The organism is Litorivivens sp. (assembly GCF_041625495.1).
Taxonomy (GTDB): Bacteria; Pseudomonadota; Gammaproteobacteria; order Pseudomonadales; family Spongiibacteraceae; genus Litorivivens.
In genome coordinates, this window is the sequence record NZ_JBFJTH010000003.1 from 1 (window position 1) to 52,117 (window position 52,117).

The 52,117-nt window shown below is 54.4% G+C and carries 43 protein-coding genes; 19 read left to right on the plus strand and 24 right to left on the minus strand.

The window, feature by feature from the left end:
• A partial coding sequence (locus ABYP39_RS00660; RefSeq protein WP_372780762.1) for an MFS transporter occupies window positions 1-1,113 on the plus strand: 1,113 nt, incomplete at its 5' end.
• Here the strand turns inward: ABYP39_RS00660 and ABYP39_RS00665 are convergent.
• Window positions 1,061-2,341 (minus strand): cytochrome b/b6 domain-containing protein, encoded by a 1,281-nt coding sequence (locus ABYP39_RS00665; protein WP_372780763.1) that lies wholly within the window; start codon window positions 2,339-2,341, stop codon window positions 1,061-1,063. The two genes, ABYP39_RS00660 and ABYP39_RS00665, sit on opposite strands and share 53 nt — an antisense overlap.
• Before the next feature lie 21 nt (window positions 2,342-2,362).
• The gene (locus ABYP39_RS00670) at window positions 2,363-3,070 is read right to left on the minus strand and encodes a YceI family protein (protein WP_372780764.1); all 708 of its coding nucleotides are present in this window, start codon (window positions 3,068-3,070) and stop codon (window positions 2,363-2,365) included.
• A 236-nt stretch (window positions 3,071-3,306) separates the two neighbouring features.
• Here ABYP39_RS00670 and ABYP39_RS00675 point away from each other — a divergent pair, with 236 nt between their 5' ends.
• On the plus strand, window positions 3,307-3,984 hold the full coding sequence (locus tag ABYP39_RS00675; protein WP_372749022.1) for a TetR/AcrR family transcriptional regulator: 678 nt from the start codon (window positions 3,307-3,309) through the stop codon (window positions 3,982-3,984).
• A gap of 58 nt (window positions 3,985-4,042) precedes the next feature.
• Complete coding sequence (locus tag ABYP39_RS00680; protein ID WP_372749021.1) at window positions 4,043-5,350, plus strand: spinster family MFS transporter; 1,308 nt, start codon at window positions 4,043-4,045, stop codon at window positions 5,348-5,350.
• Here the strand turns inward: ABYP39_RS00680 and ABYP39_RS00685 are convergent, their stop codons facing one another.
• Window positions 5,351-6,136: an SDR family NAD(P)-dependent oxidoreductase gene (locus tag ABYP39_RS00685; RefSeq protein WP_372780765.1), complete on the minus strand. Its 786-nt coding sequence runs from the start codon at window positions 6,134-6,136 to the stop codon at window positions 5,351-5,353.
• A 214-nt stretch (window positions 6,137-6,350) separates the two neighbouring features.
• Here ABYP39_RS00685 and ABYP39_RS00690 point away from each other — a divergent pair, with 214 nt between their 5' ends.
• Complete coding sequence (locus ABYP39_RS00690; RefSeq protein WP_372780766.1) at window positions 6,351-7,115, plus strand: SDR family NAD(P)-dependent oxidoreductase; 765 nt, start codon at window positions 6,351-6,353, stop codon at window positions 7,113-7,115.
• Between the two features lie 90 nt (window positions 7,116-7,205).
• Here ABYP39_RS00690 and ABYP39_RS00695 read toward each other — a convergent pair whose 3' ends face one another.
• Entirely contained in the window at window positions 7,206-8,045 is an 840-nt protein-coding gene (locus tag ABYP39_RS00695) for a TauD/TfdA dioxygenase family protein (RefSeq protein WP_372764766.1), read from the minus strand.
• A gap of 35 nt (window positions 8,046-8,080) precedes the next feature.
• Entirely contained in the window at window positions 8,081-9,457 is a 1,377-nt protein-coding gene (locus ABYP39_RS00700; RefSeq protein WP_372780767.1) for an SRPBCC family protein, read from the minus strand.
• A 369-nt stretch (window positions 9,458-9,826) separates the two neighbouring features.
• Between ABYP39_RS00700 and ABYP39_RS00705 the strand changes: the two genes are divergently transcribed.
• The 9 genes from ABYP39_RS00705 to ABYP39_RS00745 all read left to right on the plus strand — a co-directional run bounded on the left by ABYP39_RS00705 (window position 9,827) and on the right by ABYP39_RS00745 (window position 20,925).
• Entirely contained in the window at window positions 9,827-11,422 is a 1,596-nt protein-coding gene (locus ABYP39_RS00705; RefSeq protein WP_372749229.1) for a gluconolaconase, read from the plus strand.
• A gap of 27 nt (window positions 11,423-11,449) precedes the next feature.
• Entirely contained in the window at window positions 11,450-12,613 is a 1,164-nt protein-coding gene (locus ABYP39_RS00710; RefSeq protein WP_372764087.1) for a MaoC family dehydratase N-terminal domain-containing protein, read from the plus strand.
• 82 nt (window positions 12,614-12,695) lie between these two features.
• Window positions 12,696-13,607: an SDR family NAD(P)-dependent oxidoreductase gene (locus ABYP39_RS00715; protein ID WP_372749231.1), complete on the plus strand. Its 912-nt coding sequence runs from the start codon at window positions 12,696-12,698 to the stop codon at window positions 13,605-13,607.
• Window positions 13,608-13,788: 181 nt separating this feature from the next.
• Window positions 13,789-15,357: an acyl-CoA synthetase gene (locus ABYP39_RS00720; RefSeq protein WP_372759369.1), complete on the plus strand. Its 1,569-nt coding sequence runs from the start codon at window positions 13,789-13,791 to the stop codon at window positions 15,355-15,357.
• A 15-nt stretch (window positions 15,358-15,372) separates the two neighbouring features.
• Entirely contained in the window at window positions 15,373-16,500 is a 1,128-nt protein-coding gene (locus ABYP39_RS00725) for a MaoC family dehydratase N-terminal domain-containing protein (protein WP_372747708.1), read from the plus strand.
• 127 nt (window positions 16,501-16,627) lie between these two features.
• The gene (locus ABYP39_RS00730) at window positions 16,628-17,836 is read left to right on the plus strand and encodes a CaiB/BaiF CoA transferase family protein (protein ID WP_372764088.1); all 1,209 of its coding nucleotides are present in this window, start codon (window positions 16,628-16,630) and stop codon (window positions 17,834-17,836) included.
• Window positions 17,837-17,863: 27 nt separating this feature from the next.
• A complete protein-coding gene (locus ABYP39_RS00735; RefSeq protein ID WP_372747706.1) occupies window positions 17,864-18,775 on the plus strand; it encodes an SDR family NAD(P)-dependent oxidoreductase in 912 nt (303 codons plus the stop codon).
• A gap of 36 nt (window positions 18,776-18,811) precedes the next feature.
• Window positions 18,812-20,515 (plus strand): class I adenylate-forming enzyme family protein, encoded by a 1,704-nt coding sequence (locus ABYP39_RS00740; RefSeq protein ID WP_372780768.1) that lies wholly within the window; start codon window positions 18,812-18,814, stop codon window positions 20,513-20,515.
• Window positions 20,512-20,925 (plus strand): PaaI family thioesterase, encoded by a 414-nt coding sequence (locus tag ABYP39_RS00745; protein WP_372747704.1) that lies wholly within the window; start codon window positions 20,512-20,514, stop codon window positions 20,923-20,925. Before ABYP39_RS00740 ends, ABYP39_RS00745 begins: the two co-directional genes overlap by 4 nt.
• 61 nt (window positions 20,926-20,986) lie before the next feature.
• Here ABYP39_RS00745 and ABYP39_RS00750 read toward each other — a convergent pair whose 3' ends face one another.
• The 5 genes from ABYP39_RS00750 to ABYP39_RS00770 all read right to left on the minus strand — a co-directional run bounded on the left by ABYP39_RS00750 (window position 20,987) and on the right by ABYP39_RS00770 (window position 27,310).
• Window positions 20,987-22,036, minus strand: coding sequence for a dihydrodipicolinate reductase (locus ABYP39_RS00750; RefSeq protein ID WP_372747703.1), 1,050 nt, complete (start codon window positions 22,034-22,036; stop codon window positions 20,987-20,989).
• A 164-nt stretch (window positions 22,037-22,200) separates the two neighbouring features.
• Window positions 22,201-24,645, minus strand: coding sequence for a TonB-dependent receptor (locus ABYP39_RS00755; protein ID WP_372780769.1), 2,445 nt, complete (start codon window positions 24,643-24,645; stop codon window positions 22,201-22,203).
• A gap of 370 nt (window positions 24,646-25,015) precedes the next feature.
• Window positions 25,016-25,612 carry a TetR/AcrR family transcriptional regulator gene (locus ABYP39_RS00760; protein WP_372780770.1) on the minus strand — a complete coding sequence of 199 codons (597 nt, stop codon included), beginning with the start codon at window positions 25,610-25,612 and terminating at the stop codon, window positions 25,016-25,018.
• 116 nt (window positions 25,613-25,728) lie between these two features.
• Window positions 25,729-26,049, minus strand: a complete 321-nt coding sequence (locus ABYP39_RS00765; protein ID WP_372747700.1) for a 2Fe-2S iron-sulfur cluster-binding protein — start codon at window positions 26,047-26,049, stop codon at window positions 25,729-25,731.
• Window positions 26,050-26,113: 64 nt separating this feature from the next.
• Complete coding sequence (locus ABYP39_RS00770) at window positions 26,114-27,310, minus strand: cytochrome P450 (protein WP_372747699.1); 1,197 nt, start codon at window positions 27,308-27,310, stop codon at window positions 26,114-26,116.
• Between the two features lie 293 nt (window positions 27,311-27,603).
• On the opposite strand from ABYP39_RS00770, the gene ABYP39_RS00775 reads away from it, so the two are divergent.
• The 4 genes from ABYP39_RS00775 to ABYP39_RS00790 all read left to right on the plus strand — a co-directional run bounded on the left by ABYP39_RS00775 (window position 27,604) and on the right by ABYP39_RS00790 (window position 34,276).
• Window positions 27,604-29,469: a flavin-containing monooxygenase gene (locus tag ABYP39_RS00775; RefSeq protein WP_372763758.1), complete on the plus strand. Its 1,866-nt coding sequence runs from the start codon at window positions 27,604-27,606 to the stop codon at window positions 29,467-29,469.
• Window positions 29,470-29,506: 37 nt separating this feature from the next.
• Complete coding sequence (locus tag ABYP39_RS00780; RefSeq protein WP_372780771.1) at window positions 29,507-30,886, plus strand: SRPBCC family protein; 1,380 nt, start codon at window positions 29,507-29,509, stop codon at window positions 30,884-30,886.
• Between the two features lie 190 nt (window positions 30,887-31,076).
• Window positions 31,077-32,816, plus strand: coding sequence for a thiamine pyrophosphate-binding protein (locus ABYP39_RS00785; protein WP_372780772.1), 1,740 nt, complete (start codon window positions 31,077-31,079; stop codon window positions 32,814-32,816).
• A 29-nt stretch (window positions 32,817-32,845) separates the two neighbouring features.
• On the plus strand, window positions 32,846-34,276 hold the full coding sequence (locus tag ABYP39_RS00790) for an aldehyde dehydrogenase family protein (RefSeq protein ID WP_372780773.1): 1,431 nt from the start codon (window positions 32,846-32,848) through the stop codon (window positions 34,274-34,276).
• Between the two features lie 33 nt (window positions 34,277-34,309).
• Here the strand turns inward: ABYP39_RS00790 and ABYP39_RS00795 are convergent, their stop codons facing one another.
• From ABYP39_RS00795 to ABYP39_RS00860, 14 genes are all read right to left on the minus strand, one after another.
• On the minus strand, window positions 34,310-35,122 hold the full coding sequence (locus ABYP39_RS00795; RefSeq protein ID WP_372749994.1) for an SDR family oxidoreductase: 813 nt from the start codon (window positions 35,120-35,122) through the stop codon (window positions 34,310-34,312).
• Window positions 35,123-35,175: 53 nt separating this feature from the next.
• Window positions 35,176-36,438 carry an MFS transporter gene (locus ABYP39_RS00800; protein WP_372758557.1) on the minus strand — a complete coding sequence of 421 codons (1,263 nt, stop codon included), beginning with the start codon at window positions 36,436-36,438 and terminating at the stop codon, window positions 35,176-35,178.
• Window positions 36,439-36,478: 40 nt separating this feature from the next.
• Window positions 36,479-37,285 (minus strand): IclR family transcriptional regulator, encoded by an 807-nt coding sequence (locus tag ABYP39_RS00805; RefSeq protein ID WP_372780774.1) that lies wholly within the window; start codon window positions 37,283-37,285, stop codon window positions 36,479-36,481.
• Entirely contained in the window at window positions 37,285-38,040 is a 756-nt protein-coding gene (locus ABYP39_RS00810; protein WP_372780775.1) for a carboxymuconolactone decarboxylase family protein, read from the minus strand. The genes ABYP39_RS00805 and ABYP39_RS00810 overlap by 1 nt, the downstream gene beginning before the upstream one ends.
• 69 nt (window positions 38,041-38,109) lie before the next feature.
• Window positions 38,110-39,069, minus strand: a complete 960-nt coding sequence (locus ABYP39_RS00815) for an SRPBCC family protein (RefSeq protein ID WP_372780776.1) — start codon at window positions 39,067-39,069, stop codon at window positions 38,110-38,112.
• Window positions 39,066-40,766 carry an FAD-binding protein gene (locus ABYP39_RS00820; RefSeq protein WP_372749687.1) on the minus strand — a complete coding sequence of 567 codons (1,701 nt, stop codon included), beginning with the start codon at window positions 40,764-40,766 and terminating at the stop codon, window positions 39,066-39,068. Before ABYP39_RS00820 ends, ABYP39_RS00815 begins: the two co-directional genes overlap by 4 nt.
• Window positions 40,767-40,794: 28 nt before the next feature.
• Window positions 40,795-41,535 carry an SDR family NAD(P)-dependent oxidoreductase gene (locus ABYP39_RS00825; protein WP_372758554.1) on the minus strand — a complete coding sequence of 247 codons (741 nt, stop codon included), beginning with the start codon at window positions 41,533-41,535 and terminating at the stop codon, window positions 40,795-40,797.
• 32 nt (window positions 41,536-41,567) lie between these two features.
• Window positions 41,568-42,383 carry a TauD/TfdA dioxygenase family protein gene (locus ABYP39_RS00830; protein ID WP_372780777.1) on the minus strand — a complete coding sequence of 272 codons (816 nt, stop codon included), beginning with the start codon at window positions 42,381-42,383 and terminating at the stop codon, window positions 41,568-41,570.
• 152 nt (window positions 42,384-42,535) lie between these two features.
• The gene (locus ABYP39_RS00835; protein ID WP_372780778.1) at window positions 42,536-43,150 is read right to left on the minus strand and encodes a TetR/AcrR family transcriptional regulator; all 615 of its coding nucleotides are present in this window, start codon (window positions 43,148-43,150) and stop codon (window positions 42,536-42,538) included.
• An 86-nt stretch (window positions 43,151-43,236) separates the two neighbouring features.
• On the minus strand, window positions 43,237-44,004 hold the full coding sequence (locus tag ABYP39_RS00840; RefSeq protein ID WP_372780779.1) for an enoyl-CoA hydratase/isomerase family protein: 768 nt from the start codon (window positions 44,002-44,004) through the stop codon (window positions 43,237-43,239).
• A 91-nt stretch (window positions 44,005-44,095) separates the two neighbouring features.
• Window positions 44,096-45,262: an acyl-CoA dehydrogenase family protein gene (locus ABYP39_RS00845; RefSeq protein WP_372765172.1), complete on the minus strand. Its 1,167-nt coding sequence runs from the start codon at window positions 45,260-45,262 to the stop codon at window positions 44,096-44,098.
• A gap of 108 nt (window positions 45,263-45,370) precedes the next feature.
• Window positions 45,371-46,561 carry a CaiB/BaiF CoA transferase family protein gene (locus ABYP39_RS00850; protein WP_372748673.1) on the minus strand — a complete coding sequence of 397 codons (1,191 nt, stop codon included), beginning with the start codon at window positions 46,559-46,561 and terminating at the stop codon, window positions 45,371-45,373.
• A 96-nt stretch (window positions 46,562-46,657) separates the two neighbouring features.
• Window positions 46,658-48,436, minus strand: coding sequence for a thiamine pyrophosphate-binding protein (locus ABYP39_RS00855; RefSeq protein ID WP_372780780.1), 1,779 nt, complete (start codon window positions 48,434-48,436; stop codon window positions 46,658-46,660).
• A gap of 37 nt (window positions 48,437-48,473) precedes the next feature.
• The gene (locus tag ABYP39_RS00860) at window positions 48,474-49,832 is read right to left on the minus strand and encodes an SRPBCC family protein (RefSeq protein ID WP_372780781.1); all 1,359 of its coding nucleotides are present in this window, start codon (window positions 49,830-49,832) and stop codon (window positions 48,474-48,476) included.
• A gap of 255 nt (window positions 49,833-50,087) precedes the next feature.
• Here ABYP39_RS00860 and ABYP39_RS00865 point away from each other — a divergent pair, with 255 nt between their 5' ends.
• Window positions 50,088-50,858: a GntR family transcriptional regulator gene (locus ABYP39_RS00865; protein ID WP_372780783.1), complete on the plus strand. Its 771-nt coding sequence runs from the start codon at window positions 50,088-50,090 to the stop codon at window positions 50,856-50,858.
• Window positions 50,859-50,896: 38 nt separating this feature from the next.
• The coding region (locus ABYP39_RS00870; RefSeq protein WP_372780782.1) for an AMP-binding protein at window positions 50,897-52,117 on the plus strand (1,221 nt) is incomplete at its 3' end.

Here is a 52,117-nt window from a genome sequence, read left to right on the forward strand (position 1 = left end):
AGCGCCATGGTTCAGGTTCTCGGTGTGACTGTGACTACGTTGAGTGCGGGTTTGCTCAGTCCCGTGCTAGGTGTTGCGGTTGACCGCCTGCCATTGAAATGGCTAATGAGTGGCTCCGCACTGTGGTTCTGTAGCGGTTTTTTCGCGATGTCCTGGACATCGGCCATGTGGCAAGTATTGCTGGTTTATGCGGTTTTCATGGCGCCGGCAACGGTCTTATTGGGCTCGATGGCCAGCGCTGGCCTGTTGTCTCGTTGGTTCAATCATCAGCGTGCCCGGGCACTGGGCGTGGCGGCGACCGGTGTGGCCGTTGGTGGTTTGTTGCTGCCCCCGTTGTTGCAGTGGTTGATTGAGCTCTTTCAGTGGCGAGTGGGGCTGCGGTATTACGGTGCTGCGCTCGCGCTAGTAATGCTTCCCGTAGCCTGGGGCCTGATAAAAGGGCAGCCTTCAGCTGCTGAACTTGCTCAAGAACCAGGCGTTGATGAGCACCATGATCCGAAGCACCGCACGCAGCCGAAGGCGCTCAATTTACGCGACAGTAGTTTCTGGCTGTTGGCCATATCGTTAGGGTTTATTTTCTGCGGTCCCATTGCGCTCACCAGTAACATGCTGCCGTTGTTGGTGAGTAAAGGCATCGACGCCAGCACTGGGGTGTTTGTTTTATCGTTGGTGGCGATAGCCAACTTTGCGGGCAAAGTGTTGGTGGCCTGGCGCGGTGACAGAGTGCCCCATCATTATGCGTTGTCCGCTATTCTGGCCACTCTGGGTTTGGCAGCGTGGGTGTTTGTAGAGGCACAAAGTTTTGCGGGCTTTGCACTGGCGGGGATGATGGTAGGGGTATCGGCGGGCGGCACCGCACCTTTGTGGAGTCTTACGCTGTCACGATTGTATGGTAGCACTCAGGTCGGCCGTGCGATGGGGATGATGCGATTGGCGATAATGCCCTTCACGCTCAGCGCGGTGCCCTTGCTTGGCTGGGTGTTTGATCGAACCGGTAGTTATGATTCTGGCTTTACTGCATATGTTGGCTTGGCCGCGCTGGGTAGTATATTCATTTTATTTACTGGTCGCCGTCATGCTGCCGCGACCATTGCGCCTCTACCAAGATCTTGATATCGCGTGATACCCACTCGCCGCTGGGATCTGATTCCATGCCCATGGGGATATTGGCCCGATCAATGGTCAGTTCACCAGAAATACGTACAGAGTCATTGTTGATGCGCAGTGTTAATGGTTCAAGTATGAGTGCCTGACCCTTGATGGTCAGCACGCCGTGAAGATCAAAATCGCCGTTGTCGCGTGCGGTAATTGCCGTGCTCTGAAAGGTGGCGAAGGGGTGTGTGCTCACGTCAAACCACTCTGGCTCAGGGAGCGTACGGTTATGCAGGGGCACGCCATCGCTGGCCGAGCCCGTATCGACCACGACCAGCACAGTGCCAGCATCTGGGTTGTTGAGCGGCAGATGCAGCTTGCTTACCCAGTGTCCGAATCTGCCGGTAAAAGGGCGTCCGGCGTGGCTGCCACTGAAACCAATGTAGCTTTTTTCGGTGATTAGCTGCCAGCTGCTGGTGAGTGCCAGCGACGCCGTCGTGGTTGAGTCTTGCAGGCGCTGAAGCTGCTGTTCAATGGCTGGCGCGGTTTGGTTTTGCGGCTGTCTTTCAATGGCAATTGCAATGAATGCGACACTGGCCGCCAGCACGAGCAGAGCTCTTGTAGCACCGGCCCGGCCGTTGCTGGGCAGGGTGGATTTGTCTGCCGACGACAGTGCCGGAATCATACGGGCCAGTATATCGTCCCGTAGCATAAGGTGGTGTCGGAAGGCGGCAGCTACGTGTAGAACCAGCAGCAGGATAAAAACCGAGCTCAGTATTTCGTGGGCTTGCAGGGTCGTACCGGCAATGGCTTGTCGAGCAGTATCGTCTTGGGTGTTGAGGGCGAGTAAATGAGGAACCTCGAACAAACCAAACCACAGTGTGGGCACGGTCATCGGGGCATCACCACGCCATTGAGTCGACACGTACAGCCAGCCGCTCAGTGGTAGACCGAGCATAAGTGCGTAGAACAAGCCGTGTGTTGCGCTTGCAGCGAAGCGCTCCCAGGGTGGAGTGTGTGGCGGTAAAGCCGGCGCCGGGTGCAGCAGTCGCCAGCTGAGACGCAACAGGCTCAATGCCAGCACACTCAGACCGATGGATTTGTGCCACTGAAAAGCGTTTGCGGCAGTGTTGCGGCTTGCGCTGTCGTTTAGCGCGTCGCCCATCCACCAGCCGAGCCCCAGATTGATGATAATCAGCGCCGCGATCAGCCAGTGAAAAGCTATCGCGACGCGGTTGTAGCGCACCACGGTTACTGGGTTCCTGTCAGTTTACGATGCCGGCTTTTCAACAACCTGATGCAGTTCGCCTTCAAATAGGACCGTTACAGTGTCACTGATCAGGGGCGGGTTGGTCAGATGTGTCATGCCAAATTTGGAACGCTCAAAGGTGCCGCTGACGGAAAAGCCCAGAGCACCGAAGCCAAAGAAAGGGTGCTGTGCAACCTGGCCAACCAGTTCTGCGGTGAGGGTCACCGGGTGCGTTTGACCAAGCAGTGTGAGCTTGCCGTCAATCTTCAATTTGCCATCACCGGTTGGTGTGATGCTGGTGGACTGATAGGTAATTTGAGGGTGTTCTTGTACATTCAGAAATTTGGGGCTTTGGCTCAGGTCTTCTTCCCAGCTTTTGTAAGGCGATTGTTTGTGGGTTGCCACGTAGTCGCCGTCGTAATCTGTTGCAATAGAGCTCGGGTCTATTTCCACTCGCAGTGACGAAGCGGCCAGGTTGTCTGGTTGAATGTCGGCGCTTACCTCGAAGTCAGTAAAACGCATGACATAATTTGACAGTCCAATATGCGTGACGCTGAAGTTGAGGCTGGAGTGGTAAGGGTCATTCTTGTATTGACCTGCCGGTACCACCAGGCGGAGAGGTTCTGCTTCTGCTGAGGCTTGTGGTGCTGGCTCGCTCGACTTTGAGCAACCTGTCAGGCTGACGACTGCCACGATCAGTGCAATCGGTAATAGGTGCAGTTTGTGCATTCTGGTTTCCTTATTCATGTTATTGCCCGTCAATCTTTGGGTTGTGTTTGCCAATTAATTCGACAGGTTAGTGTGCTCAAAGAGCTGTTTGCTGGCAACTGTCGAGTGATGAATTGTGACCTGAGCGAATGTCTAAATGATGATTGTTTAGACAACACTGTGTTGACTAAACGGCACGAGGTGCGGACAATCCACAAGTGCTAATCAACAGCGATGATAACTGAGGGGGTAAACCTATGGCGCGACGACGTGACAAAGCTGCAACGCGGGAAGCAATTCTGGAGGCTGCCCGTACAGTCCTGTCATCGGATGGCCCCGATGCGCTGAGTTTAACGAAAGTCGCGAACCTTGCGGGTATAAACCGTGGTACAGCGTACCAGCATTTTGAAACCCGGGAGGAGCTGATCAAGGCGACGGTCGAATGGGTCAGTAACCACCTTTCCACCACGATTTTTGGCGAAGTTGGGGTTGATGAGTCCGGGCACTGGGAGGGCGGTGCGAGTGACCGCCCCCTCTATGAAGTCGTCGAGGGTCTGGTGGATTTTGCGGTGGATAATCCGGCCCTTTGCCGCATATGGCTCTTTGAAGTGCTGGCGGCGGACAATCCGGGCGAAGACCGCTTTTTCCGCCAATTTAAGGAGTCTACTCGTGAGATGGCCGAAAGTGAGATTGCCCAGGAAGGCATAGACCCCGAAGCCTTGTCGGTGCTTATGCTGGCTGGTTACTTCTTGTGGCCGGTATGGGTGGATTCACATGCCAAAACAAAAAAAGAACGGGAAAACATGAAAACCCGCATGCGTCGCGAAGTGTTGCGTCTGTGTTTGTTCGGTGTGGTCAAGACAGACAGCAATCAGCATATTCTCGATAATGTGCGAGAACGTGAAAAAGCGCGCACCGGTAAAGCGTGGGATTAATTCGCCGATGCCCGCCACGTCGGGCATCCAACACACGATAATAAGAGTTTATATAGCGATGTCTAAATCGACCGCTCCAACCGATGACAGCGTTCAGTTCAGCACGGGTTATTCAAACTATGTGCTCGCGGTGCTGTTTATTGTTTATGTTGTTAACTTTATTGACCGTCAGGTTCTCTCGGTTTTCATAGGACCTATCAAGGAGGAATTTGGCGCCTCGGATACGCAGATGGGGTTGCTGGTCGGGTTTGCCTTTGCCCTGTTGTATACCATTGCGGGTATCCCCATTGCCCGCTGGGCAGACAAGGGTAGTCGGCGCAATATCATTGCCATCGGTTTGACTGTGTGGAGCGCCTTTACGGTGCTATCAGGGTTTGCAAAAAGTTTTGGTCAGCTCGCCATCGCCAGGGTTGGTGTGGGTATTGGTGAGGCTGCGGGCTCGCCCCCGGCACATTCGCTCATTGCTGACTATTTTCCGGTTAGCAAACGCGGCACTGCACTTGCCATATACGCTGCCGGAGCCTTTGTTGGCGGCGCCATCGCATTTTTGTGCGGTGGCTATTTACGTGAGTTTTTTGATTGGCGAACAGCGTTTATCGTGGTGGGCGCGCCGGGTCTGTTGATCGCACTGCTAGTTCGTTTCACCGTAAAAGAGCCGCCGCGTGGATACTCCGAACAACGCACTGGCGAGAACGCGAGCTCCACGCTTAAGGAAACGCTGGTCTTTTTGTGCGGTAGCAAGGCCTGGGTGTTTATGATGGCGGGCTATTCATTATTGTCATTGACCGGTTATGCGATTCTGATGTGGGGCTTTGAGTTCCTGGCCCGTATCCACGGCATGAACCCCATCAGCACCGGGCAGCTAATGGGTATTGTTATCGGTGTCGGGGGTAGTTTGGGGGCATTGATTGGTGGTCGTCTGGTAGACAAGATGAGTCTGATCAAAGTTTCCCGTGCGGTCAGTGTACCAGCCTTGATTACACTGGCTGGGTTGCCCGTGGGGGCGGTCTTTTTAATGTCGCAGACACAGACCATGGCAATGTGGACCTTTCTGCCGTTTTTCCTGATGCTCAATATCTATATTCCGGCGATGTTCAGTACCAATCAAAATCTGGCCAAGCTGGATATGCGGGCAACCGCTTCAGCGATTATGCTGTTTATTGTGAATATCGTAGGGGCCGGCGCCGGGCCGCTACTGGTTGGAGCGCTGAGCGATGTTTTTGCCGCGGAGCACGGCATTGAATCGATTCGCTACGCTCTGCTGTGTGCTGTTGGTTTGGGCGTGATCGGTGCATTGCTGCTGTTGTATTGCAGTCGCTATCTTGAGGAGGATCTAAAGCGTGCCCATAGCGCAGCGGTCGAGTAGCTACTGACCAAACACCATTTTCTCACTGAAATAGCTGATCAACATCAATCGCCGCTTGCGCCAGGATGCGCGTAGGCCAAACCGTTGTCCCCAGTTGTAGATGGGGCCAGCAGAGAGCTTGGCCAATCCAGTGGCGGCGACAGCCTCAGGTGCGGCCAGATTCTTAGGCGGTTTTTTGCCTTTCTCTTCCAATAATTGATGAAAAGCGGGTGTGTCTGTGGTGGTGAGTACCAGATGTAATACGTCGACATTGTGGGGCTTGAGTTCCGCCCATAAAGACTCGGTGAAGCATAACTGAAACGCTTTGACTCCGGTGTATGTCGCCATATAGGCGCCCCCGCCGTAGCAGGCCCCGGAGCCTACGATCAAAATCCCGCCGCGCTTTTTTACCCGCATTTCGCTGGCAAAATGATGCACACACGCCAGTGGCGTAACAACGTTTAGCATCGTCAGTTGCTGCCAATTGTCGATTGTTTTGTCGAGAAAGTGCGCGCCATTAGGGTCGGCGCCGGCGTTGCAGACCAATAGGCCAATATGGCGTTCACCGCATGCCTGTTTGATTTTGTCGACGGCATTGGGTTGGCTCAGGTCTGTGCTGGCGACGATACAGTCAACGCCAAACTCCGCACGAATTTCATCAGCAAGGGCCTGTAGCGGCTGCTGCCTTCGTGCCACAAGAACACTCGGTAAGCCTTGCGCTGCGAGTTGCCTGGCGAACGCTCGGCCAGTGCCCTCGGAAGCGCCCATAATTAATGCCCAGGGCCCATACTTTTCTGCGAATGTCATAGCGGTGCTCGGTTTTTTTCGTTCATGGTGGTGGCAGAGTGTAGCCTTTGTGATTGTGGCAGTAGAGGTGAAATGATGTCGAAAGGTGGACACAGCGAGCCGTTGGTTGCTTCTCGCAGGTAATCAACACAGGTGTTTAAATATCTTCAATTTGCCAGCGTCACGCGGTACAGTGGGCGTAGCGAATTGACTGCAGAAACGGGGTGACAGAATTATGCAGGTTGCAATTATTACAGGTGCTGGTGGCGGCATTGGTTTTGCGACAGCGCAAAAATTGTATGACATGGGCATTGCAATTGTCGGTGTAGGGCGCGATCGGGAAAAGCTGAAAAAGCTGGAAGCGGCGCTGGGAAATGATACTGAGCGAGTAGCCACTGTGTCGGTGGATATTGCGGCCGAAGACGGGCCTCAGACAATTGTTAAGCTGGCCGTTGAACGGTTCGGGCGGATAGACTACCTGATCAACAATGCGGGTATCGGTAGCCCGAAGCCCTTACATGAAACAGACGATGAAACCCTTGATCGTTTTCTGGGAATCATGCTGCGGGCGCCATTTCGCCTGGCGCGGGATGTAATTCCTCACATGAAGCCGGGCTCGGCCATTATCAATGTTACCTCCACCTTTGCGGTGGTGGGTGGTCGACGTGGTGGCGCCTATTCCGCTTCTAAAGGCGGGCTGCAATCTCTCACGCTGCATATTGCCTGCGAATATGGCGCGCAGGGTATACGCGCCAACTGCGTGGCGCCGGGCGTGACGGCGACGGATATGGTGCGTGAGCGGATGAATGATCCGGATTTTGTGCGAATGAACGTGGATATGACGCCGTACCCGCGATTGGGGGAGGCTGAGGATATCGCGAGCACCATTGCATTCTTGTGTTCCAAGGGCGGCGAATACATCAATGGACAGACGATCGTTGTCGATGGCGGATGGTCGTCCACTAAATATCTATCGCCGGAAGCGATGGCTGCTAAGTAATCCAGTCCGACCGAGTCGTCTTCTTGGAAAGCTAGCGACAACTAAAAACGCCAGGCTATGCGCCTGGCGTTTTTGTGTCTTGCTTAACTTTTAAGCCGCTTCAAAGGACTCCTCGCCCTTAAGCTTGGTGCGCAGCATCATGCGCCCTGAGTTGGGGTCATAGGGCGTTGCCCGGTGCATGGTGCCGGTGTTATCCCACATTACGGTGTCGCCTACGGTCCAGGTGTGGCTGTAGGTGAATTGCTCCTGTGTGGCCCATTCACGCAAGCGTACCAGTAGTTGGGTGCTTTCCATGTGATCCATGTCCAGCACGTGGTGTGCTGTGGCACCTATCACCAGCGATTTTCGGCCAGAGGCGTGTTTCCAGACCAGCGGTAAGTTGTTTTCGCCGATACGCATCATTTCCTGAACTTTTTGCAGTGGCGGCTCTGGGTCGTAGTAGAACAGTGTCGCCCATGCCGAGTGGCTCACGCGCAGTTTTTCGATGGCTTTTTTATCGTCATCGGATAGAGCGTCGTAGGCAGCGTAGGTGTTGCAAAATTCGGTATTGCCTCCTTCTTTCGACAGCACTCGGCCGCTGAGAATAGATGCAAAGACGGGTACTTTGCTCATGGTGCCATCGATGTGCCAGTACATGGAACCTTTCAGGTAGTCCGCTTTGACATTGGCGCTGCTATCAAGCGTCACCTTGTAAAGCAGCTCGCCGTCCATTTCGGGTGCCATGGTGCCCAGCGTTTCGGTAAAGGCCACCTGTTCTTCTTCGGTGAAGTCGATTTTCGGAAATACGAGTACGCCTCGCTGTTCAATCAGTTCGCGAATATCTGCAGCGAACTCGCCGCTGAGCAGCTGAGCTTTACTGAGGCCGATCTTGCTGCCGATATGATCTTTCAGGTTGGTGGCTTTAAGCTTTTCATGCAAGGCTGTAGTCATGGTGTCGATCCTGTGTGCGGTGTTACAAAACGGGTTTAGTCTTTGATGTATCTGTCGATTTCCTGATGCATATTCAGGATGATCTTTTCATAGTAATCCGCCAACCAAATTTGCTTTGCGCCCTGGGTATGGAGGCCTTTCTGAATGCGTGGAATATTCGCGAAATCCTGTCGTGGGATCTGCAGAAACTGTGCGGGATCATGTACGTCTGTCATTTTCTGCACTTCAGCGCGTTTGGGTTTTTCGGCGGCTGGCAATGTTTTGGTGGAATAGATTTCGAAGATGCAGGAGTTTGGATCAAAGCCATTGGGGCGAACCCGGTAAATCATGGTATTGCCGGCCTGGGGCAGAATCATGAGATTGGGGAAGATAAAAATTTCGCCGCCCCATTGCGCTAATACCTGCGGTTCGGGTTTGGGCATGGGACGCTGCTGTTTGGCCGCCGTTTCGTAAAGTGCTTTCATATATTCCGCACCGAGCGACGAACCCTCTGGAATGGGTTTTCCTTTTAGTGAGCGCACTAACGCTACATCTTCAGCCAGTACCATGGCATCCATGCCTTCGACCAGCAAGTTGAGTCGGTCAGCCATTAGATCTACTGGATCGCCTTCAACGCGGACGTGACCGGCCATGGGTGTTTTTTCGCCACCAAGAAAGCGACCGTGGCCGTGTTCAAAGGTTTCGTATAGGTGGTCCAGATGGCTGTAGTGTGGTGGTGGCGTGGCGACATCGTCGCCAAAGATGAAGTCGGCGCCTTCCTTCTCCAATTGTGGGTGCGTTGCGGGAACGTGGTAGCCCTCGAGGAAGGCTTCTACGGCGACTTTCCAGTTGGCCGGTACTTCAACAGATTTCCACCAGTAGTGATGCATGTCGCCGATGGCGAGATCTTCAGTAAGTTGTTTGACTGGTGCGATGAAATCGGCAAACGAGCTGGGGTTTTTTCCTGGGTAGATAAAAACGAAACCGGCCCAGATCTCAACCGGTACCTCTTTCAGGGCAACGTCTTCATCTTTGAGTTTGCCGTCTCTGAACTGTTGGCGCTCCAGTACGTACTGGTTTTTGCCGGCTAGATCCCAGCGCCAGCCGTGGAAAGGGCAAATGATTCGGCATTTTTCAAAGCTGCCCGCATCTTCGGCCAGGGCGGTGCCACGATGTGGGCAGGCATTGTGATAGGCCTTGACGGTGTTCTCGTCGACCCGTACCACCATGATGGAGTGATGGCCTATATCGTAGACGGTGTAGTCGCCAGTTTCGGGAATTTCATCCAAGCGTGCCGCAGCTTGCCAGGTGTTGCTCCACAGACGTTCGTGCTCGAGGCGGGCAAATTCAGGGTCGGTGTAGCGGCCGCTGCGAATGCCATGCTCCAGCGTTTTCCAGGATTCTGGCCAGTTGTCTGATGCAATCTTGTTCATAGTTTTCGCCTTTGCCTTGGTTCTGATTTCGCGTTGAGCGTGACAGGCGTTAGTTGTCCGTCTTGTGCATACTCAAGCATACCGTCGACGCATCATGGCTTCAATATTATATTTTTCAATTGTCCGTACAAATATATATTTAATGCCAGTAAACGCTATAAAACATGATTTAATAGTTAAATTAAATAAAAAATAGATATGGACATATTTTATCATTTGATGAACAGTGTTGATTATTATTAATATTGACACGCTTTGGCTAGTCTAGGCGAGTCCGGAATGGATTTTTCCGTCGGCGGGAGGACGGCTGCGGCTGTTGAGCCTCGCTTTGTCACTTGGGTCAGGCAAGAAAATACAAGAGGGTAGGTTATGTCATTACACGCGACCCGCTATCCCGGTGGGGTAAATCCTGATATTGCACCGGGCTGGCAGCTTGAGCGTTTACTGCAGCCCAGCAGACTCTATGGCGCCAACGGCCTCCGTACGGGTGCTGACGGTCGACTATACGTTGCGCAGGTGTCTGGTAGTCAGATCAGCGCGATCGATGTGGATACAGGGCTGGTGGAAAGCATCAGCCCAATGGGCGGTGACATTGTGGCGCCCGACGACCTCGCCTTTGACGCTGCTGGCAATCTGTTTGCTACGGAGATCACCGAAGGTCGCGTCAGTATGCTATCGCCAAGTGGCCAGAGTCGTGTTGTTTGCGGGGATATGCCGTGTGCCAACCCGATCACGATATATAACGGCCGCCTGTTTGCGGGGGAGTGTCGTCCCGAGGGCCGCATTATGGAGCTGGATCTGAATGGTGCACCACCGCGCATTATTCTGGAAAACGTGCCGATGCCTAATGCGATGGAAGTGGGGCCGGACGGCAAACTGTATTTTCCGGTGATGGGGGTCAATGAAATCTGGCGAGTAAGCCTGGATGGCGGGCAACCCGAAGTAGTTGCCACCGAGCTGGGTGTGCCGGATGCCGTCAAGTTTGACGCAGATGGATTTATTGTCAGTACCCAGGTGGGCAGTGGTCAGGTATTGCGTATTAACCTTGCGACCGGAGAGCGCGAAGTATTGGCGACAATCGCGCCGGGGCTGGATAACCTGAGTTTTATTGGCAAGCGGTTGTTTGTATCGAGCATTTCCGGGCAGGTTAACGAAATTCTCGGCGGTGGAAAATTGCGCTCGGTTATTCCCGACGGCATGCAATTTCCGCTCGGGCTGGCGGTGAACGAGGATGGCAATCTGTTTATTGCCGATGGCGGCTTCACCTACACGATGACGCCCGGTGGTGAGCCGCAGGTTGCAGGTATGCTTTTTTCACCGGGTTTTCCAGGTTATACCCGAGGCGTTGCAGCATCAGCTCCTGGTGAGTACGTCGTGACGACGGCCAATGGTCAGATTGCACGGTGGCAACCGGCAGGGCAGCGCAGCGACATTCTGGCAGAGGGTTTCGACCGGCTTTATGGCGTGGCGCTGGCTGGCGATACGGTATTTGCGGCAGATGCGGGCAGTGGGCGTCTGCTGGCTGTGCGCAACGGCGAAGTGTCTACGTTGGCCCAGGATCTTAAAGAACCGATGGGCGTTGCCGTGCACGACGACGCCGTGCTGGTCGCTGAAGAAAAAGCCGGTCGCGTGGTGAAAGTGGTCGGTAAGCGGGTTGAAACCGTGCTTGATGGTCTGCGTCAGCCGCAGGGAATACTGGTGCTGGGAGACCTGCTCTACATTGTTGATGTAGGTGCAAAATCTTTGATCGAACTAAACCTGTCCAGCGGCGCGCAGCGAACGCTGGCGCAGAATCTGCCGGTGGGTGCCCCCGATGGTGTGGTCCCCAAATTCCTGCAGGCGATTCCCCCTCTCTCCGGGCCAATGGGCCCTTTTGCAGGGATTGCCGCGGGCGCAGATGGAACCCTTTACCTTTCAGGCGATGCGGACGGCAGCGTTATTGCGTTGCGCCCGATTGTGTCCTGACCCGATTATTTTTTTTGGAGTAGCACTATGACGAAGCATACCCTCGATACATCTGATCTCGATGCACTGATGGGCAAGCCGATTGCGCCAGCGCGGATGAAAGAACCCTTGCACAACAATGATTTTCGTCGCTGGGTGCAGGCGATGCACTACCCGAACCTGCTGCACTACGATCACGACTTCGCAGCAGAAGGACGCTACGGCAAGCTGGTGGCACCGCAGTCTTTTGCGGTGGCAACCGATGACGGCCACGGTGCCGGCCCGGCTTGCGTCGGCAAAATTCCGGATTCTCACCTGATATTTGGCGGTGACGAGTGGTGGTTCTACGGCCCGCGCATTTTCGGTGGCGACGAAATTACTAACGAAAAAGTGCCCTTGGATTACAGCATTAAAGAAACAAGCTTTGCCGGCCCCACCTGTTTCCAGCGTGGTGACAACAACTACTACAACCAGGACGGGGACTTCATAGCGAAACAGCGCTCCACTGCCATTCGTTACAGCCGCGAGGCAGCGGTGGAAATGGGTGCAATGGAGCCGACTGAAGACCCGATCTGGACCCCGGAGCAGTTGGAAGATATCCAGTCGAAGAAATACGAATACATCAAGATGATGCACGACCTGGGGCATGGCAAGCGCTACTGGGACGACGTAAATGTTGGTGACGAGCTTCCCGTTCGTATTATCGGACCACACAGTATTGCCAGCTTCACCACTGAATGGCGCGCCTATCTGTTTACGATCTGGGGCGGCACCCATCGTCCCGGTATGGACATGGAGGCAATGGGCTTTACCGCAGAGTTTGCCGGCCATGAAAATGACCCGGTAATGGAGCGGGATAACCCTGAGCTGACTGATGGCGCCTATTTTGGTCCCTCGCGCGGCCATCTATTCCCGGAGTGGGCACACCGCATTGGTATGTCTCGCGCATACGGCTACGGCGCCTCGATGGGGGCTTGGGTGCTGGATTATCTGGCGGGATGGGCCGGCGAGTGGGGGCAGGTTGTCCACAGTAAAGCAGCGTACCGAGGCCCGGCATTTACGGGAGATATCACGGTTCTGTCTGCCAAAGTGGTTGACAAGAAAGTCGATGAAGAGGGCCGCAATATCATTCAGGTTGAATGCAAAATGGCTACGCAGACGGATTCGGTCATGGCCACGGCCACCGCAGAGATTGAGCTGCCGACGAAGTAAGGTCGCGAAGCTGGTTGGGGCGGCGGTTGTCTATCGCTGCCCCTTTTTGTTTTAGGCGGATAAAAGATTACGGAGAGCGGTCATGTCAGATTTGCAATTCGGTGGGCGCGTAGCGGTGATTACCGGCGCGGGTAGGGGGCTCGGGCGCGCTTATGCGCTCTTGCTTGCTGCGCAGGGCGCACGTGTCGTGGTTAACGATCCGGGCAGCAGTCTGCAGGGCGACGGCATGGATGTTGGGCCGGCTCAGTCTGTGGTTGACGAGATTGTGGCCAGCGGCGGGCAAGCTGTCGCCAATACTGATTCGGTCGCCACGCCCGAGGGAGGAAAAAATATTGTCGACGCGGCGATCCAGGCCTATGGGCAGATCGATATTCTGATTCACAACGCCGGTATTGTGCGACCGGCGTCTCTGCGCGATATGACATATCAGGATTTTAACGATGTGCTTGATGTGCATTTGCACGGCGCTTTTAACGTGGTTAAGCCAGCGTTTCCTTTAATGTGCGATGCAGGCTTTGGTCGAATAGTGCTTACCGGTTCTATCGGCGGTCTCTATGGCAATCACAAGCAGGCCAATTATGGCGTAGCCAAAGCCGGCATGATCGGGCTTTCCAATGTGGTTGCGCTGGAAGGTGATGAGCACAACGTAAAGTGCAATTTGATTATCCCGGGGGCGGTCACCCGGATGGCGGAAGGTATTGATACCTCTGCCTACCCACCCATGGAGCCAGAACTGGTGGCGCCGGTTGTCGGTTGGCTCAGCCATGACAGCTGCACTATCACCGGAGAAATGTTGGTATCCATCGCTGGCCGAGTGGCGCGCACTGCAATCGCCGAAAGTCGGGGGGTTTATCAACCTGCCTGGACCATGGCGGAGGTGGGCGAGCGCATCGATGAAATTCGCGATACCGCTGAGCCGCTTGTGTTTCCGGTGGTGCCTTCGGCCCACGTAGATCATATTCGCTACAGTTTTGCGATGGCATCGAAAGGTTAACGGTGCTGGATGTTTGCGGGCTGTGGCAGCGCGGGTGCGGCGCCGGAGCATCCAGCGCTATTCAATATATAAAAGTTAATTCAGTATTTGAAATGCCGATGGGTGTGTGGCATTGTGTACATCAACAACGCTGTTGATTAGCGGCGACTATGTATCGTTCTACTGAGCTACCGGTGAAACAATGGCCAAACTGACTGACTACACCTCCTACGCTGATGCACAGGCCCACGCCAGTTCATCAGCACTTTGGGAGTTGTTTGATGGTGACCGCGAGCACCTGAATATTGCCCACGAGTGCATGACCCGCCACGCAGATGGCAGCGGTCGCACCGCCGTTCGAATAGCCCATGCGGACGGGGCAGATGAGATCCTGAGTTTTGACGAAATTGCTGCGCGCTCTGCGCAGTTTGCCCATTGGCTGGTGGAAAAAGGCATCCAGCCGGGCGATCGAATAGCTTTTATGCTTGAGCCCTCGCTGCCCTTTTATACCAGTCTGTTTGGCGCAATGATGACTGGCGCCATCTCGGTACCGCTGTTTACCCTGTTTGGGCTGGATGGCCTTCGTCTGCGCGTGGATGACTGCAAACCAAAATTGCTGGTTACCAACGATGACAAATCAGATATTGCCCATCAGGTTGACGGGCTCGATATCGTAGTTGCCAACGACAATCTGCTTAATGAAATCAGCCAGTACCCAACGGTCTTTGAAACCCGCACCAAGGCCTCCGATCTTGCGGTATTCCAATACACTTCCGGCACTACTCGCGAGTTACCGGCGGCAGTAAAGCATACCCATAAGTCACTGGTTACCCTGATGTTCGCGGCGCTCTATGGCACTGGTATTCGGCCGGGCGATGAGTACTTCTGTCCTTCGTCGCCCGCGTGGGGGCACGGTCTTTGGCACGGCACACTTGCACCGTTAGCTTTGGGTGTTACCACCGGTACTTTCGCGGGTCGCTTTGACGCAGTGCGTCTAATGAAGGCATTGCAGGATTACAAGATCACCAATATGTCTGCGGCAGCCACCCACTACCGAATGATGAAAAACTCCGGCAAGGGTGATGACTTTAGCTTCGCGATCAACAAGCTTTCTTTCACGGGAGAACCTTGCGATCCGGGCACCCTGGAATTTATTGACGAAACCTTCAAGGTGCCGGCCTGCAGTATGTATGGCACTACCGAAATCGGCGTAGTGCTGGTCAATTTCCCCGGCGCTCAGGACTACGATGTAAAGCCCGGTTCGCTAGGGAAGCCTATTCCCGGCCTGAAGCTGCAGGTGCAGCGCAGCGACGGCACAGAAACGGATGCCGATGAAGTAGGCGAATTGATGCTCTGGAAGCGCGACCACTGGGAGACAACCAAAGATCTGGCCCGTCGCGACCAAGACGGCTATCTCTACCACTGCGGGCGTGCCGATGACGTGATCATTTCTGCCGGTTGGACCATGAGTGCCGTCGAAATTGAAAACACCATGCTCAAACACGATGCGGTGGATGAAGTTGCGGTTATTGGCGTACCTGATGAAACCCGTGGCCAAGTAGTAAAAGCGTTTGTTGTCGGCAAGCAGCAAGGCAGCGACGCATTGATTAAAGAGCTGCAGGAATTTACCCGGAGCCGCCTGGCCCAGCATGAATTCCCGCGCATTGTTGAATTTGTGAGTGAACTTCCCAAAACGCCGGCAGGCAAAGTTCACCGCAAGATCTTGCGTGACCGCGAAACAGCGAAAGCTGCAGCGGCCGCCGGCGTTTAAACTTAGGAGAGGAAAATGGCAGAGAACAAATTCCCCAAAATCACCGAAGAAGGTCTGGAATCCCTTCGCAAGCGTATCGGTGTAAAAATTGAAAATACGATCGAGCCTTGGAACTACGAAGCTACTCGAGACGCGATCCGTCATTACGCCCACGGTATTGGTGATGACAACCCGCTGTGGTGTGATCCCGAGTATGCCAAGAACACGAAGTACGGTGAACTTGTTGCGCTGCCCAGCTTTATGTTTACCACCAGCCGTATTATTTCTGGTTACTGCGGTGGTCTGTCTGGCGTGCATGCCATGTGGGCGGGTGCAGACTGGAACTGGCACAAGCCGGTAATGCGTAACGATTCCATTCGCACAGAAGCCTACCTGAAAGATCTGGTAGAGCATCAGACTAAGTTTGCGGGTCGTTCGTTCCAGCAGATTTACCATGTTGATTTTTACAACCAGCATGGTGATCTGGTAGCCGACGCCGATAGCTGGGTCTTTCGAACCGACCGCGACGAAGCGCGAGAGCGTGGTACTAAATACACTGACGTAAAAGGCAAGGTTGAACCGCATACGGATGAGCAGCTGGCTCAGTGGAGCAAGCTTTACGATCAGGAAGAAATTCGCGGCGCAACCCCCCGCTATTGGGAAGATGTGCAGGAAGGCGAAGAATTGCCTACCATGATGAAAGGTCCCATGACAGTGACCGGCTTTATCTGTTACGCGCAGGGTTGGGGTGGTCTGTATATTCGGGCCAACAAGCTGGCTTACAAAATGCAGCAGAAGCATCCCGGTACGGGCATCAAGAACCGCTTCAATGTGCCGGATTGCCCTGAGCGTGTTCACTGGGATGAAGACTTTGCTCTGCAGGTTGGTGCACCCGGCGCCTATGATTATGGCCCCGAGCGAACTTCCTGGTTGACTCACCATTGCACGAACTGGATGGGGGACGACGGGTTCCTGACCAAACATAAAAGCCAGATCCGCCGTCATAACCCCGATGGTGATGTGATCTTTATTAAGGGGCAGGTGACACGCAAGTTCCAGGAGAACGGCAAGTGCTTTGTGGAAATCAGCCAGCGTGCTGAAACACATCGTGGCGAGCTGTCTGCCACCGGTGCTGCTATTGTTGAGCTGCCATCCAAAGGCTGATCAGCGCCCGCTCGCAAGAGCGGGTTTATAGAATTTACAGGGATGGTTCCTTACGGGGAGCCGTCCTTTTTTGCCATCTGTGGTGGTGAGATTTCCCCCGTACAGAGAAGTACGGTAAAGGACGATAATGACAACAGAACGTGGCTGGGCTGGCCCCTTACAAGATGTCCGTGTACTGGATCTGACTCGGGTTCTGGCTGGCCCTTCGGCGTCGTTGGCGTTGGCCGATCTCGGTGCAGAGGTGATCAAAGTAGAGCCCCCGGGCAGCGGTGATGAAACCCGCACATTTCCGCCTTTTCGCGACGGTGAAAGCCACTACTACCTCGCTATCAATCGCGGCAAAAAAAGTATTGTTATCGATCTGAAAACCGAAGAGGGCGTACAGCTGGTCAAAGATTTGGCGGCCAAGTGCGACATCCTGATTGAAAACTATCGGCCCGGTGTAATGGATCGCCTGGGATTGAGTTATGAGGTCTTGTCCGCGATCAACCCCGGTCTGATTTACTGTGCGATTTCCGGTTTTGGGCAAGATGGCCCGTTGCGGGACCGTCCTTCTTTTGACATTGTTTTGCAGGCTATGTCCGGTGCCATGAGTGTCAATGGTGAACCGGGTGGATTGCCCACCAAACTCGGTATTCCACTGGGTGATCTGATCGGGGGTATCAATGGCCCGATTGCGATTCTCGGTGCCTTGCACGAACGCAATACTACCGGTAAAGGTCGACTTATTGATATTAGTCTGATGGACGGCATGATGGGTATGCTGGGCTATCTGGCTCAGCTCGCATTTTTTACCGGCGAAGATCCCAAGCCGGTCGGATCTCAGCACCCTAACCTAGTACCTTATGGCGCGTTTCCCGCAAGTGATGGATCAATCATCGTTGCGTGTTTGACCAATAACTTCTGGGGGCGCATATGCAAGGCTATAGCCCAGCCTGAGCTGGAAAACGACGGGCGCTTTAACACCATCGAAAAGCGGCGCAATGCACGCGAAAATGTTAACGCGATTGTGGCGTCCTTTACCGAACAACACACGGTAGATGCACTGGTCGAATTGTTTACCGAGCATCAGGTGCCGCACGCACCGATTCTGGGGATTACCGAAGCTCTGAATCAGCCGCAGGCGAAAGCCCGCAATATGGTGGTCGAGACAGATCACAAAACCCTGGGCACCATACCCATCGTTAACCGTCCGATCAAATACCCCGGTGCGGATCAGGCTATTCCCAGCGCGCCGCCTGTGTTGGGGCAAAATACCAATGAGGTATTGGCGGACATATTGAATTTGGATGAGGCTCGCATTGGGGAGCTTCGCAGCCGAAATATCGTAGGCTGACACTCCTATTATAAAAAGGAGAACAACATGACAGAACTGAGATTTAATAACCGCGTTGCCGTCATCACAGGTGCCGGTCGCGGTCTCGGCCGCGCCTATGCACTTTTGCTTGCTTCGCGCGGCGCTAAAGTGGTTATCAATGACCCCGGTGTCAGCATGGAAGGCGACAGCACTGAGGAAGGCCCGGCGGATGCGGTGGTCAGTGAAATCAAAGCGGCGGGCGGTGAAGCGGTGGCCAATACCGATTCCGTTGCCACACCGGAAGGTGGGCAGGCCATCGTGCAGTCCGCCCTCGATACCTTTGGCCGTATTGATATCCTGATTCATAATGCCGGTATCGTGCGCCGTTCGCCTATCGAAGAGATGAGCGTAGAAGATTTCGAATCGGTTCTGGACGTTCACCTGCGCGGTGGCTTTCATGTATTGAAGCCGGCTTTTTCCGCGATGAAAAAAGCCGGTTACGGCAGAATCGTGATGACCGGTTCGATCAATGGTCTCTACGGCAATGCCGGTGTGATGAACTACAGTGTGGCCAAGGGCGGGTTGATCGCCATGTCGAATGTGGCGGCGCTGGAGGGTGCGGACTATGGGATCAAGAGCAACGTGATACTGCCCGCAGCGGTAACGCGTATGTCGGCCGGTGTGGACACCAGCGCTTTCCCGCCGATGGATCCGGATCTGGTTGCGCCCACTGTTGGTTGGTTGGCTCACGAATCCTGTTCTGTCAGTGGCGAAATGCTGTCATCGGCAGCCGGACGTATTGCACGTGCATTCCCGGCAGAATCGCCCGGTGTGTATCAGCCAAGTTGGACCATAGAACAGGTGGGTGAGCGTATTGAAGCGATTCGTAACGCGGATCAGCCGCTGGTGTTTGCTCCTGTGCCGAGCGGTCATATGGATCATTTGCGCTATAGCTTTGCCATGGCATCCAAGAAGTAAATCGATTCGACATAAGGCAGACTGACAGGAATTATCATGATGCAACTGGCAGAAATCGTGGGTAACCAATCCCTGGTCAAAGGCATTCCGCTCAGTGAAGAGGAGGGCGTCGGCGCCCTGACACTGGGTAGTTTTTTGAAGGAAGTCTCCACGCGTTACGCGGACTGTGAAGCTGCGGTAATGCGCACGGGAGATTCTGCACAGCGCTGGTCCTATAAGGATCTGTGGAATGATTCTGTGCGACTTGCTAGAGCACTGGTCGCCAAAGGCGTCACTAAAGGTACGCGGGTCGGCATTCTCGCGACCAACCGCTACGAGTTTCTGACAAGCACATTCGGTACGGCACTGGCGGGTGGCGTGGCCACAACCATGAATACTTTTTCAACGGCTGCGGAACTGGAAATCCTACTGGAATCTTCGGCCTGCTCTGTGTTGTTGTTCGAGCGCAAAGTACTTAAGAAAGATTTCGCCGATATTCTGATTGAGCTGGAACCGCAGTTGAAAAGCTGCGCGCCCGGGGAACTGCGTTCTAGAAAATTCCCGTTTCTGCGCCATTTGTCGATGATGGACAGCGAAAGTGGTGAGGGCGGTATTGAAGGTTGGGAAGCCTTTCAGGCCTGCGCCGACGAAACGCCGATGGCCCTAATCGACAGTATTCTGGAAAATGTGGTGCCGGCCGATCCGGGTGTATTGTTTTTCTCGTCAGGATCTACGGGGAAGCCGAAAGGCATCCTCAGCGCCCATCGTGGTGTGTGTCTGCAAATGTGGCGCTGGCGCCAGTGGCTGCAGTTTGGCGACGACGTGCGCAGTTGGTCAGCCAACGGCTTTTTCTTCTCCGGTAACTTTGCATGGGCCTTGGGCAGCACCTTGTCCGCTGGCGGCAGCATGATTTTGCAGCCAACCTTTCAGGCCGAAGAAGCCTTGTCGCTGATCGAACAGGAAAAGGTTACTTTTATTGCCGCGTGGCCGCACCAGTGGGCGCAGCTGACTGATGCCAAAAACTGGAACGATGTCGATCTCTCATCTCTGGTGTATATCGATAAGAACTCGCCAGTCGCAGCACATCCTACGGTGAATTCCAACTGGGTGGATGCTCAGAAGGCCTACGGCAATACCGAAACGTTTACCATCAGCTCCATGTTTCCAGCCAATACGCCGGATGACATCGCAGCGGGCACCCACGGCATTCCAGTGGCAGGCAATACCTTCAAGATCGTTGACCCGCTCACTGGTGAGATTAAACCCATCGGCGAGAGTGGTGAAATTGCCGTGAAGGGCCCCACCCTGATGCTGAACTACATCGGAATCCCGATGGATGATGTGCTCGACGATGAAGGTTTTTTTCGTACGGGTGACGGCGGCTTTTTCGACGAGCGCGGCCGTCTGCATTGGGAAGGTCGCATTAACGACATTATCAAAACAGGTGGTGCCAATGTGTCCCCGGTCGAGATAGATATCGTACTGGCGAAGTGTCCCGGTGTGAAAGTTACCAAAACGGTCGGCGTACCCGACGAATTACTGGGCGAAATCGTGGTGTCTTGTATTGTGCCGGTGGATGGCGCGGAGATTACCGAAGATCAGGTACGCAACTTCGCCAAGGAAAAATTGGCCGCCTTTAAAGTACCGCGTCGCGTGCTGTTCTTTGCCGAAGACGAGCTGGAAATGACCGGTAGCGCCAAAGTTAAGGCCAAGGAGCTGATTGAGCAGGCCGTGCAGCGCTTGGCGGCAGAAAAAACGTGAGTCAGGAGCTGACAGTACCCGAGGGCTGGAAACGACGCGAGATGAAGGGTATTCCAGCCTCGATGGAAGCCCTGTGTACCCGCAAGACTGAGCAGGGCTTTCAGTACGCACTGCAGGTCGATGAACGCCACGCGAACGCGCAGGGAATGTTGCATGGCGGTGTGTTGATGAGCTTCCTCGATCACGGCATGTCGCTGATCATCTGGGAGGCAACTGATCGCGCATTCTGTTCAACCGTCCATCTGGACAGCCACTTTCTGGCTGCCGTAAGGCCCCCGGCCTTTATAGTGCTGGATGCTGAAATACTGCGCCAGGGGCAAAAGCTGGTGTTTGCTCGGGGAACCCTTAGCGTTGAGGGTGAGGCGGTGATGGAAGCGACCGGGGTTTGGAGTGTGACGCGGCCCAAGTAAGGTGCAAGTAGTCGGCAAAGATTCGCGAGCAGACTGGTATTGCTGCCCACTCGCGAAGTCATTAGCCGAGTCGCGCTATCACTTGCGGCAACTCTGCAGTGGTTTTTACGCCGGGGCTGGCGGCACACACCGCTTCGATAGCATTCACCGCGCGGTGCGCGGTATATCCACCCATCTGCTCGGCCACCGGCTCATCGGTGCGGGGCATGTTGAGTCGAACATCCAGCGGCGTGTCGCCTTCGACATTGACTCGCCAACCGGTATCACCCAGCTCCCATTCGCGATCCAGCTCGGTCGCACAGTACCAGTTGGCGCGCAGTTGTATCAGTGGCTTGCCGTTGCGTATGCCGGCGATGGTAATACGCTGGGCAGCAACCGTGCCCGGCTCGATATACGCATCTTCTGCAATTTTAATACGCGACGTGGCGTTTGCAGTCTCGCCAAAAGCTTTCACCTCGTCTATCTCAAGTCCCAAGGCCACGGAGGTGGAGGTAAGCGATTGCTCAAAACCTTCAGCCATATGCTGGAGCATACCCTGGTCAAACTCGCCGGTGGCTTCACGGCCATAGCCCATTACATCAAATACCATTTCAGGTGAGCAGGATTCGGGAATGTAGGCGTATTCGTCGATCGTAACGCAGTCTACGCGTCGTGCTAGCGAGGTCAGTACTACCGGAATCGCTTCGGTAATAAAGCCCGGGCTGGAGCCGGTGGCGTGCAGGCTGCTATTACCTTTTTGACAGGCGGCCAAAACGCGCTCGCGAAACTCAGGGCGCATCTTCGGCGCATAGAAAAATTCATTGCGAGTGGTGACGATATTGATACCTGCTTCGAGTAGACGGCAGATGTCATCCAGATTGGCGCCTTCCTGCATATAGAGCACGCAATCGGGTTTCAATGCGACTACATCGTCGATGGAGCGGGTGGCTTTAATACCGGTTGCCGGCAGTCCGATAAGCTCGCCGGCGTCTTTGCCTTCTTTGGCTGCGCTGTGTACATAGAGACCGACCAACTCTAGATGGGGATGCTGAATGACCGCGCGCATGGCCCGTGAACCAACCTTGCCGGTGGCCCATTGAACAACGCGCAGTGTGGAATTCTGGCTGCTCATAGGATGTCCTCGCCGTGAAATTTATTATTGAACAGTGCTGTTGGTTTATAACATGCCTGCGACAAGTAGTGGAACCCTGAGTTTCATTAAATGTCGCTTGTGTGAGCAAATCTCTGCCACAAAAAAGGGAGCCCAAGGGCTCCCTTTGGTAGCTGCGAAAAGGCTTAAAAGGTGTAGCGCAGGCGGGCGCCGTACATTTTCGGCAGGCCACTCATGCGCGATTCGAAGCCCAGTACGGTGTAGGTGCCGGAAACATATGTCGCATACTCTTCATCTTTCAGGTTGGTGGCATATAGCGACAGGTCTACGTTGCTGCCGAAGATGCCGTACCAATCTGCGTTCGCATTAAACAGTTCGTAGGCAGGCAGCATAGCAAAGGGCGAGGTACTGGATGCCGCTGCGCGCTGTTCACCGGTGTATACGTAGGTGATGCCGGTTTCAACAACACCCCAACTCAGTGGTAGCGGCAGGTTGTAGTTCAATGAGGCTACCCAGGCGCTTTCCGGGGCAAACGGCAGCTCGTCGCCTTCGTCGGCAATGGGTGTGGCGGTGGCGCCGCCAAGTGTGCCCGCCGAGGCGGCAACTTTGGCTCGGGTGTCTTCCTGTTCTTCAAGTTCCGTGTCGAGCTTGGAATAGGATAGGGCCAGCGTAAGTCCGTCGTAAAGCTGCAGGAAAGCTTCTGCTTCAAAGCCTTTGATAGTGGATTTGCCGGCGTTGAAAATCGCTACGGTCTGGGCTGACGTTTCGTTGATATAGCCGGTTTGCAGCTGCATGTTTTCAAAGTCGTTATCAAAGATAGCGACGTTGAAGCGACCGGGAATCGGGCCGCCAAAGGCTGTTTTGGCGCCAATCTCGTAGGTGTCGACTTTTTCGGCTTCAAAGGTATCAATGCCGGGATCAACCGCCGCGTTCACGCTGCCCTGACGGTAACCGCGAATGTATTTTGCGTACAGCATGGTTTCTTGCCACGGACGGTACTGTACTTCCAACAGGCCGGTTGGTGCTTCGCTGGATTGCTCAGGCTCGGTGACCTGAATAACCGGCTGCTGCTGTTGTTCACCCACATAGGGGTAGCGGGTTTTCTTGCCGTAGCCGTAGGTGTCGTCCCACGTATAGCGAACGCCGAGGGTGCCGGTCAGAGATTCCAGAAAATCGTAAGAAGCCTGAGCATATGCCGCTTTGTTAACGTATTCAGTTTCAAATTCGTTCACGATTACACTGCCAAGCACACCGCCGGTTACATCGAAGCAGTTGTACTCGGAGGGATCGCCTTCCAGTGTGGAGTTGTCGCAGGAAATAGTACCGGCTGATGTATTGCCTGACGGACCATCGGGCACACTGTTTTCGTAGTAGACGCCTGCCTGCCATTCCAAGCGGCTGTCTGAGGTCAGGCCCTGGAGCTGAACTTCTGCTACGTAGGTTTCCTGGCTGGTAACCGGGTAGTTTGGATTGACGATGGACAGACCCACTGAGAACTCTCGGTTGGGGTCGAAGGCACCGGGAACAGCAACGGGCAGTGGCAATACGTTACCCACTACGTCGGGAAATCGGGTGCCGAAAATATCAGAACCGTTTTCGGTTTCCAGATGGGCATAGGCCAGAATGTTTTTCAGCGTAATGCTTTCGTTGATATCCCAAGTGAAGGTGTTGATTAGACGCTTTTCCTTGATTGTCGTGATCGGTGTTTTCACCGTGCTGACGATATCGTAGTACCCGTCCTGACCGGTTTCGCGCTGCATTTCCAGCTGGTCATTACAACCCTGATTGGTGAAGACCCCAATGATCTGCTGGGTAGGATCGTTGTTGCTCTCGTTATTGCAGGCAAATAAACGAGAGGTGTAACCGGCAGTGTCGGAATCCACGTCGGTGAGGATGGTGTAGTTTTCCATCGACTCATTGATGTCCCACACCGCGCTCAGGCGAAAAGCCGTGTAGTCGACATTGCCCAGTTTATCTGCGCCAATGTTGGTAATGTTGTTCAGGTGACCGTCGCGCTCGTTGTGGTCTACCCCGAAACGCATGTGGAAGGTGTCGGTCAGGGAAAAATTGGCCACCGCCTGCTGGCGTGAAGAACTGTAGTTGCTTTCTGAGAATTCAACGTAGGCTTCGAATTCGTCGCTTGGTTTGTTGGGTACGAGCAGGATTGATCCGCCAGTGGTATTGCGGCCAAACAAGGTACCCTGGGGGCCTTTCAGTACCTGAACGTTTGCCAGATCAAACAATGAGCCCGGCCCGGCGCCGTCACCAGATGTTTGCGACGTCTGGCCGCGTGGTGCAATTACCTCGGCGAAGTAAACGCCAACCGAGGCCGTCGTTCGCAGTGAGCGGGTAAAGCCGCGAATAGAAAAGGTCGCGTTTTCCGGCCCGAAGCGGGTATTGGTAGTCAGCGATGGCGTATAGGTCGCAATATCATTGGAGTTGGTCATGTTGACATTGGCGATCTGTTCTTGATCGAATACCGTGATCGAGATGGCGACGTCCTGGGCGCTTTCTTCTTTGCGCTGGGCCGTGACCACAACCTCTTCCAGCAGAGCGCTTCGCACCGTATCCTGCGCCGAAACCTGAGGTGTCACCGCCGCAGCGCCAACCGTTAACGACAGGCTGCTCATTAAAATTTGTCTTTTGTCTTTCATAACTCACCTTTCAGTCCGTGAATTGGCACCTATCTTCCCTTATTGGGTAATGACTTGATGGCACTGCCCAAGCTATATTTAATAGACACCACTGTTGAGCATTATACGTGGAGATGATTTCAAATGAAATAGTGTGGTTCTTAACGTGGGCCCGTAATGCGCGCGCTTTTATTCAGAGCGTGACCGCAGTCAGGTATCAGGAGGTACGGGGGCTGCGCCGTGTATCGTATGGCATGGAGATCCGAAAAATTGGGTCGGTGGGCACAAGTGCTGTGCTGATAGTGCGCTATTTGCATCGCTATAGCGCTAACCCCATCGGTTATATGAGGAGGATCGCGCCGTGCAGTTAGGCTTCGGCGGCGTTTTCCTGAAGAGTGAATACCGGCCCCAAAACAGCGCGGCGATAGATTTCAGCGATTTTTTCGAGCGGCATGGGATCGTCCTGTCGCAGCCACCAGGCGAGGAGCTCAATAGTGCTACTGGCCACAAGAATGACGCCAAATTCTGCGGGTAGCCAGTCGCTCTGTTCGGGGGTGTGGGCGGCCACCTCCTGCGCTACGCGCACAAACTCATCGCGCAGTGCGCTGGCGGCTCCACCGGTCAGCAGCGTGCTCCACAGTGTCCGGTGCTGATCGACGTATTGGCACAGTGCAAGCGACGCAGTGTCGGTATCGCTGGCATTGAATGTCACCAAGGTGTAGTCGATCAACTGCCGGATTTCCTCTGTAGCAATTTCTTCCAGCAGGGATTCCTTGGTTGGATGATGCCGAAAGAAAGTGGTATAGCCAATGCCTGCATCTGCGGCCAGTTCGCGGATGGTAATCTGTTCAAATGGCTTGGTGGACAGCAAATCCAGCATGGCCTTGCGCAATGCCTCGCGGGTGCGCACTACACGCGCGTCCGATGTGGTCGAAAAATGTGGGCGATATATTTTGTTGGGCATCGGTGGTGTTGGTCGAATCGGCTAACGGGGCAGCCAGTGTACCGTAAAATGCCGTGGCTCGTTAAAGGGACGTAACGGGGCGTGGCCCCGTCTGCAGTGCACAGTCTGCCGGCGCGTTAGATCTGTCGTTCAGGCATGCGAACTACCATGCCGTCGAGCTCATCCGATACGCTAATCTGGCAAGACAGCCGGCTGGTTTCGGCGGGCTCGCAGACTTCTTCCAGCAGAATGTCTTCCATCTCACTTTTGTCGCTCAGTTTGTCTGCAAACTGCGGGTCTATGTACACATGGCAGGTAGCGCAGGAGCAGGCCCCGCCGCAGTCCGCCATAATGCCGCGCACGTTGTGGTCGATGGCGGCTTGCATAATGGAGGTGCCATTGTCGATGTCCAGCACGTGTTCGGTGCCGTCAAATTCGATAAAAGTAATTTGTGCCATGACTGTTCTCTATGGTTACGCGATTTGGGGGAGCGCACCGGACGCTCGCCCCAAACCATTCGCCTTAGCCTATGATGACCGGCATGTTGTCCCAGCCGCGGGTTGAAGATGAGGAAGACAGCTTGGCGTTCTCCAAATCTACGGTCCAGTCCGGGAAGCGTTTCAGGATTTCCTCCAACGCAACACGACCTTCCACGCGCGCTAACGCAGCACCTAGGCAGGCATGTACGCCACGACCAAAAGTAATGTGCGGCGGATCTTTGCGGTGAATATCAAATTGCTCGCCATTGGTGTAACGATCTTCATCGCGGTTGGCCGAGGCCAGCAGAAACAGCATGACGCTGCCCGCAGGCACGACCTGTCCATGAATTTCGACATCTTGAGTAACGTGGCGGGCAACGGAGGGGCCGGGCGGTTCCATGCGCAGGATTTCCTCAATGGCCGGGTTGATCAGCTTGGGGTCTGCGGCAATTTGGCGGCGTTGCTCTGGGTTTTCTCCTAGCAGCTTGCCCATCCAGCCAATCAGCTTGGCGGTGGTTTCGTTGCCGGCGCCGGCTATCACGTTAACAAAGATCAGTACTTCATCGCGGGTGAGTTTGCGCTTGACGCCTTCCGGGTCAGTGAATTCAGCATTGAGCAGCTCGGTCATCAGGTCGTCTGAGGGATTCTGCATGCGCCAGTCGATATAGTCCTCAAAACCTTCACCGGTATAGGAGGCCTGCTCGGCTGTCATTGGCTTGCCTTCTTCAGTACGCAGAGATGACTCAATACGCTCACGCACGGCCTGCTGATCCTGCTCGGGAATGCCCAGCAGCATGCCGATAACACCGCCAGGCAGGTGGTCACCCAGATCGGAGATAAAGTCGATTTTGTCCTTGCCGACCAATGGATCGAGGCACTTGGCGCAAAAATCGCGAATCTGTTGCTCAAGGGCATTCATGCGCTTGGGAGTGAAAACCCGGGTCACGATGCTGCGATAAGCGGTATGCATCGGCGGATCGTGCCAGATAAACATGCCCGGCGGTACGTCGATGTCTTCACGGATGAATTCCATGATGTCGCTGCGCGCTGAACTGAAAATCTCGGTGTTGCCAAAGTGCTTGTCGATATCTGCAAATTTGCTCAGCGCATAGAAGTTGTACTCCTCGTTGAAGTAGAGGGGAGCTTCGTTGCGCATGCGCTTGAATGTGGGGTAGGGGTCTTTGCCCAGGTCTGGGCGGTAAGGGTCCCAGTATACGGGGCCGTCGGTCTGTGCGCTCATAAAATGAAAACCTTGTCGTTATAGCCAGCGGTTAGTGCATTGGTGCCCGTGACAAGGCCCCAACTGTCTTTAAAAGAGTCGCTTTATTAAAAGTGAAACTCTATGGTTCATAATTATTACCGCAACAGCCCTCGGCTGGCAATCCTTATTGATGAAAGCTTTGTAATTCGGCATAGGGGGTTTGTCAGCCTGGCAAGTAGACAACACTGTTGATTTTGTAATAGCATCCCGGTTACTCTGAATTTGTCAGGACGTATTGCCTCAATGCGTCCATGTAAGCAAAAAGGTCTGCCATGAAATGTAATCCGACTGATGTTCCACCGATTGACGAAATTGACGTTGCGGCGGTCAACGAGAAATATCGGCTGGAGCGTGAGAAGCGCCTTCGAAAGGAAGGCCAGAGTCAGTATGTGCGGCCCGTAGATAATTTTGCCGACACCTACGAAGGGGATCCGCACACTCCGGTGGCGCCTCGTGACGCCATTGTTGAGGATCTTGATGTGGCGGTATTGGGCGCGGGCTGGTCGGGGCTGACCACCTCGGTGCATCTGCGCAAAGCCGGCATCACCAGTTTTCGCAATATTGATCACGCGGGTGATTTTGGCGGTGTCTGGTACTGGAACCGTTACCCGGGTGTGCAGTGCGATAACGATGCTTACTGTTACCTGCCACTGTTGGAAGAAATGGGTTTTATGCCGTCACAGAAGTTTTCAGACGGCAAAGAAATCTATGGTTACATGCAGCAGATTGCAAAACGCTTTGAACTCTACGACAACGCCCTATTTCACACGATGGTGGAAGGCATGCGTTGGGACGAGTCCATCAAGCGCTGGCGTATTGCCACGGACCGAGGCGATGAAATCCGCGCCCGCTTTGTGATTATGGCCAACGGCCTGCTTAATATTCCGAAATTGCCGGGCATGGCGGGCATCGATAAGTTTAAAGGCAAAATGTTCCACACGGCCCGTTGGGATTACGACTATACCGGCGGTGATTACGACAACCCGGTGCTGGATAAGCTGGCCGACAAAAGGGTGGCCATTATCGGCACTGGCGCCACGGCTATTCAGGCTATTCCTTATTTGGGGAAGTATGCGAAAAAGCTCTATGTTCTGCAGCGTACTCCCTCCACTGTAGATGCACGTCCCAACCCACCGACAGATGCACAGTGGGTCAAAGCCTTGAAACCGGGCTGGCAGGCCGAGCGACAGGCCAATTTTCATCGCGCGGCCATGGAATCCACCATCCTGCCTGGCGATACAGACCTGATTTGCGATTTCTGGACTGAGATTGCCCGCAATATGTCTGCAGAAATGGAGGCAGAAGGCTGGCCCCAACTTTCCGTTGAGCAGTTTATGGAGCGTCGCAGCCAAATGGAGCACCGGGTGATGGAGCGTATGCGTCGTCGGGTGGAAAAGCTGATCGACGACAAGGATACCGCCGAGGCGCTCAAGCCCTGGTACCGATTCCTGTGTAAGCGCCCGCTGTCAAACAACGAATATTACGCCACCTTCAATCAGCCTAATGTGGAGCTCATTGATGTTGCCGAAACACAGGGCGTCGAAGCCATGACTGAACACGGTTTTATTGCCAACGGTCAGGAATACGGCATCGATTGCATGATTTTTGCCAGCGGCTTCGAGGTGACCAGTGACCTGGACCGGCGCTGGGGTATCGACGTATTCGAAGGTCGCGACGGAACCTCCATCTACGATCATTGGGCGGATGGCTACAAAACGCTGCACGGTATGACCACCAGTAAGTTCCCCAATATGTTCTTTATCGGTTACTACCAAGGCGGCCTCAACGCCACCACGACCGAGCAGTACAGTAAGCAGGGTGAGCACATCACTTATATGATCAAAACCGGGCTTGAGCGCGGCATCCTGGCGATGGAACCCAGTGAGGAAGCTGAAGCGGCTTACGTAAAACACCTGCGCGAAACGGCCATCGACAATACTGACTTTGTGAAGGAGTGCACCCCCAGTTATTTCAATAATGAGGGGGAAGCCAAAGTAAACAGCAAGGGTGAACCTATTTATCGCTTCTATCTCGGCGAGGGATATGGGCCAGGCTGGGCAGCGTTTCAAAAGTTACTTGCAGACTGGCGACAAGCCGGTAATCTTGACGGGCTTATGCTCGACACTGATGACCAATAGTGTCGTCAATATCGGGCAATGCAAATCGGAGGATGTCATGGATAAGTATAGAGAACTGACGGACGAAGATCTGGGCGAGCCACTGACCTATCCGGTGGAGGCCTTTGTTTCTAGAAAATACGCTGAGCAAGAAAAAGAACTGCTGTGGCCCAAGGTCTGGAACATGGCTGCGCGGGAAGAAGATATTCCCGAGGTGGGTGATTTCATCACCTACAATATTGCCGACGATTCTATTGTCATCATCCGTGTCGATGACAATGAACTGCGAGCTTTTCACAACGTGTGTCCCCACCGTGGTCGACAGCTGGTGAATACGCCAGACGACGTGAACTGCGTAACAGGAAAAAAGAAAAATTTTGTCTGCGGCTTCCATGGTTGGACTTACGATCTTGAAGGCAACAACACATTTATCCTCGATAAAGACGATTGGAAAGGCGCATTAGAGAAAAAGGAGCGCACCTGTCTGTCGCCTGTAAAAGTCGATACTTGGGGTGGCTGGATCTATATCAATATGGATCCGGATTGCGAGCCGCTACTGGATTTTCTCGGCGAAGTGGACCGTATTTTAAGTCCATACCAGTTTGAGAAAATGCGTTATAAATGGCGGCAGTGGGCGATTTACCCCTGTAACTGGAAAACCGCGATCGAAGCCTTTATGGAGCCATACCATGTGTCTGGAACGCACTCCCAGTTGCTGAAATACGGCCAGTTCTATGCCTACAGTAAACCGTACGGCTTGCACGGCGTCAGTGGCTTTGATGAACGTGATGCCAGCAAGAAGACCGCACAGAGCAGCGGCGTTGCCCGGGCCGGTCTGGGCGATCCCCGCATCTCTACCTACGAATTGGCGAAAGAAAACTACGAAACGGTTAACTTTGCCGCTTCTACCGAAACTCTGATCAATGCCGCCAGTCGTCTGAAAGACGAGTTGCCTGAAGGCACGCCAGTGCAAGACGTAATGAGTCATTGGATGAAGTCGGCGAAAGCCGACGACGCAAAACGCGGAGTCATCTGGCCAGAGATCACCCCTGAACAGCAATCAGAAGCCGGCCTGGCCTGGAGCTTGTTCCCGAACCAGACCATTTTGCAAGGTATTACTTTTGCGCTGTGTTACCGCACTCGGCCTTACAAGGACGATCCGAATTACTGCATTTTTGAATCCTATGCACTGGAACGTTTCCCTGAAGGTGAAGAGCCCAAAACCGAGTGGGTTTACGCCGAGCCGACGCCGGAAAAATGGGGCAAGGTGCTGGCGCAAGATTTCGCTAACATGGAATGGGTGCAGAAGGGGATGAAGTCTCGCGGTTTCCGCGGTACGCTGCCAAACCCGCATCAGGAACAGAAAATTACGAATTTTCATCGGCATTTAACCCGCTACATGAATGGGGCGGGTGCGCCGAAATTGCTGGGCGACTAATTGCAGGAATAGTCGTGGCTGGATGAATAATTGCCCCCTCGCTCTCAGGGAGAGGGCTGGGGTGAGGGTGGTTTTAATTGTGCCCACATCTCGATCTTTTCCCTGAGGCAGAAGTGGCCGAGTAGAACATTCCCCTTATAAAAGATAGTTCGCAGTTTGGCTGAATTATCGAATACTTTGGAGACCCCAAATGCCTACCCCCGTTTATGAACGCATAGTCGACCTGCTCGAAGTTGAAGGTATCAATACTCTTTTTGGTATCCCCGATCCGGGGTTTATCCATATGGCGATGACTTGTGAGGGGCGTGGCTGGAATGTCGTCGCTCCCCACCATGAGCAGGCCGGAGGGTTTATGGCAGATGCCTGGTCTCGGATGACCGGCAAACCCGGTGTCTGTTTTGGCACCCAAGGGCCCGGCATTTCCAATCTTGCCGCAGCGATGATTGTGGCGGCCAAGGAAAATTCGCCCACCATCTTCTTCGGCGGGCAACGTTCCAGTATTGCCTATCAGCGGGTGCGCAAAGGTCGAATCCAATTTATGGATCAGGTCAGCCACTTCAAACCCATGATGAAATATTGTGGCATTGTAGAAGATGCTGATCAGGTTGACGAAGTGGTGCGTGAGGCGATTCGTCAAGTCACGACCGGTAAGCCCGGTCCTGCGTATGTGGAACTGCCGCTCAGTGTCATTCATGAAGAGCGAGACTGGTTGCCAGCGCTAGCGCCTGAGCAATACCGTTTGACCTATCAGCCCGCCGGCGGTCCGTCGATTGAAAAGGCCGCTGAGCTGATTCGTCAGGCTAAAAATCCGGTATTACTGGTAGGTCAGGGGATGTTCACCTCCCGTTCGCACGAGGTGGTGGGTAAGCTGGCCAAACTGATGGCCTGCCCCATCCTGCAGACGTCAGGCTGCGCCATGACCATCAAAGGCATGGAAGACCGCACCTTTGCCTACGGCTTTTCGCCAGCGGGAGTCGCAGCGGCAGAAGCATCGGATCTGTGTATCGCGATCGGCACCGAGCTGGGTGAGCCTTCCCATATGGGCATAGGTCGCCACTGGGAAAAGAACGACGCCAATCGCAAGTGGATCTACATCGAGCGTGACACGATGGCCTTTGGCGTTAACCGGCCGATTGATGTGCCGTTAGTAGGCGACCTGCGAGATGTGGTGCCGCAGCTGATTAACGCGATCAAGTCGACGCCACGCGAACCGTCAGCGGAATTCAACAGCTGGGTTCAGTTGCAGAAAGATTTTAAAGCGAAGCTGCGCGCCGAAGTGCCTAGCAATCGCGACATGATCCACCCGGCTAAATTTATCTTTGAAGCCACCCGCACCTTGCCCGCGAACACGATCTATGCGGCTGACGGGGGTTCTGTGACTATCTTCGGCTGGACTTATACTCAGTACGCGCCGAGCGATTTGGTATGGAATCAGAATACAGGGCATCTGGGTACCGGATTGCCCTATGCGATTGGCGCCGCCATTGCGTCTAACGGCGAGCGTCCAGTGGTACTGGTAACCGGTGATTCCTCTTTTATGTTTCACATTGCCGAGCTGGAAACCGCGGTGCGGAAAAATCTTCCAGTAGTGGTGGTCGTGGGCGTTGATAACGCCTGGGGCCTAGAGGTGGGGTGCTGGCGCAAGCAAGTAGCGCCGGATTCACCTGAAACAGAAGCCCACTGGGGTAAAACAGTTCGTTTTGACACTATTGCCAAAGGCTTTGGCGCCGAAGGCGTGTTTGTGGACTGTGAAAGCGATATTGCACCGGCGGTTGAAGCGGCTGTGGCCAGCGGCAAATGCACCGTAATTCATGTGCCTATTGATCCGGTGGCAAATGCCATGGAAGCACCGAACTATGAAGAGTTTAAATCCTGGTATACCGATTTCAAACCAGGCTACGGAGCCGATGCAGCTGACGTAGCTTACTGAAAAAATAACCTGCCCAAAGGATTAGAGTCATGCGTGAATATCTGCAGTTCTACATTGATGGTCAATGGGTAGATCCCATTGAAATGACCGCAACCGAAACCATTAATCCGGCTACTGAGGCCGTATCTGGCAAGATCGCGCTGGGAACCAAAGCTGATGTGGATCGCGCCGTGGCGGCTGCCAAGAAAGCGTTTGCGAGCTGGTCGCAAACGACTAAAGAAGAGCGTCTGGCATTGTTGGAGCGCATTCAGGCCGAATACGAAAAACGTCAGAGCGACCTTGGCGCAGCGATCACCGAAGAAATGGGTGCGCCCCAAGCTCTGGCGCAGGGCTTTCATTGCGCACTCGGCGCAGGTCACTTGGGTACCGCTATTGACGTGCTGAAAAATTTCGATTTCGAAGAGCTCAAAGGTCAAACCATGGTGCGTTATGAACCAGTGGGTGTCTGCGCTATGATTACGCCTTGGAACTGGCCCGTTAATCAGATAGCGGTGAAGGTATTCCCGGCAATCGCAGCGGGCTGCACAGTGGTACTGAAGCCTTCACAGGAAGCCCATTTTTCCGCCCAGATATTTACTGAAATCATGGATGCCGCAGGCGTTCCAGCGGGCGTCTTTAATCTGGTTCAGGGTAAAGGGTCGGTGATTGGCACTGAGCTGTCGCGTCACCCCGATGTGGATATGGTTTCCATTACCGGCTCGGAAGGTGCTGGTATCGAAGTGGCGCGTAACGCCGCCGATACCGTTAAACGTGTAACCCAGGAACTGGGCGGCAAAAGTGCATTGATTGTGCTCGATGACGAGCAGTTTGCGGAGAATGTGGGCAAGGGTGTTGCCGGCATGATGATGAACTCCGGGCAAACGTGCAGTGCGACAACACGTTTGCTGGTGCCAAAGGCACGTATGGCCGAGGCAATCGAAGCCGGAAAGGCTGCCATAGCGGGTGTTACTGTGGGTGACCCAAACGGCGAGTTTTCAATGGGGCCTGTGGTTTCAAAGGCTCAGTTCAATTCGATCCAACAGTATATCGAAAAAGGTATTGAAGAAGGTGCCACGCTGGTCGCTGGCGGCACAGGCCGTCCTGAAGGTCTGGACAAAGGCTGGTATGTCAAACCAACCCTGTTTGCCAATGCGACTAACGAGATGACTATTGCGCGTGAAGAAATCTTCGGTCCGGTGCAGGTGATTATCGGTTACGACGATCTTGACGATGCCATTCGCATCGCCAACGACAGCGAATATGGTCTGGCCGGTGGTGTGTACGGCGCTGATTTGAAAACCTGCCAGAACGTTGCGCGCCGTATGCGAACCGGTTGGGTCTCCATTAACGACGGCTTTGACTTTAACTGCCCCTTTGGTGGTTACAAGAAAAGTGGCAATGGTCGTGAGTGGGGCGAATTTGGTTTTCACGAGTATCTGGAGATCAAAGGCATGTTGGGCTTTGTGCCAGCGGCGGAATAAGTCTTTCCTACCCCTTCGGTGGCGGCAGAGTAGCTAGGACCTCCCGGCTACGACCCCGCCATCACACAGAATATCGACACCTGTCAGATAACCCGCCTTGTCGCTCGCGCAAAATGCGAGCACATTGGCGATCTCTTCTGGTTTACCAAAGCGCTTTAGTGCGGCGGTTTTCAGCATTTCTGCTGAGCCACTTTGTTCTTCCAGTCGCCCCATGGCTGTATCAAAACTGCCTGGTGAAACCGAGACAATACGTGCGCCTTTGACGCCGAAGTCGGCGGCTCGTTTGCGGGTATACCACATCACAAAATTTTTGCTGATGCCGTAAGCAAGCCCCTTTTTGTAAAAGTCCTTGGGCATAAGCCGGGTTGGAAAGAGTGCTTTGTGCAAAAATTTTTCGGGGTTGCTCAATGCGTGTCGGTAGGCTCGTGTAGGCATCAAGGCCGTGGGCATCATGTGACCTGCCATTGATGCGACGTTGACCAGCGCAACTCCTTCACTGGCTATGTTGAGTACAGCGTCCGCGAGATAGATGGTGCCTAACGCATTGACCCGCATAATGGTTTCGGCGTCTGCCATTTGCGGGCTCAGCCCCGCAGTATGAATAACGCTGGCAAGTCGACCGAGCTTTGCCGCCTGTTTGAATAGTCCGTCGATGGAGGCGCGATCGGTTATGTCGCACACGGCGCTATCGGCCGAGATATTCAATGCATGCAATTCGGCCAGGGCATTGTCGAGCCGCTGTTGATCTACATCGGCCAACAGCACAGTGTGATCAGCGCCGAGAATTTTCGCTGTAGCGAGGCCCATGCCGCCTGCGCCACCGGTGATAATGGTTACTGGCTTCATTCAGAAATGTCCTTGCGCCTGTCGGCTATGTATCGTTACGCGAATCGCTGCCGTTATCCGGCCTCAGCTTCGGCCATTTTTGCCAGTCGGGCATCTGCGGTGGGTGTGGAAGCCAGTGAAAATAGCGCAATCGCGCTTAGGCCCATTAACACGGCAGTGAGCATCAGAAATTGATCGTAGCTCTGGTAGTGATCGTACAGTGCACCAGCCCCCAGTGGACCGAATGCGGTGCCCATGGACAGCGCCATTACCATGGCACCATACAGCGCACCAAAGTTTTTCAAGCCGAAATACTTGGCGGCGAGATAGGCAATCACATCGACTTCCGATCCAAGTGTCAGTCCGAAAATGATTGCCGCCAGCGTCTGGTTGAGCGTGCTGGCGCCGTCGGTAAGTAACAGAGCGCAGGCAATAATCGGAATGATAAAAGCGATAGCGCCCACCAGATGGCCGGGAAACCGGTCGAGAAGAAACCCGGTGCCGAGTCGTCCCACCAGTGAAAAAATGCCAATTAACGAAGCAACACTCGCCGCCTTCAGCGGTTCGGCCCCGCTGTCTGTCAAAATAGGAACGAAGTGGACAACAGTGCCGATGGCGGTAAACGCGAAGAAGCCACCCGCCATGACAAGTTTATATAGTGCGCCGGAACGCAAGCCCTCTTGCAATGTTAAGCCAGTGAGTACGGTTTCTTTTCTGTCGTCGTTTGCGTTGGCGAGCACTTCATCTTGTGCCCCTTTAAAACAGAAGAACATAAAGGGCAGTATCAGTGCCAGCCAGCCCATGCTCAGGCCCAGATAAGCGCCGCGCCAGCCGAACTTGGCGATCAGCACGGTGGCAATAAAGGGAAAGATAGTAGCCGCAAGCGACGCGCCGGACAGGGTAATGGCAAGCGCGAGCCCGCGCGAGGCAACAAAGCGGCTGTTAACGGCGCTGGTCCATACGGTGGCCTGCACCCAAAGCGTGGCGAAGGCCAGTATTACCCAGAGGATTGTCCAGTTTGCCTGGTCGCCGGTTGCCGTACTGAGCAGTGCAACTGCACCACACATGGCGGTCACACCGAATAAACCTACGCGGCGCGGGCCAATGCGATCTACCAGAATGCCTATAGGGATGCAGAATATTGCGCTGAGAAATGCTGCGATGGTAATACCAGAGGAAACCTGCGCTCGTGACCAACCAAATTCCTGGGTAATCGGTTCGATAAAGGGACCCATGGAATAGACATACATGACGGCGGTGGCATAACCCAGCCCGGCAGATACCGGCACGAACCAAAAGTTTTGCCATTCAGCTTTCGCGGAGTGGGTGGGGTTCATCTGTTATTATCCTCTTGCTTTGGGAGCGTTCGTTAATCTCTCAGGAATGTATTTCGCCGCATAGTTGTTCTGATAGCTGGCGCGCAGATGCCAGCAGGGTCTGCTGTAATTCCGGTAGACCGGATCGCTGCAGTGCGCTGCCAAGACCAATGGCGACTAGAGCGTGACTGAGCTTGTCCCGGGATTTCCACACCGGCGCGGCCAGCACGGTGACCCCCGAGATATAGTTACCTTCATCCACTGCAAAGCCCTGCTGACGCGTGGTATCAATTTGTGCCAGCCATTGTTTGAACGAGGGTGGGTCGTCCCACCGCAGGGCGCGAAAACGCGCTTCGAGCTCATCATCGGGAATATCCCCAAACGCCGCTATACAGCGGCCAGTGGCACTGATCAGTGCTGGAAAGCGACTGCCAATCTGGGCGCTAATTTGAAAAGTGTTGCCGGATTGGGCATTTGCCACCACGACGATATGTTCCAGACCGACAATGTGGACGCCCAAAACGGTGACATCAAACTGTTGGCTCAGACGATTCAGGGCAGGCTGTGCCAAGTCGGTAAACTGATTGCGGCGTAGCCAGTGGCGGGCCAGCGTCAGTACGCCGGCCTCGAGCGAGTAACGTTTGGTATCGGGATCAAAGGCGACAAACTCTTCATCGACGAGTGCGCGCAGCACATATAGGCATGTGCTGGGTACGAGATTCAGCGTGCGGGCAATGGCCTGCAAGCCCAGTGGCGTTTCACTTTTTCCTAACAGGCGCATAATGGCGGCGGCGCGAGAAATGGCCGGGGCCTTGCTTTTTTTTACGGTGCCTGCCAGTTCACTGGCCTTGTCTGCATTGTCTGGCATCAGTTTTCGCTTTCCAGTTTGTTTAGAAAAACCGGGATCAAGGGGTCGTAGCTTTCCATTCCGGAATCGAGAGGGATTGCAAAGGTGTTGATTGCGCTGCTGAGCATGGCATAGGTGCCGGCCAGGAAAACCATATCCATGATCTGTCGGTCGTTAAAATGGGCACTAAGTCTGTCCAAAGTGTCAGTGCTGATTTTTGCCTGAAGAAACAGCTCGTCAGCAGCGCGAATTAGCAGGGCGTCCTGCGAGTCCCAGGTCTCGGCGCTGGCGCCATCGATCAACCGCAGCAATTGGGTGTCACTCAACCCGGCCCGGCGCCCAAGAATAATGTGCTGGGCAAACTCGTTATCCGCGCGGCGCAGGCGCGCGGTGCGCAGAATCAGGATTTCTTTGTCGCGAAAGCTCAGGGAGGTGCCAGCAGAAACATGCCGGTTCAGCGTAAGGTAGGCCTTGGCCAGCTCTGGATAATGGGCCAGAAAGCCCAGGGTATTACGGCCGCGCAGGTCGTCGCTACCTTCTTTCCATTTGCCCAGAACAAAGTCTCGGCTAGAGGGAAAAGCGCCCAGTGCATCCATAATCTCTTCGTCCCATTGTTCTGGTGGAATCGGCTGCAGGTGGGCTGTTTTGTCACTGGGCATGGCTTGGGCCTTGTTGGTTTTCAGGGGCTGACCTTCCGCCAGCGCGACCTCACTATTAAACAGTACTGTACAATAAAATAACAGGGCCGTAGAACAACCAAAAGCGCATTTTTGCATGATATGGAGGCAACCTGGCTGGTGGAGGTAAGTGCTGGGCGCAGTGTACGTGGCCCAGCCGAATTATGCTTAAGTGCCGGATTGGCTATCGGCAATCAGTGGCCACAGTACGTCGTCGGCGAGTTTATTGCAGAAGTATTCGTTTACTTGCTGAATTTTCCCGTTCTTCAGCGTGAACACCATGCAATATTGGTTGTGATACTCGACGCCGGTAAAGGTTTTTCCGTTGCCCTCGAATTCGACGATGACGCGTTCTCCCTCCCCGGTAACGGTTAGAATGTCGGGCTGCAGGCCCGCTGGGAAGAGTTGGGTGAAGGCTTCTATGGTACCCACAATGGTGTCGTATTCCCGTACGCCGGAGAAGTTGCCGTAACCTTTGGCCACGGTGATGGCATCGCTGTTCAGGCAGCCTGCGGCAGTTTCTCGATCGCCAGCGCCCATCGCCTGAATAAATGTTAGTACCAAAGATTTGTGGTTTTCAATCACGGCATTGTCCTCCTCAATCACAGTGGTCCCTCGCAGCGCCAGCCACAGGTTGCCAAAATAGGTGGTGAATTTTTGCCAGATGTTGGGGCTTGTTTCCGGCTGGGTTGCCGATTCAATCTCCGCTTTCAGGCTAGAGGCGAACACCTTGGCCAGCTGCGGCAGTAGGGGTTTACTGACGGCTTCCCACATCGGTGCCATTGAGCCGCGACCGGCTACTTCAACGCCCATGGTAATGTGGGTAATGCCGGGGGCCGTAGTTTCGGCGCGGTATAGCCCGGTTCCGGAAACGGGTTCATTTTCAAGCTTGAAGGCAAAACTGACCTGCTCGGGCCCTGCCCACGCTGTTACGTCGACCAGAACATTGACCGTTTTGACCATGCCGCCGGCGCCGACCTTGATCAGCCATTTGGATTCATTGTCGTTGATGATCTGGCACTCTTTGCAACCAGGGAATAGATTGGCCCACTTTTCAATGTCTTTGACGTAGTGCCAGACCGACGTAATCGGCGCGTTGATGGCAATACTGTGTTCAGCCTGAATCATTCAAAGTCTCCGCTGGCGAGGGCTTTTGGCAACAGATCACTCGGCTTGCCGGCGGCGTGTCGGCCGGCAAGATAGCCGTGGGTTATACCCCGGGCGTTGGTGATACCGCTCTGCATCAGTGCGCCGTTATCTATGCGTACCTGGGAGTTGCCGGTTACGTACAGTCCGTTAATTGGCTGATTGTCCCAGCCCATCGCTCGGCAGTGCTGATCTGCCAGTATGCCACTGCCGGTAATACCGCCGCCGGCCATACGGTGCAGGCGTACGGCATAGTACGGTCCCTGATTAATCGGCCCCATATTGGGGTTGGGTTTGTGGTTCGGATCACCGGCCATCATCGCGCCCCAGGGGAAGGTGCCACGTTTGAAATCCGGGTCTTCACCAGCTTCGCAGTAGCCGTTGTAGGTAGTGACGGTATTAAGGAGGCCTGCAGCGTCAATGCCGGTTTTCTCGGCCAGCTCTTCTAGGGTATCTGCGGTGACACCCAGTTCAGCGGGCATCCGCTCTCCGGGCATCACAGAACCAAACGGATATTTCTGACGTGATTGATGATCCATCACGACCCAGCAGGGATAGTTTTTATAGGTTTGCGTCATCGCATCGATTTCTTCCAGGCCAAAATAGACCGAGCGATAGAAGGCCTCATTAGCAAAGCGCTGGCCCCGCGAGTTCACCACCAGTGAGTGGGGCATGCCCATAAACGGCAGGGCGCCTCGCCAGAGTGGTACGCCTTCTTCCTGCTCTTCGCCCGGCACATGAAACCCCAGCATACTCACATCGGGAACCCGGGCGATTTGTGCGCCGGCCTCGCCGGCCATGCGCAGGTGTGTACCCTGAATCGAATCCATCACCATCGACACAGGATCGAGCATGGCACCGATTCGACGGCTAAGTTCTTTCTTGCGCTCAAAACTGCTGACGCCGATTACTACGCCACGATTGGCTTTCACAAAAAGTTCCCGTTCGCGATGTACCGCACGCACGCCGACCACGCAGTCGCCGTCCATCACCAGTTCTTCGGCCGATGTATTGGTGTGCAGGGGAATGTTGCGATCCAGTGCGCCTTTCACAAAGTACGCGGCGAGGCCGGGCCCGGCACAGCGTTCGTCCTTCGCCATGCGCTCACCCATAATGGTGTAATCCCAGTTCACCATATTGGCCATGCCGCCATTGCTGAAAATATCGTCATGAGTCATGGCGTAAGGCACATGGGGAGAAACTCGGGTTTTGTGTTGCCACTCACCGAGTGTTTCAGCGGGGAAGGGAGCAGCTTCAAGGCAGCGCCCCTCAGAGGTGCTGCCTTGAATCGAGGGGTAGTAGTAATCTGGAAGATGCCTAACCAGAATCATTTTGAGACCAATGGTCTTCTCGAAATATTCCAGTGCAACCGGGGCGTGGATGGCCTGATTGCGCACAGCCCACGCTTCGCTGTATCCCATTGCCAGATTGGTGATGTACTCAATGCCTTTTTCAACGGAGTCATCGATACCTAACGCTTTTTCGTAGTGGTTGCCGGGTATCCAGACCTCGCCCATCGAGAAGGCGGTTACGCCGCCAACTTTGTCGGATTTTTCCAGTACCAGTGCGCTCGCCCCGTGATCATGGGCCGTGATTGCGGCACCCAGTCCACTCGCTCCGGAGCCGATGCACACTACGTCGGCTTCCATGTCCCATTTTGTTGGGGGTGTTCTTATCATGTTCGCTACCTCGAAACGAGAAACTTGGTTAGTTTAAATAACGCCCGCCATTAACACTCAATGTGTGACCTGTAATGTAGTTCGCGTCTTCGCTGGCCAAATAGGCTACGGCGCTCGCGATATCTTCTGGTCGCCCGGGTCGTTTCATCGGTGTGGTTCGGGCATAGCCGTCGATATCGATCGGTGATTCCTCCAGCATGGGCGTGACGACAAAGCCAGGCGGTACGTTGTTAACCGTGACGCCTGTTTCGGCCAACTCAATGGCCAAGCCTTTGGTCAGACCGACAACACCGCCTTTTGAGGCGACATAGTGGGACATGCTTTTTGCTCCGGTTTGGGCTGAGGACGAGGAAATATTGATGATTCGCCCCCATCCCCGCTCAATCATCGCGGGAAGGAACTGCTGCGTACAGAGAAATGGTCCTTTGAGATTGATGCGCATCATGCGATCCCAGGACTCTTCGGAAATGCTGAGGAATTTTTCAAAGGCCGAAATACCGGCGTTGTTAACTAAGATATCCACTTCGCCGAGGGCCGCGCGGGTTTCTTCGGCGCAGCGTTTAACAACGGTTGCATCGGCGGCGTCACCGGTGCAGGCGATGGCTTTGTGGCCCGCAGATTCCAGCGCGCTCACCGTTTCCATTGCTGTGTCTGCGTTGAGCTCCCACACGGCGATGGCTGCTCCGTCGCGGGCTAGGCGCTCGCAGATGGCGCGTCCAATACCGCGTCCGCCGCCGGTAACTACGGCAACTTTTCCTTTCAGTGACATGATTTTCTCCTGTAGATCGATTGGACTATTGCTCAGTGGCTGAATGCTTCCTCGCCGAGCAGTGTGCAGCGGTGCATTACGCGGCCGCTGTCCAGCGGGTAGGGTTCTGCGCGGTGCAGCACGCCAGTGTTGTCCCAGATGAGTAGATCGCCTACGGTCCATTCGTGACGGTATACGAAACGTGGTTGGGTGGCCCAGTCGAGCAGTTCTTTCAGCAAGGCATCGCTCTCTTTGCGATCCATTCCGACAATATGGTCCGCGTGGCAGCCGATCACCAGTGATTTGCGGCCGGATGTATGTTCCCACACCAGTCGGTGCGTGGTGTTCGGGTTTGATCGCCAACTGGAGAGGTTGTGGTCGGTAGCCGCTATACCGGCGCGGCGCATCGACGTTTCAACGCTATGCACCACTTTGAGGTTTTCGATCCGTCTTTTCATTTCGTCGGACAGGGTTTCGTAAGCGGCATAGGAGTTGGCAAACTCGGTCTGGCCGCCAGTTTCCGACAGCACTTTTCCACTGAGCATTGTGGCGAAGGGCGGAATCCTGTCGTGTGTTCCGTCTAGGTGCCAGAGCCATGAGCCCTTTAGGTAATCGGCGTTGGCGTTCTGGTTTTTGTCGAGGGTGATTTTGTAAATACTGCGGCCCTGCTCTTGACGCAGCGTGCCTATATTGCCGGCGAGTGCCAGCTGCTGTTCGTCTCCCGGGTTCAAGGTGCGGAACACCAGCACGCCACGGTCAATCAGGAGCTTGCGCAGTTGGGCCCCGACTTCGGGGCTAAGGAGAGTGTCGATATCAGCATGGATCTCCATGCCGATATCGTCCTTGAGGGGGGTGGCAATTAAGCGCATTTGGGGTGCTCGATAGTGGTCTCAATTAATAGTACTAACCAGTACTATTAATGGTCAAGCATTGCTGCTCAGAGCAGCTATCTGCGTATGTTCACGATGCTGAAGTTGTGTGGCGTTGTGGCGGGTGTGCCTGTTAGCGAATGGAGATATCGCTACCAGTTCTGGCGTGCGTTCAGAAGAATCTGAACCGCATCGTCCACCCAACGCTTGCGGGCGATTGCGCTAACCTTCTGATTGGTGAGCAGCACATTCATATACCAGCCGCGAATCATCAGGATAAAAACTTCAGCCACACGGGTGGCATTGCCGCAGGCGACCCCGTCGGTGTCGGCACAGGTTTCAATGTAGGCGGCAATGCGCTTGATGCCGCGTGCAGTGCGGTCCGCAGCAGCGGCGGCAAGTTCCGGGAAGCGAACGGATTCGCTTAGCATGAGTCGGTTGATGTCCTTCATTTCGTCACTGAGGCTTTTTTGCAGAATATGATTGGCGAAAGCCTTAAGGCCGGTTTCCAGATCCGGAGTTTTTGGCAGTACGGAATCGGGAGCCATGTCGGTGATCTGTTGCTGGACGATAGCGATGAACAATTCTGCTTTAGAGGAATAGCGAGAGTAGAGAGTGGTTTTTGATATGCCAGCCGCGCTCACCACCCGGTTTAATGAGGCGCCACCAAAGCCGTGTTCGCGAAATTCCGCCATTGCTTCCTCTAGGATTTTTCGCTCTATCGCAGCGATATCCTGCTGGCGCGGGCGGCCTTTGGTTGTTTTCACGGGCTGGGTGCGACGCGATGAAGCTGGCATGGTTAACCGACATACTCTGATAAAGGAGTGCGTAAGTTAACCATACTTTCACCAAATTATTTACCGCTCCATATGGGCTTGCGCTTTTCAGCAAAGGCGCGTGGGCCTTCTTGAGCATCGTAACTGTTATAACAATGTTCCGAAGCATGACGTGCCGCCTGCAGTGCCGCTGAGCGGCCCATTTCGGTAGAGAGCATGACCGTTTCGCGGGCGGCACGTACCGATAGCGGTGCGCCTTCAAGTACTTCTTGCGCCAGCGCGATGGCGGCATCCAGTACCTTGTCCGGTTCTGCGAGCCGGTTTACCAGTCCAATTTCATAAGCACGTTCGGCGGTGATGGGCTTTCCGGTCAGCAAAATCTCCATCATGATGCGCTGCGGAATCATGTGAATCAGCGGTGCGGCCCAGGGTGAGCTGCGGCCGACTTTAACTTCGGTAACGGCAAATTTGGCCCGGGTGCTGGCAACGCACAAATCGCAAGCCTGTGCAATCATCCAGCCGCCAGCGAAGGCAACACCGTTAACGGCGGCGATGGTGGGTTTGCTGAGTTCGACGGTATCGTAGGGCAGCGGAAACAGCTCGCGCGGTGGCACTTTCATGCCGGTTTCCACCATTTCCTTTAGATCGCCACCAGCGCAAAAAGCTTTGTCGCCGCTGCCGGTGAGAATGGCAATGCGTAGCGTGTCATCGCGCTCGAAGCGATCCCAGGCGTCAAATAATCCCTGGCGGATTTCCCGGCTGAGACAATTGCGGGTTTCGGGCTGGTTTAGCGTAATGATGGCGATGCCGTCGGGGCGGGCGTCGAAGCGTACGGGGTCGGACATGGTATGTTCCTGTCTATTTTTTTTGCGAGCAGCGCTCGCTCCCACCGTTGATCGTGATCTGTTGTGGGGGCGAGCTCTGCCTGCGGAGGTCTTAATAGGATTTCGGTAATTCCAAAACCTTTTCAGCAATAAAATTCAAAATCATATGCGGGCTTACCGGCGCGGTTCTGGGTATCAGTACTTCGCGTAGGTAGCGCTCCACATGATACTCCTGTGCATAGCCCATACCACCCAAAGTAAGCATGGCGGTGTGGCAGGCCTCAAATCCAGCTTCGGCGGCTAAGTATTTTCCAGTGTTGGCTTCCACACCACATTCCAGCCCCTTATCAAAAAGGTTGGCGCCCTTCATCACCATCAGGTTGGCGGCCTCTACCTGCGCCCAGCATTTGGCTAACGGGTGTTGAATGCCCTGATTCATACCAATGGGCCGATCAAATACAACGCGTTCCTGAGCATACTTGGCGGCGCGCTGGATGGCTACCCGGCCCAGTCCAATGGCCTCGGCGCCGAGCAAAATGCGTTCGGGATTTAGCCCTTTCAGAATTATTTTGAAGCCGTCGCCTTCAGCGCCAATACGGTCTTCTTCCGGGATGAAAAAGTCATTCATAAAGACCATGTTTGAGCCAACGGCGTGGCGACCCATTTTGGGTATCAGCTGAGTTTCAATTTTGCTGTGATCGATGTCGGTAAAAAACAGCGACAGACCATGGGTTTTCTTTTTCACTTCGTCCAGCGGCGTAGTGCGTGCCAACAACATCATTTTGTCGGCGACATGGGCGTTCGTAATCCAGATTTTTTCGCCTGTGACTTTATAGCCGCCGTCGCACTTTACGGCGCGGGTTTTCAGTTTGGTGGTATCCAACCCGACGTTGGGTTCGGTCACCGCAAAGCACATTTTTTGCTCGCCACTGAGGATCGGCGGGATCATGCGCTGCTGTTGTTCTTCAGTGCCGAAATGGGCGATGGGTTCCAAACTGAAAACCGGTCCGTGAATGCTCGAGGCGGCGGTCATGCCGCCGCCGGCCTCGGCCACCGCCTGCATCATAATGGCGGCTTCAGTAATACCAAGCCCAGCGCCGCCAACCGATTCTGGCATGGCGACACCGAGCCAACCGGCTTCGGCCATGGACTTGTGAAACTCAACCGGAAATTCGCCTTTGCGGTCCTGTTCCAGCCAGTATTCGTCGGAGAATTGCGAGCAGTGTTTGAGTACGGCGTCGCGTATATTTTGCTGATCTTCGGTGAGCGAAAAATCCATGATTTCACTCCTTAATGGAATTGAAGTTAAGCCTTCCCCTTCGTGGAGAAGGTTTGGATGAGGGATTGGCCCTCACCCCGACCCTCCCCCAGAGGGAGAGGGGGCGCTTTAAATTAGATCACTGCCTGTTTCGGGTAGATGTGGTTCTTCACCGGCCTTGACCATATCCAGTTCTGCCAGTATCGCATCGGTGTTTTCACCTAGCTTCGGCGTTGGCCCGGCCACTTTGCCGGGGCTTTTCGAGAACCAGGTGGGTATACCGGGAAAGCGCAGCGGGCCGTAGTCTGAATCTACGGTTTCAAAAAAGCCGATGGCGTTGAGGTGTTCGTTTTCAAATAGCTCATCGGGAGTACGCAGCGGCGCCGCAGGAATACCGAGCCGGTTCAACAGTTCCAGCCATTCGTCTGTGGTTCGTTCTAGAAAGGTTTCGCCGAGCAGGCCGTAAACTTCGTTAATACGATTGGCGCGCTGTTCCAGCTTTTCGAACTCTGGGCTTTCCCACGCGGGTTTCACCGCCTCCATAAAGAGCGACCAGTGTTTGTCGTTGTACACCAGTGCCGCAATGTAGCCGTCTTTGGTTTTGTAGGGTTTTCGGTTCGGGGCCACTGCGCGGTGGTAGTTAGCCGGGCCGAGCGGGGGGGCGAACAAGGCGCCATTGGCGTGTTCTACCAGCATGAAAGACGCCATGGTTTCAAACATGCCCACCTCCACTTCTTGACCTTCGCCGGTGCGTTCGCGGTGAAACAGTGCCATGACGGTGGAGTAAAGCGCAGTCATGCCGGCAACTTTATCTGCCATGATGGTGCCCACAAAGTTAGCGTCACCGGTAAGCAGTTGTTGCACGTAGGGCAGGCCGCAGTCTGCCTGAATAGTGTCGTCGTAGGCTGGGTGATCGGCGTTGGGACCGCGCCGGCTGTACCCGTAGCAGTTGGTGTAGACAATGTCTGGTTTGATCGCGCTGACGGCTTCGTAATCAAAGCCGAGTTTCTTGATGGCTTTACCGCGCATGGAATGAATAAAGACATCGGCGGTTTCGATCAGTTTGGTGAGCGCCTGTTTGCCTTCGTCGGAGCGCAGGTCGAGTACGACGCTGCGCTTGCCGCGATTCACATTCACAAACACTCCGCTCATGCCCGGTATCGGGCCTTTTGAAACAAAGCGGGTGTTATCGCCAGCGGGCGGTTCGATCTTGATTATATCGGCACCCATGTCCGCCATAATCTGGGTCGAATAGGGCCCCATAACCATAGCGGTCAAATCGATAACGCGTACGCCTTTTAGAGGGCCTTGGGAGGGCACGTTGTAATCCTTTTTTCTAGATACTAATAAGTCTTTGGCTCTTGCCTCACCCCTCTCCTTTGGTCGAGGGGCGGAGTGTTGAGCCAGTTCAGGTGCTTATTGTTGGCCTTCGGCATACCACGTGCGAAAACGGTCGTAGTTCGGTGTATCCAGGTTTTCGTTACCGCCGTGGTTGATCACGGGATCAATGGGTACGTGAATTACCGTGGGCTTGCCGCTGGCGAAAGCGTCGCTTACGGCTTTGCCGAGATCTTCGCCTTTTTCCACATACATGCCCTGACAACCAAGCGCTTCAGCGGCTTTGTCAAAGCGTACATCTTTGCTCCAGTGCACACCGGGTTCAGTGGTGTTGCCGTGGCCGAAAGTGCGTTTGTAAACGCCTACTTCCAAGCCCCAGGCATTGTCTACCGCAACGACTATAACCATGGGCAGTTTGAGGCGCTGTACCACTTCAAGGTCACCGATGTGATAGAGGAAGGAGGAATCGCTGGTGGTAAACAAAACCGGGCGTTTGCCACCGTCGGCGACTGAGGCGCCAATGGCGTAGGGCAGGCCGGTACCGAGGCAGCCGAAGTTCTGATTCCACACCACATCGCGCGGTTTGCTCTGCAGGTAGGTCCAGGTAAAGATTACGGTGCAGCCGCCGTCGCGCACGTGAATGGCATCTTCGGGCATGGCTTTGGTGGTTTCTATAACCCACTGACCGGTGTGAACGCGGCCGCTGGGGGTGGTGAAATCCTGTTCCGTGAGCGCTTTCAGGCGGGCGCTGTCTTCTTTAATCCAGCGTGGCAGATCCGGGTGTTCAGCGCGGGGGCTGTCTTTCAGAGCAGCGCAAAGTTGGGGCACTACCGTGCGCAAGTCGCCGACTAACGGAACATCTATGGGGCGATTCTGGCCGATCGCTTCTGCGTCCAGTTCGATATTGATCCATTTTCGGTCGGTGTTGCCTTCGGCCCACAAGTAGCCGCGTCCGTAGTGTACCGGTTCGCCAATTTCCGTGCCGATAGCCACGACGACGTCGGATTTGGCAACGATCTCATCGGCGACTTCTGCAAATAGGTAGGGGAAGGTACGATCTTCGATGCCTTCAATAAAAGCGGTGCCGCCGGAGGTTTGCAGTACCGGACAGCCCATAAGCTCAGCCAGTTCACGAACTTTCTGACCGGCGCGAGTACACTGCACGGCGTGGCCAACAAGCAAAATGGGGCACTCGGCATTTTTGATCAATTGGGCGGCATTGGCGACCATGCTGCCATCGGCGCCGGGTTCAACCAGGCGGTATTCGCTGGGTGGTAGGGCAGGTTGAACATCCAGCTCGTGGTGGATAACGTGGCCGGGGAATTCTATGTAAACAGGGCCGGGGGTGCCAGACTGGCACACGCGCAGGGCATGGCGAATAATTTCGTCGGTCTGATCTGGATACTCGATGCTGGCGCTCCACTTCACCGAGTTTTTGAACAGGTCTTCTTGCTGGATAAACTGAATGCGTCCACGACGTACGCGGCGTTCGGTGATCCGTGCGCGCTGCCCCCCCAAATAAATGACCGGTGAGTTTTCTACCAGCGAGTTCATCATGGACCCTGAAGCCAGTGCGATGCCAGGGCCAAGCGTTGAGATGCATAGGGCCGGTGTGCCGTTAATGCGGGTGTAGGCTTCGGCCATCATGCCAGCCGACAGTTCGTGGTGGGGAGTAACCACTTGCCAGCCGCGTTTCTCCGCTGCCACAAACAGGTGGACAAAGTTGGGGTCGGGAATACCAAATACGGCTTTTACGCCTTCGGCTTCAAGTAGTTCGAGCACTCGCTCATAGACTGGAATAGTGCTCTTTGCGCTGTCGTGGGTTGTTGGCGCGGAACTTTTTTCGTCTGCGTACATGCTGTTTTGCCCTTTCAAGATAGGATGTGAATACGGTTTATTTAAATTTCTTTGGCTCGCCGGTGCCCATATATCGGGCCAGATTGTGATGCAAATTGACGGTGGCGCGTTCCATGTAGGGGTTGGGCTTCGGGCCGGTAAAGCCGACGGATTTCATGCCCTGCTGGACCGCCTCCATGTTGGAGAAATCTTGCGATAGCACGTAACACCAGGCCTCTTCCGTTGGCGGGCAAAACTCCCATTCGGTGGTCGGCTCTTCGCCTTGTGGAAACAGTTCGTAAACCGCGGCTTCAAAGATGCATTTGTCGGGATCGTAGCCGTAGGGGCGTGCGCTATAGCACAGCATATTATTGACCGCATGGCCGATCTGAAAATTAGGGAATATCTGCCAGGCTGTGCCGGCTTCGCTGGCATGGGCCGGGTCAACGGTAGGCCAGATTACCCCCCGCTTTTCATCGTCAGCGCGGGCCGAGGCCAGCCAGTGTTGCAGTACCTCTGTGGGCGGTGTGCCTTCGGGTAGTTCTTCTACAAGACGCTCAGCTGCCTTGACCAGTGTTTCGGTAGTATTGGTATTGGCTTTTTCCCAGGTATATTTCTGCATTTCGGCAGTGGCGATGCGCGGATCATTCTCGGTGCCGATACGCAGCTTTCCGGACTGATTGGCATCCATATCCTTGGGGCGTTCATAGCCGATATTGCTGTGGATACCTTGCACTTTGGCCCAGCCTCGGAATTGCCCATACTGGTTGAATTCCGGGTGTGTAGTTTGTACGTGGTAGGTTTCGTTAAAGGCCTCCATGGCCACTTTCCAGTTGCAGTTGAATACGCCCCATTTGCGCCAGCGGTAGCGCATATTGTGCAATTGGTAAGGCTCAAGCATTTGCGGTACGGGCTTGAGAAAATCTGCGAGGGGTTCGCAGTCTGGATTCAAATTAACCCATAGCCAGCCGCCCCAGGTGTCTAGGTTAACGCTGCTTAGGCTGGTGCATTCCTTTGACAGTGCGCCCTGCCAATCTTCCTTGTGAGGTATATGGGTGTTCTCGCCTTCTAGATTGAAGCGCCAGCCGTGAAAGCCACAAATGAACTGGTTGCGGGTGCCTTTGGCATTGCGAGTCCCTTTTTTGACGTCGATCAGACGGCGGCCGCGGTGCGGGCAGGCATTATGGTAGGCCTGAATGGTATCGGTTGCGGTGCGAATAATAATGACGGAGTCGTCGAGTATTTCGTAGGTGAGGTAGTCGCCAATGTTTGGAATCTCTTCGACGCGACCTGCTTGGAGCCAGACTTTGCGCCACAGTTTGTCGCGCTCAGCGCGGGCATAGTCTTCTGACAAATAAGCTTCGACCGGAATGTTGGCGGCCTCGGAAAGAAATTCCGTAGGGGCATCGGTTGTCATGCGTCCTCCTGTTAGTCACGGCGCAGGCTAATTGCTCTAAGGAAAGCCTATACTTGGTCGACACTGGTGTTTATTAGTGAACCTTCGCAGTTTTTTATGGTTAATGCAATATGTCCGTACATAAAAATTGATAATCACTGTAAAACAGGGGGATATAGTTGAAATTATGAAATTGTCTTCCTTATATGTACGTACAAGCTGTATAGTTGGTTGTTGTTTTTCCGGGCTATTCTCAGGGGGTTACAGTTGCCAGATATTCCGCGCGAAACCGGTGAGCAGGGCAGTACAGTAAAAAGCAAAGCCGCTGGGCCCTTGTACCGCCAGGTTGCCCAAAGTTTGCTAGACGACATTGTTAGTGGTGCGCAGCCGGTCGGTTCGCTGCTACCTACGGAAGACGAGTTGTGCAAACGCTATGAGGTCAGTCGTCATACCGTTCGGGAGGCGCTGCGCGTACTGCGCAACGACGGCCTAGTGGAGTCGCGCCAGGGGGCGGGCACGGTTGTAATCCCTCCGAAATCGTCGGGCAGCGATATTCATCAGGTTATGTCGATTAATGACCTGCTGGCATTTGCCTCGGATGCCCGGTTTGAGGTGGACTCCATCACTATGATTCGTGTCGATGGGAAGTTGGCCGAGCGGGCCGGGCTGAACGAGGGTGACGAGTGGTTGCAGGTGCTCGGTTATCGCCGCGCTCGCACGGGTGATGAGGCTCTGTGCTGGACCGAGTATTACATCAATCGAGATTATGCTGCAGTGGGCAGGATACTGCAGCGCCATGCTGGACCGGTCTTCCCACTGATTGAAGACATGTTTGGTCTGAGCATTATTGAAGTACAACAGCAGATTTCTGCAACCCTGGTGAGCGGAAAACTTGCCGGTGGCCTGCAGGTAAAGCCGGGTTCGGCGGCGCTCGAAGTAAGGCGTACATACAAAACGTCCAGTGGCAGTAAGGCCCAGGTCACCATCAATACGCACCCGGCCGCTCGCTTTCAGCATTCGATGACCATGCGGCGTGTTAGGGGCTGAACTGCCTAACTGTCCGGTAAAATTTATTTGAGGAAACCATGTCCCAGTTGCTCTGGAAGCCATCTCAACAGCGCGTTGAAAACACGTTGCTGTACCATTTTATTTGCGCGCAACATCGCGGTTTTGAAGAAGCGGAGGATGCCTACGATGCAGTGTGGCAATGGTCACTTGATGAGCCTGAAAGTTTCTGGCGTGCCTGTTGGGATTTTTGTGGTGTAGTCGGCGACCCGGGTAGTAGCGTTATTCGCTATCCGGAACGGCTGATAGATACAGAATTGTTTCCGCAGGCTCAACTTAACTATGCGGAAAATTTGCTGGCGAGAGATATTGATGGTCCCGCCCTGATTTTTTGCAGTGAAAATGGTGAGCGTCATGAATGGTCGCGACAGGATCTGCTCGATAAGGTGTCGTGTTTGCAACAGGCGCTGAAAGCCGAGGGCGTTGGGCTAGGCGATCGGGTGGCGGGGTATTTACCGAACCTGCCCGAAACCGTTGCAGCAATGCTGGCGACGACATCGCTGGGGGCTGTTTGGTCTTCTTGTTCGCCGGATTTCGGTCTGAGCGGCCTGGTGGATCGTTTCGGGCAGATCGAACCCAAGGTTCTGTTTACGGCCGATGGCTACTGCTACAACGGAAAGCCCTTTGATTCGCTGAACACGGTGAGTGCACTGTGTGACCAGGTGGACAGTATTGCGAAAGTGGTGGTGATCCCTTATGCGAATTCGCAGCCAGATATTACTGCCTTGGGAAGTCGGGGCATATTACTGGATTCGCTCCTGACGGATTACACGCCGCAAGCGGTTTTCTATACTCGGGTTTCGTTTCGCGATCCGCTTTTTATTCTGTTTTCATCCGGTACCACCGGGCTGCCAAAATGTTTTGTGCATTCCGTTGGTGGTACGCTACTGCACCACCTGAAGGAGCATCAATTGCAAGGCGATATCCGTCCGGGAGATCGTATGCTGTATTTCACAACCTGCGGTTGGGCAATGTGGAACTGGCAGGTAAGTGCTTTGGCTTCGGGGGCATCGCTGGTGTTATTTGAAGGTTCGCCGACCTTTCCCGATGGTTACGCGCTAGCACAATTGGTTCAGCAGGAAAACGTCACCCACTTTGGTACCTCTGCCAAGTATCTGGATTCACTGGCCAAGAAAAACGTACGCCCGATTGAGCGTTTCGATTTCCCACACCTAAGAACGCTGTTTTCGACCGGATCTCCGCTGTCAGCCGATGGCTTTGTCTATGTCTACGACGCATGG

What these genes read in the sequence shown, in the direction of transcription:
- ABYP39_RS00790 (WP_372780773.1), top strand. Translation starts at nt 32,846, where the DNA reads ATGCGTGAATATCTGCAGTTCTACATTGATGGTCAATGGGTAGATCCC.
- ABYP39_RS00700 (WP_372780767.1), bottom strand. Translation starts at nt 9,457, where the DNA reads ATGAACAAGATTGCATCAGACAACTGGCCAGAATCCTGGAAAACGCTG.
- ABYP39_RS00760 (WP_372780770.1), bottom strand. Translation starts at nt 25,612, where the DNA reads ATGCCCAACAAAATATATCGCCCACATTTTTCGACCACATCGGACGCG.
- ABYP39_RS00685 (WP_372780765.1), bottom strand. Translation starts at nt 6,136, where the DNA reads ATGACATTCGCAGAAAAGTATGGGCCCTGGGCATTAATTATGGGCGCT.
- ABYP39_RS00795 (WP_372749994.1), bottom strand. Translation starts at nt 35,122, where the DNA reads ATGAAGCCAGTAACCATTATCACCGGTGGCGCAGGCGGCATGGGCCTC.
- ABYP39_RS00840 (WP_372780779.1), bottom strand. Translation starts at nt 44,004, where the DNA reads ATGTCCGACCCCGTACGCTTCGACGCCCGCCCCGACGGCATCGCCATC.
- ABYP39_RS00755 (WP_372780769.1), bottom strand. Translation starts at nt 24,645, where the DNA reads ATGAGCAGCCTGTCGTTAACGGTTGGCGCTGCGGCGGTGACACCTCAG.
- ABYP39_RS00830 (WP_372780777.1), bottom strand. Translation starts at nt 42,383, where the DNA reads ATGCGCTTAATTGCCACCCCCCTCAAGGACGATATCGGCATGGAGATC.
- ABYP39_RS00860 (WP_372780781.1), bottom strand. Translation starts at nt 49,832, where the DNA reads ATGACAACCGATGCCCCTACGGAATTTCTTTCCGAGGCCGCCAACATT.
- ABYP39_RS00725 (WP_372747708.1), top strand. Translation starts at nt 15,373, where the DNA reads ATGGCAGAGAACAAATTCCCCAAAATCACCGAAGAAGGTCTGGAATCC.
- ABYP39_RS00740 (WP_372780768.1), top strand. Translation starts at nt 18,812, where the DNA reads ATGATGCAACTGGCAGAAATCGTGGGTAACCAATCCCTGGTCAAAGGC.
- ABYP39_RS00680 (WP_372749021.1), top strand. Translation starts at nt 4,043, where the DNA reads ATGTCTAAATCGACCGCTCCAACCGATGACAGCGTTCAGTTCAGCACG.
- ABYP39_RS00770 (WP_372747699.1), bottom strand. Translation starts at nt 27,310, where the DNA reads ATGAGCGCACAGACCGACGGCCCCGTATACTGGGACCCTTACCGCCCA.
- ABYP39_RS00800 (WP_372758557.1), bottom strand. Translation starts at nt 36,438, where the DNA reads ATGAACCCCACCCACTCCGCGAAAGCTGAATGGCAAAACTTTTGGTTC.
- ABYP39_RS00720 (WP_372759369.1), top strand. Translation starts at nt 13,789, where the DNA reads ATGGCCAAACTGACTGACTACACCTCCTACGCTGATGCACAGGCCCAC.
- ABYP39_RS00750 (WP_372747703.1), bottom strand. Translation starts at nt 22,036, where the DNA reads ATGAGCAGCCAGAATTCCACACTGCGCGTTGTTCAATGGGCCACCGGC.
- ABYP39_RS00675 (WP_372749022.1), top strand. Translation starts at nt 3,307, where the DNA reads ATGGCGCGACGACGTGACAAAGCTGCAACGCGGGAAGCAATTCTGGAG.
- ABYP39_RS00785 (WP_372780772.1), top strand. Translation starts at nt 31,077, where the DNA reads ATGCCTACCCCCGTTTATGAACGCATAGTCGACCTGCTCGAAGTTGAA.
- ABYP39_RS00805 (WP_372780774.1), bottom strand. Translation starts at nt 37,285, where the DNA reads ATGCCAGACAATGCAGACAAGGCCAGTGAACTGGCAGGCACCGTAAAA.
- ABYP39_RS00810 (WP_372780775.1), bottom strand. Translation starts at nt 38,040, where the DNA reads ATGCAAAAATGCGCTTTTGGTTGTTCTACGGCCCTGTTATTTTATTGT.
- ABYP39_RS00730 (WP_372764088.1), top strand. Translation starts at nt 16,628, where the DNA reads ATGACAACAGAACGTGGCTGGGCTGGCCCCTTACAAGATGTCCGTGTA.
- ABYP39_RS00825 (WP_372758554.1), bottom strand. Translation starts at nt 41,535, where the DNA reads ATGTCACTGAAAGGAAAAGTTGCCGTAGTTACCGGCGGCGGACGCGGT.
- ABYP39_RS00735 (WP_372747706.1), top strand. Translation starts at nt 17,864, where the DNA reads ATGACAGAACTGAGATTTAATAACCGCGTTGCCGTCATCACAGGTGCC.
- ABYP39_RS00815 (WP_372780776.1), bottom strand. Translation starts at nt 39,069, where the DNA reads ATGATTCAGGCTGAACACAGTATTGCCATCAACGCGCCGATTACGTCG.
- ABYP39_RS00845 (WP_372765172.1), bottom strand. Translation starts at nt 45,262, where the DNA reads ATGGATTTTTCGCTCACCGAAGATCAGCAAAATATACGCGACGCCGTA.
- ABYP39_RS00775 (WP_372763758.1), top strand. Translation starts at nt 27,604, where the DNA reads ATGAAATGTAATCCGACTGATGTTCCACCGATTGACGAAATTGACGTT.
- ABYP39_RS00695 (WP_372764766.1), bottom strand. Translation starts at nt 8,045, where the DNA reads ATGACTACAGCCTTGCATGAAAAGCTTAAAGCCACCAACCTGAAAGAT.
- ABYP39_RS00820 (WP_372749687.1), bottom strand. Translation starts at nt 40,766, where the DNA reads ATGATAAGAACACCCCCAACAAAATGGGACATGGAAGCCGACGTAGTG.
- ABYP39_RS00670 (WP_372780764.1), bottom strand. Translation starts at nt 3,070, where the DNA reads ATGCACAAACTGCACCTATTACCGATTGCACTGATCGTGGCAGTCGTC.
- ABYP39_RS00705 (WP_372749229.1), top strand. Translation starts at nt 9,827, where the DNA reads ATGTCATTACACGCGACCCGCTATCCCGGTGGGGTAAATCCTGATATT.
- ABYP39_RS00710 (WP_372764087.1), top strand. Translation starts at nt 11,450, where the DNA reads ATGACGAAGCATACCCTCGATACATCTGATCTCGATGCACTGATGGGC.
- ABYP39_RS00690 (WP_372780766.1), top strand. Translation starts at nt 6,351, where the DNA reads ATGCAGGTTGCAATTATTACAGGTGCTGGTGGCGGCATTGGTTTTGCG.
- ABYP39_RS00780 (WP_372780771.1), top strand. Translation starts at nt 29,507, where the DNA reads ATGGATAAGTATAGAGAACTGACGGACGAAGATCTGGGCGAGCCACTG.
- ABYP39_RS00715 (WP_372749231.1), top strand. Translation starts at nt 12,696, where the DNA reads ATGTCAGATTTGCAATTCGGTGGGCGCGTAGCGGTGATTACCGGCGCG.
- ABYP39_RS00765 (WP_372747700.1), bottom strand. Translation starts at nt 26,049, where the DNA reads ATGGCACAAATTACTTTTATCGAATTTGACGGCACCGAACACGTGCTG.
- ABYP39_RS00855 (WP_372780780.1), bottom strand. Translation starts at nt 48,436, where the DNA reads ATGTACGCAGACGAAAAAAGTTCCGCGCCAACAACCCACGACAGCGCA.